Origin of the sequence: Streptomyces sp. NPDC056835 (assembly GCF_042789485.1) — a bacterium.
In the GTDB taxonomy this organism is placed as follows: Bacteria; Actinomycetota; Actinomycetes; order Streptomycetales; family Streptomycetaceae; genus Streptomyces.
The window spans coordinates 1-56,468 of the sequence record NZ_JBHUBB010000010.1 but is presented as its reverse complement, the minus strand read 5'-3'; the positions used below and the strand labels follow the sequence as shown (position 1 = coordinate 56,468).

General features: G+C 69.3%; 46 protein-coding genes, 1 tRNA gene and 3 pseudogenes. 21 read left to right on the top strand and 29 right to left on the bottom strand.

Going from position 1 to position 56,468, the window contains the following annotated elements; translation table 11 throughout:
• Window positions 1-423: 423 nt before the first annotated feature.
• The 5 genes from ACFRMN_RS13555 to ACFRMN_RS13535 form a co-directional block, all read right to left on the bottom strand.
• The gene (locus tag ACFRMN_RS13555) at window positions 424-1,344 is read right to left on the bottom strand and encodes an ROK family protein (RefSeq protein ID WP_383018478.1); all 921 of its coding nucleotides are present in this window, start codon (window positions 1,342-1,344) and stop codon (window positions 424-426) included.
• 62 nt (window positions 1,345-1,406) lie between these two features.
• Window positions 1,407-3,185 carry a dipeptide ABC transporter ATP-binding protein gene (locus ACFRMN_RS13550; RefSeq protein ID WP_383017999.1) on the bottom strand — a complete coding sequence of 593 codons (1,779 nt, stop codon included), beginning with the start codon at window positions 3,183-3,185 and terminating at the stop codon, window positions 1,407-1,409.
• Window positions 3,182-4,081: an ABC transporter permease gene (locus tag ACFRMN_RS13545; RefSeq protein WP_383017996.1), complete on the bottom strand. Its 900-nt coding sequence runs from the start codon at window positions 4,079-4,081 to the stop codon at window positions 3,182-3,184. The genes ACFRMN_RS13550 and ACFRMN_RS13545 overlap by 4 nt, the downstream gene beginning before the upstream one ends.
• Complete coding sequence (locus ACFRMN_RS13540) at window positions 4,078-5,037, bottom strand: ABC transporter permease (protein ID WP_383017993.1); 960 nt, start codon at window positions 5,035-5,037, stop codon at window positions 4,078-4,080. Before ACFRMN_RS13540 ends, ACFRMN_RS13545 begins: the two co-directional genes overlap by 4 nt.
• Before the next feature lie 172 nt (window positions 5,038-5,209).
• Window positions 5,210-7,027 (bottom strand): peptide ABC transporter substrate-binding protein, encoded by a 1,818-nt coding sequence (locus ACFRMN_RS13535; protein WP_383017990.1) that lies wholly within the window; start codon window positions 7,025-7,027, stop codon window positions 5,210-5,212.
• Between the two features lie 315 nt (window positions 7,028-7,342).
• On the opposite strand from ACFRMN_RS13535, the gene ACFRMN_RS13530 reads away from it, so the two are divergent.
• The 4 genes from ACFRMN_RS13530 to ACFRMN_RS13515 all read left to right on the top strand — a co-directional run bounded on the left by ACFRMN_RS13530 (window position 7,343) and on the right by ACFRMN_RS13515 (window position 12,376).
• On the top strand, window positions 7,343-8,590 hold the full coding sequence (locus tag ACFRMN_RS13530; protein WP_383017987.1) for an ROK family protein: 1,248 nt from the start codon (window positions 7,343-7,345) through the stop codon (window positions 8,588-8,590).
• Between the two features lie 252 nt (window positions 8,591-8,842).
• Window positions 8,843-10,366 carry a M81 family metallopeptidase gene (locus tag ACFRMN_RS13525; protein WP_383017984.1) on the top strand — a complete coding sequence of 508 codons (1,524 nt, stop codon included), beginning with the start codon at window positions 8,843-8,845 and terminating at the stop codon, window positions 10,364-10,366.
• A complete protein-coding gene (locus tag ACFRMN_RS13520) occupies window positions 10,363-11,226 on the top strand; it encodes a copper homeostasis protein CutC (RefSeq protein WP_383017981.1) in 864 nt (287 codons plus the stop codon). Before ACFRMN_RS13525 ends, ACFRMN_RS13520 begins: the two co-directional genes overlap by 4 nt.
• A gap of 196 nt (window positions 11,227-11,422) precedes the next feature.
• A complete protein-coding gene (locus ACFRMN_RS13515; RefSeq protein WP_383017978.1) occupies window positions 11,423-12,376 on the top strand; it encodes a hypothetical protein in 954 nt (317 codons plus the stop codon).
• A 313-nt stretch (window positions 12,377-12,689) separates the two neighbouring features.
• Here ACFRMN_RS13515 and ACFRMN_RS13510 read toward each other — a convergent pair whose 3' ends face one another.
• The 5 genes from ACFRMN_RS13510 to dmpG form a co-directional block, all read right to left on the bottom strand.
• Entirely contained in the window at window positions 12,690-13,988 is a 1,299-nt protein-coding gene (locus tag ACFRMN_RS13510) for an SDR family NAD(P)-dependent oxidoreductase (RefSeq protein ID WP_383017975.1), read from the bottom strand.
• A 2-nt stretch (window positions 13,989-13,990) separates the two neighbouring features.
• Complete coding sequence (locus ACFRMN_RS13505) at window positions 13,991-14,386, bottom strand: non-heme iron oxygenase ferredoxin subunit (RefSeq protein ID WP_383017972.1); 396 nt, start codon at window positions 14,384-14,386, stop codon at window positions 13,991-13,993.
• Window positions 14,383-14,949, bottom strand: a complete 567-nt coding sequence (locus ACFRMN_RS13500; RefSeq protein WP_383018475.1) for an aromatic-ring-hydroxylating dioxygenase subunit beta — start codon at window positions 14,947-14,949, stop codon at window positions 14,383-14,385. The genes ACFRMN_RS13505 and ACFRMN_RS13500 overlap by 4 nt, the downstream gene beginning before the upstream one ends.
• 5 nt (window positions 14,950-14,954) lie before the next feature.
• The gene (locus ACFRMN_RS13495) at window positions 14,955-16,292 is read right to left on the bottom strand and encodes an aromatic ring-hydroxylating dioxygenase subunit alpha (RefSeq protein WP_383017969.1); all 1,338 of its coding nucleotides are present in this window, start codon (window positions 16,290-16,292) and stop codon (window positions 14,955-14,957) included.
• Window positions 16,293-16,436: 144 nt separating this feature from the next.
• A complete protein-coding gene (gene dmpG, locus ACFRMN_RS13490) occupies window positions 16,437-17,477 on the bottom strand; it encodes a 4-hydroxy-2-oxovalerate aldolase (RefSeq protein WP_383017966.1) in 1,041 nt (346 codons plus the stop codon).
• A 97-nt stretch (window positions 17,478-17,574) separates the two neighbouring features.
• On the opposite strand from dmpG, the gene ACFRMN_RS13485 reads away from it, so the two are divergent.
• A complete protein-coding gene (locus ACFRMN_RS13485; RefSeq protein ID WP_383017963.1) occupies window positions 17,575-18,585 on the top strand; it encodes a hypothetical protein in 1,011 nt (336 codons plus the stop codon).
• On the opposite strand, the gene ACFRMN_RS13480 is transcribed toward ACFRMN_RS13485, so the two are convergent.
• Window positions 18,542-19,258 carry a LysR family transcriptional regulator gene (locus ACFRMN_RS13480; RefSeq protein WP_383017960.1) on the bottom strand — a complete coding sequence of 239 codons (717 nt, stop codon included), beginning with the start codon at window positions 19,256-19,258 and terminating at the stop codon, window positions 18,542-18,544. The genes ACFRMN_RS13485 and ACFRMN_RS13480 overlap by 44 nt on opposite strands.
• Before the next feature lie 321 nt (window positions 19,259-19,579).
• Between ACFRMN_RS13480 and dnaE the strand changes: the two genes are divergently transcribed.
• Window positions 19,580-23,176: a DNA polymerase III subunit alpha gene (gene dnaE / locus ACFRMN_RS13475; RefSeq protein WP_383017957.1), complete on the top strand. Its 3,597-nt coding sequence runs from the start codon at window positions 19,580-19,582 to the stop codon at window positions 23,174-23,176.
• Between the two features lie 159 nt (window positions 23,177-23,335).
• On the opposite strand, the gene ACFRMN_RS13470 is transcribed toward dnaE, so the two are convergent.
• Window positions 23,336-24,154, bottom strand: a complete 819-nt coding sequence (locus ACFRMN_RS13470; RefSeq protein WP_383017954.1) for a fumarylacetoacetate hydrolase family protein — start codon at window positions 24,152-24,154, stop codon at window positions 23,336-23,338.
• 77 nt (window positions 24,155-24,231) lie between these two features.
• Between ACFRMN_RS13470 and ACFRMN_RS13465 the strand changes: the two genes are divergently transcribed.
• The 3 genes from ACFRMN_RS13465 (at window position 24,232) to ACFRMN_RS13455 (ending at window position 26,574) form a co-directional block, all read left to right on the top strand.
• A complete protein-coding gene (locus tag ACFRMN_RS13465; RefSeq protein WP_383017951.1) occupies window positions 24,232-24,417 on the top strand; it encodes a hypothetical protein in 186 nt (61 codons plus the stop codon).
• A gap of 54 nt (window positions 24,418-24,471) precedes the next feature.
• Window positions 24,472-25,677: a mandelate racemase/muconate lactonizing enzyme family protein gene (locus tag ACFRMN_RS13460; RefSeq protein ID WP_383017948.1), complete on the top strand. Its 1,206-nt coding sequence runs from the start codon at window positions 24,472-24,474 to the stop codon at window positions 25,675-25,677.
• 126 nt (window positions 25,678-25,803) lie between these two features.
• Window positions 25,804-26,574, top strand: coding sequence for an IclR family transcriptional regulator (locus tag ACFRMN_RS13455; RefSeq protein WP_383017945.1), 771 nt, complete (start codon window positions 25,804-25,806; stop codon window positions 26,572-26,574).
• A gap of 459 nt (window positions 26,575-27,033) precedes the next feature.
• On the opposite strand, the pseudogene ACFRMN_RS13450 reads toward ACFRMN_RS13455, so the two are convergent.
• The 5 genes and pseudogenes from ACFRMN_RS13450 to ACFRMN_RS13430 all read right to left on the bottom strand — a co-directional run.
• A pseudogene (locus tag ACFRMN_RS13450) lies at window positions 27,034-27,321 on the bottom strand (type I-E CRISPR-associated endonuclease Cas1); the annotation flags it as partial.
• Between the two features lie 144 nt (window positions 27,322-27,465).
• A pseudogene (locus ACFRMN_RS13445) lies at window positions 27,466-27,864 on the bottom strand (contact-dependent growth inhibition system immunity protein); the annotation flags it as partial.
• A gap of 14 nt (window positions 27,865-27,878) precedes the next feature.
• Window positions 27,879-28,184, bottom strand: coding sequence for an RNase A-like domain-containing protein (locus ACFRMN_RS13440; RefSeq protein ID WP_383017942.1), 306 nt, complete (start codon window positions 28,182-28,184; stop codon window positions 27,879-27,881).
• Between the two features lie 30 nt (window positions 28,185-28,214).
• Window positions 28,215-28,838, bottom strand: coding sequence for a hypothetical protein (locus ACFRMN_RS13435; protein ID WP_383017939.1), 624 nt, complete (start codon window positions 28,836-28,838; stop codon window positions 28,215-28,217).
• A gap of 109 nt (window positions 28,839-28,947) precedes the next feature.
• Window positions 28,948-29,238 carry a hypothetical protein gene (locus ACFRMN_RS13430; RefSeq protein WP_383017936.1) on the bottom strand — a complete coding sequence of 97 codons (291 nt, stop codon included), beginning with the start codon at window positions 29,236-29,238 and terminating at the stop codon, window positions 28,948-28,950.
• Window positions 29,239-29,563: 325 nt separating this feature from the next.
• Here ACFRMN_RS13430 and ACFRMN_RS13425 point away from each other — a divergent pair, with 325 nt between their 5' ends.
• Window positions 29,564-31,162 carry a hypothetical protein gene (locus ACFRMN_RS13425; RefSeq protein WP_383017933.1) on the top strand — a complete coding sequence of 533 codons (1,599 nt, stop codon included), beginning with the start codon at window positions 29,564-29,566 and terminating at the stop codon, window positions 31,160-31,162.
• A 162-nt stretch (window positions 31,163-31,324) separates the two neighbouring features.
• A complete protein-coding gene (locus tag ACFRMN_RS13420; protein WP_383017930.1) occupies window positions 31,325-32,170 on the top strand; it encodes a hypothetical protein in 846 nt (281 codons plus the stop codon).
• A 237-nt stretch (window positions 32,171-32,407) separates the two neighbouring features.
• On the opposite strand, the gene ACFRMN_RS13415 is transcribed toward ACFRMN_RS13420, so the two are convergent.
• The gene (locus tag ACFRMN_RS13415; RefSeq protein ID WP_383017927.1) at window positions 32,408-33,019 is read right to left on the bottom strand and encodes a hypothetical protein; all 612 of its coding nucleotides are present in this window, start codon (window positions 33,017-33,019) and stop codon (window positions 32,408-32,410) included.
• Between the two features lie 224 nt (window positions 33,020-33,243).
• Window positions 33,244-33,320, bottom strand: a tRNA-Pro gene (locus tag ACFRMN_RS13410).
• A gap of 104 nt (window positions 33,321-33,424) precedes the next feature.
• Here ACFRMN_RS13410 and ACFRMN_RS13405 point away from each other — a divergent pair.
• A complete protein-coding gene (locus ACFRMN_RS13405) occupies window positions 33,425-33,913 on the top strand; it encodes a DUF309 domain-containing protein (RefSeq protein ID WP_383017924.1) in 489 nt (162 codons plus the stop codon).
• On the opposite strand, the gene ACFRMN_RS13400 is transcribed toward ACFRMN_RS13405, so the two are convergent.
• Genes ACFRMN_RS13400 through ACFRMN_RS13390 form a run of 3 tightly spaced genes read right to left on the bottom strand, consistent with a single transcriptional unit; the run spans window position 33,903 to window position 36,735 of the window.
• Window positions 33,903-34,583 (bottom strand): lactate utilization protein C, encoded by a 681-nt coding sequence (locus ACFRMN_RS13400; RefSeq protein ID WP_383017921.1) that lies wholly within the window; start codon window positions 34,581-34,583, stop codon window positions 33,903-33,905. The two genes, ACFRMN_RS13405 and ACFRMN_RS13400, sit on opposite strands and share 11 nt — an antisense overlap.
• Window positions 34,580-36,019, bottom strand: coding sequence for a LutB/LldF family L-lactate oxidation iron-sulfur protein (locus ACFRMN_RS13395; protein ID WP_383017918.1), 1,440 nt, complete (start codon window positions 36,017-36,019; stop codon window positions 34,580-34,582). The genes ACFRMN_RS13400 and ACFRMN_RS13395 overlap by 4 nt, the downstream gene beginning before the upstream one ends.
• Window positions 36,016-36,735: a (Fe-S)-binding protein gene (locus ACFRMN_RS13390; protein WP_383017915.1), complete on the bottom strand. Its 720-nt coding sequence runs from the start codon at window positions 36,733-36,735 to the stop codon at window positions 36,016-36,018. The genes ACFRMN_RS13395 and ACFRMN_RS13390 overlap by 4 nt, the downstream gene beginning before the upstream one ends.
• Window positions 36,736-36,871: 136 nt before the next feature.
• Between ACFRMN_RS13390 and cobF the strand changes: the two genes are divergently transcribed.
• The gene (cobF, locus tag ACFRMN_RS13385; protein WP_383017912.1) at window positions 36,872-37,699 is read left to right on the top strand and encodes a precorrin-6A synthase (deacetylating); all 828 of its coding nucleotides are present in this window, start codon (window positions 36,872-36,874) and stop codon (window positions 37,697-37,699) included.
• A 64-nt stretch (window positions 37,700-37,763) separates the two neighbouring features.
• On the opposite strand, the gene ACFRMN_RS13380 is transcribed toward cobF, so the two are convergent.
• Window positions 37,764-41,054, bottom strand: a complete 3,291-nt coding sequence (locus ACFRMN_RS13380) for a family 78 glycoside hydrolase catalytic domain (RefSeq protein WP_383017910.1) — start codon at window positions 41,052-41,054, stop codon at window positions 37,764-37,766.
• A 270-nt stretch (window positions 41,055-41,324) separates the two neighbouring features.
• On the opposite strand from ACFRMN_RS13380, the gene ACFRMN_RS13375 reads away from it, so the two are divergent.
• Window positions 41,325-43,694 (top strand): discoidin domain-containing protein, encoded by a 2,370-nt coding sequence (locus ACFRMN_RS13375; protein ID WP_383017907.1) that lies wholly within the window; start codon window positions 41,325-41,327, stop codon window positions 43,692-43,694.
• Window positions 43,695-43,761: 67 nt separating this feature from the next.
• Here ACFRMN_RS13375 and ACFRMN_RS13370 read toward each other — a convergent pair whose 3' ends face one another.
• The 4 genes from ACFRMN_RS13370 to ACFRMN_RS13355 all read right to left on the bottom strand — a co-directional run bounded on the left by ACFRMN_RS13370 (window position 43,762) and on the right by ACFRMN_RS13355 (window position 47,299).
• Window positions 43,762-44,553 (bottom strand): cupin domain-containing protein, encoded by a 792-nt coding sequence (locus tag ACFRMN_RS13370; protein WP_383017904.1) that lies wholly within the window; start codon window positions 44,551-44,553, stop codon window positions 43,762-43,764.
• Entirely contained in the window at window positions 44,547-45,527 is a 981-nt protein-coding gene (locus tag ACFRMN_RS13365; protein ID WP_383017901.1) for a PmoA family protein, read from the bottom strand. The genes ACFRMN_RS13370 and ACFRMN_RS13365 overlap by 7 nt, the downstream gene beginning before the upstream one ends.
• Entirely contained in the window at window positions 45,524-46,729 is a 1,206-nt protein-coding gene (locus ACFRMN_RS13360; RefSeq protein WP_383017898.1) for a Gfo/Idh/MocA family protein, read from the bottom strand. The genes ACFRMN_RS13365 and ACFRMN_RS13360 overlap by 4 nt, the downstream gene beginning before the upstream one ends.
• Window positions 46,730-46,831: 102 nt before the next feature.
• On the bottom strand, window positions 46,832-47,299 hold the full coding sequence (locus ACFRMN_RS13355; RefSeq protein WP_383017895.1) for an ATP-binding protein: 468 nt from the start codon (window positions 47,297-47,299) through the stop codon (window positions 46,832-46,834).
• A 356-nt stretch (window positions 47,300-47,655) separates the two neighbouring features.
• Between ACFRMN_RS13355 and ACFRMN_RS13350 the strand changes: the two genes are divergently transcribed.
• Both ACFRMN_RS13350 and ACFRMN_RS13345 read left to right on the top strand, forming a co-directional pair.
• Complete coding sequence (locus tag ACFRMN_RS13350) at window positions 47,656-47,940, top strand: hypothetical protein (protein ID WP_383017892.1); 285 nt, start codon at window positions 47,656-47,658, stop codon at window positions 47,938-47,940.
• 195 nt (window positions 47,941-48,135) lie between these two features.
• A complete protein-coding gene (locus ACFRMN_RS13345; RefSeq protein WP_383017889.1) occupies window positions 48,136-48,969 on the top strand; it encodes an alpha/beta fold hydrolase in 834 nt (277 codons plus the stop codon).
• A 9-nt stretch (window positions 48,970-48,978) separates the two neighbouring features.
• Here the strand turns inward: ACFRMN_RS13345 and nhaA are convergent, their stop codons facing one another.
• Together nhaA and ACFRMN_RS13335 are read right to left on the bottom strand one after the other, a co-directional pair.
• On the bottom strand, window positions 48,979-50,814 hold the full coding sequence (gene nhaA, locus ACFRMN_RS13340) for a Na+/H+ antiporter NhaA (RefSeq protein WP_383018472.1): 1,836 nt from the start codon (window positions 50,812-50,814) through the stop codon (window positions 48,979-48,981).
• 211 nt (window positions 50,815-51,025) lie between these two features.
• The gene (locus ACFRMN_RS13335) at window positions 51,026-51,739 is read right to left on the bottom strand and encodes a GntR family transcriptional regulator (protein WP_383017886.1); all 714 of its coding nucleotides are present in this window, start codon (window positions 51,737-51,739) and stop codon (window positions 51,026-51,028) included.
• 103 nt (window positions 51,740-51,842) lie between these two features.
• On the opposite strand from ACFRMN_RS13335, the gene ACFRMN_RS13330 reads away from it, so the two are divergent.
• From ACFRMN_RS13330 to ACFRMN_RS13310, 5 genes and pseudogenes are all read left to right on the top strand, one after another.
• A complete protein-coding gene (locus tag ACFRMN_RS13330) occupies window positions 51,843-53,195 on the top strand; it encodes an MFS transporter (RefSeq protein ID WP_383017883.1) in 1,353 nt (450 codons plus the stop codon).
• Between the two features lies 1 nt (window position 53,196).
• A complete protein-coding gene (locus tag ACFRMN_RS13325) occupies window positions 53,197-54,561 on the top strand; it encodes an acyclic terpene utilization AtuA family protein (RefSeq protein ID WP_383017880.1) in 1,365 nt (454 codons plus the stop codon).
• A gap of 2 nt (window positions 54,562-54,563) precedes the next feature.
• Entirely contained in the window at window positions 54,564-54,890 is a 327-nt protein-coding gene (locus tag ACFRMN_RS13320) for a DUF4387 domain-containing protein (protein ID WP_383017877.1), read from the top strand.
• Window positions 54,871-55,029 (top strand): annotated as a pseudogene (locus ACFRMN_RS13315) (ATP-binding protein); the annotation flags it as partial. The gene ACFRMN_RS13320 and the pseudogene ACFRMN_RS13315, both read left to right, overlap by 20 nt.
• Window positions 55,030-55,167: 138 nt before the next feature.
• The gene (locus ACFRMN_RS13310) at window positions 55,168-56,379 is read left to right on the top strand and encodes a CaiB/BaiF CoA transferase family protein (RefSeq protein WP_383017874.1); all 1,212 of its coding nucleotides are present in this window, start codon (window positions 55,168-55,170) and stop codon (window positions 56,377-56,379) included.
• Window positions 56,380-56,468: the final 89 nt, after the last annotated feature.

Below are 56,468 nucleotides of genomic sequence, written 5' to 3'. Positions count from 1 at the left end.
CGCGAGGTAATGCCGAGAAGACGGGATGCTCACGGCAGGGCCGGCCCGACACCTGCCATCCCACCCGCGCCGGCCGAAGTACGCACGTTGGAGGTGGCCGCGAACAGCGCCCTAAGGCCACCAACGGCGGCCTCCCACTGGCCAAGTCAACCCACACGGCGCCCCTCGGACTCCCTCGCCGCCGGCGCGGACGGCGGCCACGAGAGGGCGGACGAGTTCGGCCATCGCCGCGGCGGCGGTCTTCACGAGCGGCTGGAGCGCTTCGCGAGCGGCTGGAGCGCTTCGCGCATGGCGCGGATCGAGTCGGTCGCTTCGGTGCGAACGCCGTGCGGCTGACGCGGCTTCGCGGGTTTCCGCCACGCGGTCAGGGGGCTGGTGGTCCGCGGGTCGGGCCCGCGGACTTCGGCGGCCCTGGTCCTGTCCCTACGCCGTCGCCCTCACCTCCGTACCCACTTCGCGTCGGGCGCGGGCGGCGGCGCCGACCGCGACGGCGTCGGAGGCCAGGGCGGCCCGGACCAGGCGGACGGGGTGGCCGCTGACCGGCGGGTCGACGGCGAGGGCTGACAGGATGACGGGCTCCAGCAGGGGCCAGGCGCGGCTGACGCCGCCGCCGACGACCACCGTGGTGATGTCGACGACGCCCGCCGTGATGACGATCGCGTGGGCGATGCCCGCCCCCGCGGCGCGGTACACCGCGAGCGCGTCCTCGTCGCCATGGGCGGCGGCCTCGGCGACTTCACGGGCGGTGAGGCGGTGGCCGGTGCGGTCGGCGTAACGAGCCCCGATGGAGCGGCCGGAGGCCAACGTCTCCAGGTGGCCCCGGCCGCCGCAGGAGCAGGGCAGGTCACCGAAGCCGGGGATGTGCCCGATCTCCCCGGCCGCGCCGTGCGGACCCGCGAACAGGGCGCCGTTGGTCCACAGAGCGCCGCCGACGCCTGTCCCCAGGGTCATACCGAGGACGTCGGCCTCGCCGCGCACCGATCCGGCGTGGACCTCCCCGCAGAGGAAGGCGTTGACGTCGTTGTCCAGGAAGGCCGGGACGCCCAGGGCCTCCTCGACGGCGGCGGTGACGGCGAAGCCGGCCCAGCCGCGGAAGGAGTCGCTTGCGACCAGGATGCGGCCGTTCGCGGAGTCCACCACCCCGGCGGCGCCGATTCCGGCGCCCACCAGGCGGCCCGGGGTGCGGGCCAGCAGCGGGGCGAGTGCGTCGAGGGCGGCGCCGACCATGGCCCGGCCGCCCTCAAGCGCCGGGGTGGCGGTCTCCGCGCCGTCGAGGACGGTCAGGTCGTCCGAGCAGAGCACCACCTGGGTGGTGGTGCCGCCGATGTCGATGCCGGCGATCAGCGGCCGGAGGGGGGTGGGAATGGCCGGGTCCTGCGGGGTGCGGGGAGAGAGAAGAGGTCCGGTCACGCCTGGGCCTCCGTACGGCCGGCCGCGAGGGTGGCCAGGCGTTGGGCCCTGCGGCCCCGCTGCACCACAGGGTCGGGCACCGGCACCGCGGCCAGCAAACGGCGTGTGTAGTCGGTCTCCGGATGCAGCAGGGTCGTCCCGGTGGAGCCCTGCTCCTCGATGCGGCCGGCGCGCATCACGACGACGCGCTGCGCGAAGTGCTGCACGACGGCGAGGTCATGGGAGACGAACAGGCAGGCGAAGCCGAGCTCGCCCTGGAGTTCGGTGATGACCTCCAGGACCGCTTCCTGCACGCTCACGTCGAGCGCGCTGGTGGGTTCGTCTGCGACCAGCAGCCGGGGCTCCAGGATCAGGGCTCGGGCCAAGCTGACCCGCTGGCGCTGTCCGCCGGAGAGTTCGCGGGGCGCGCGCCGGGCGAGTTCGCGTGACAGCCGGACCCGGTCGAGGACGGCGGCGACCTTGGCCTGCCGGTCTTTGGCGGACAGGTCGCGACGGTGCACCCGGAGGGGTTCGGCGACGCACTCGCCGACGGTCATCCGAGCGTCGAGGGAGGCCACCGGGTCCTGGAGGACGACACCGATGCCGGCCCGCAGGGCGCGGCGGGCCCGGGCGCGGGTGCGGCCGAGGTCGGCGCCGAACAGGGAGACGGTGCCGGAGGTGGGCGGGATCAGCCCGAGCGCGACCCTGGCGGCGGTGGACTTGCCGGAGCCGGACTCGCCGACCAGGCCCAGGGTCTCGGCCGGCCCGACCCGGAACGACAATCCGTCGAGGGCGCGTACAGCGGCCTTGCCGCGGCCGAACACCACGTTGATGTCACGCAGTTCGACCACCGTTTCACCCGCGGGGCCGCCGGGCCCGGCAGGCGAGGCCGACGGTTCGGCCGCGGAACGGTTCGGCTGGGCCGGCCCGGACGCGGCCGGCCGGCCGGTGCCGGCCGCGGCCTCGGCGACGGACAGCCGGGGCACGGCGGCCAGCAGGCGCCGGGTGTAGTCGTGGGCGGGGCGCAGCAGGACGTCCTCGACCGATCCGGTCTCCACGATCTCGCCGTGGTACATGACGGCAACCCGGTCCGCGAAGTCGGCGACGACGCCCATGTTGTGGGTGACGAGCAGCACGCCGGTGCCGGTCTCGGCGGCGAGCCGGCGCAGCAGGTCGAGGATCTCGGCCTGCACGGTCACGTCGAGGGCGGTGGTCGGTTCGTCGGCGATGAGCAGACCGGGCTCGTTGGCGATGGCCATGGCGATCACGACCCGCTGGCGCTGTCCGCCGGAGAGCTGGAACGGGTAGGCGTGGGCGCGCTTCTCCGGTTCGGGGATGCCGACCCGGCGCAGCAGTTCGACGGCCTCGGCGGCGGCGTCCTTGGCGGTCATCTCGCGGTGGTTGCGGATCACCTCGGTGATCTGCTTCCCGATCCGGGTGAGCGGGTCGAGTGCGGTGGCCGGCTCCTGGAACACCATGGAGACGGTCTTGCCGCGCAGCGTCGCGAGGCCGTTCTCCGAGGCGCCGACGATCTGGGTGCCGGCGATGACGGCGCTGCCGGTGGCGCGGGCGTTCCCGGCGAGCAAGCCCATCGCGGCGAGCGCGATGGTCGACTTGCCGGAGCCGGACTCGCCGACCAGGGCCAGCGTCTCGCCCGGCAGGACCTGGAGGGACACGCCCTTGACCGCGGGTACGTCGCCGGTCTCGGTGGTGAAGACGACGCCGAGGTCGTCGAGTTGGAGGATCGGGCCGGATGCCGCGGTGCGGGCGGCGTAGCCCTTGGTGGTGGCGGTCATCCGCGTCCCCTCACATCGAATGCGTCGCGGAGTCCGTCCCCGATCGCGTTGAACGCCCACACCACGAGGATGATGGCGAGGCCGGGCGGAAGAATGAGCCACCAGTAGCCGGAGTAGGCGGCGGTGAGACCGGCGGAGAGCATGCCGCCCCAGTCGGTCTGTGGCGGCCGGACTCCCATGCCCAGATAGGAGACGTAGGCGACCAGCAGGATGGCGTCGGCGACCTGGAAGGTCGCTGCGACGATGATGGTGGAGACCGAGTTCGGCAGGATGTGACGCAGGATCGCCCGGGCGTGCGTGCCGCCGGTGGCGCGCAGGGTCAGGACGTAGTCCCGGTTCTTCAGGGTCAGAGTCTCGGCGCGGACCAGCCGGGACGGCACCAGCCAGGACACCAGGCCCAGGATGACGACGAGACCGGTCAGGCCCGGCGTGGTGATGGCGGAGACCACCAGCAGGATGAACAGCGCGGGGATGGCGATGCCGGCGTCGACGATCCGCATCATCACGGCGTCGATCCAGCCGCCCGCGTACCCGGCGGCGGCGCCCCACAGTGTGCCGATGACGGTGGCGAGGACGCCCGCGGCGAGGCCGACGGTCAGGGAGACTTTGCCGCCGTACATCAGCCGGCCCAGCTCGTCGTGGCCGACGGCGTCGGTGCCGAGCCAGTGCGCGCCGCTGGGGGCGAGGTTGACCTGCTGGAGCATGGTGTGGGTCTGGTCGGTGGAGTACACCAGCGGACCGGCGAAGCAGAACAGGAAGAAGAGGACCACGACGGCGAGTCCGACGACGGCCAGCTTGTTGCGCAGGAAGCGGCGGACGGCGAGCCGTGCGCCGGAGGTCTCACGCGGCGGGGCGGCTTTCGCCGGGGCCATGTCCGGCTGGATGACGGCGCTCATGCCCGGCCTGCCTTCACTCGGGGGTCGATGATCCGCTGGACGATGTCGGCGAGCAGGGTGCCGACGACGGTGGCGACGGCGATCACCAGGACGCAGCCCAGCAGGACCGGGTAGTCGGAGGACTGCGCCGCGGTCCAGAACAGCAGCCCCATGCCGGGGTAGTTGAAGAGCTGTTCGACGACCAGGGCACCGCCGAAGAGCACCGGCACGTAGTAGCCGAGCATGGCGACCACGGGCGTCAGCGAGTTACGGAACACGTGCCGCCACAGGATGGCGCGGGCGCGGGAGCCGCCGGCCCTGGCCGTGCGGACGTAGTCCTCGGAGAGGTTCTCCAGTGTGGCCGCCCGCATGTAGCGGCTGAACACCGCGACCATGGAGGCCGCGCCCGCGACCACCGGCAGTACCAGGGCCTGCGGTTCGGAGATCACCTGGCCCAGCGTCTCGCCCTGCGGAGCCTGCGACGGGAACCACGCCAGCCCCTGGCTGAAGACCAGCACCAGGATCAGCCCGAGGAAGTACACGGGCGTGGAGTAGGCGATGAAGCTCAGCGTGGTGATGACGTAGTCCACCGGCTTGTTGCGGCGCACGGCCTGCCACATGCCCATCGGGATGGCGAGGACGAGGCCGACGAGAGCCGACAGCATGGTGAGGACCAAGGTCTTCGGCAGCCGCTCGGTGATGAGCTGGGAGACCGGCTCGTTGAGGGTGTACGAGGTCCCGAGGTCCCCGTGCAGCAGTTGGCCGAGGTAGTAGAGGTACTGCACGGGCAGGGGTTTGTCGAGGCCCTGTTCGTGGTTGAAGTGGGCGATCTGCTGTGCGGTGGCCTGCGGTCCGAGGATCCCGCGCGCGGGGCCTCCGGGCAGGGCGTGCAGCAGGCCGAAGACGACAATCGTCACGATGACGATCACCGCGACGGCCTGCAGGACGCGTCTGATCAGATACGAGGGAGTGCTCATGTGTTTTCCGGTCGCTTCGTCTCTGTGGTGCGCGCGGGCGTCACTGCGACGTGGGGTGTCGGCGTGGCGGGTGCCGGTGTGGCGGGGGGCGCGAGGGGTGCGCGCGGGTCCCGGGGAGGCCCGGCCGGGGTGGACGGGCGACTCCGCAGGCCCGCGCGGGCACCGACCGGGCTTACTTGGTCCACTTCCACATGGCGGGATGGAAGTTGGCGAGGGAGTCCTGGGCGAAGCCGCCGAGGCCGTCCTTGACCACGGAGATCTGGTAATCGGGCTCCGGCAGCCAGATCACGGGGAGATCCTTGGCGAGCGCGGCGCTGTACTTCCGCACCGCTTCGTTCGAGGAGGACGTGGTGGTTTCGGTGATCAGCTTGTCGACCTCGGCGTTGGAGTAGCTGCCGAAGTTGGAGCCGCCGCCGGTGGCGAAGAGCGAGTCACCGCTCGGGTAGGCGGGGAAGTACCAGCTGCCCGCGGTGCCGAAGAAGGACAGCTGCCACGTGCAGCCCGACTCGTCGGCGGTGCACTGGCCGGACTGCGACAGGACGGAGTTGACCGGGGCGGTCTTGATGCTGAACGTGATGCCGGTCTTCGCGAACGACGACTGCAGCGCGCTCATCATGTTGTCGGTCACGGTCGAGCCGGACTGGGACAGCACCTGCATCTCGAACTTGGTGCCCTTGTCGACGCCCGCGCCGCACTGGTTGTCGCCGGTGCCGGGGCTGGTGCACACCATCGTGCCGCCCTGTTCGGTCCAACCGTGGTCGGTGAGCAGCTTCTTCGCCTTGGCCGTGTCGAACGGGTACGGGTTGGTCTTCTGCTCCGGGGAGACGAAGGACGAGTCCTGGCCCTGCGGGATCGGGCCGTAGGTGGGGACGGCGGTGCCGTTGAAGACCACCTTGGAGAGGGTGGCCTGGTCCACCGACATCTGGATCGCCTGGCGGGCGTACAGCTGCTTGAACACCGGGCCCATGGCGGGGTTGTTGAAGTTGTACGGCATGTAGGTGATCGCCCAGCCGGTCCACGGCTTCACCGAGTAGCCCTTGGCCTTGAAGGACGCCTCCTGGCTCAGGTCGGTGGCGTTGATGTAGCCGTAGTCGACGGTGCCGGCGCGCAGCGCGTTCGCCTCGGCGTCGGCCGTGGTGAACGGCAGCAGATTGACGTTCTTGATGTTGGCCTTGCCACCGCCGTCGTACTTCGCGTTGGCGGTCAGCTCGACCTTGCCCGCGGTGGAGAACGACTTGATGGTGTACGGGCCGCTGACCGTCTTCCACAACGGGTCGGTCGCGTAGCCGGAGATCTTCTTGGCGGCGTTGTTGAGATACGTCCAGACCTTCTTGGCACCGGCGGCGGTGCGGTCCAGGTCGGAGACGGCGCCGGGGGCGCTGGTCTTGTCCCAGACGTGCTGCGGCATCGGGCGGATCATGCTCAGCTCGTTGGCGAGCATCCACTCCTGGTTGTACGCCTTGTCGAAAGTGATCGTGAAGTGCGTGTCGTCGATCGTCTTGAAGGAGGTCCAGTTGTCCGGCGCCTTGCCCGGGCTATAGCTTGCCCAGTCCGCCTTGTTGGCCTTGACCAGGGAGAACCAGAACTCCACGTCGCGTGAGGTGATCTGCTTGCCGTCGCTCCAGTGACGATCGCCGAGGGTGATCGTCACGCTCTTGCTGTCCGCGGCGAACTTCGCGTCGGTGGCCAGCGAGTTGTCCTTGTTCCATCCGACCTTGCCGGTGGAGCCGTCGTACGCGATCAGCGGCTCCCAGACGGCCTGGGATATGGAGGAGTTGTTGGTGTTCAGGTGCGAGGCGGTGCCGACCGGGAGGATCCAGTTCGGCGTGAAGTTCGCCGGGAGGGCGTAGTTGATGGTGTCCGACGACGCCGAGCCGGAGGACGACGAGGTACCGCCGCCGGAACAACCGGTGAGCAGCGCGCCGGTGGTGACGGCGGCACCCGCGACGAGGGCCCAGCGGCGGCCGGCCGCCGTGTAAGCAAGGAACATGACTCTCCTCAGAGTGAAAGGACCCGCATACGTCCCGGGAGACCGGGTCGGCGCCGCGGGGTCGGCGCTGTGTACGGCGACAGTCAACGACGGACGTGGCGAACAAACAAACAAGAATTAGTAAAAAGTAAGTTTCTGCGATCTCGATAAAGTGACATCCATCCGCTCCAGGCGTCCCAGGAGGTGACTATGTGGCAATTTGAGGCGATTTAGCTCGCGTCGGCGCTCTCCGCCTTCTTCCCGAAGCTGTTCCCCACCTGTCTGGACGGGCGTACTGTCTCCGTCACACACACCGTTGCGGAAGTTACTTCGTACATGACTGAAATAAGTGCACGGGACAAGCCCACCAAGGGCGTGTCCCAGAGAGGCACGACCACCCTCGCCACGCGGGTCCTCGAACTCGTCGCCTCGGGCCAGGCGTCGTCCCGCGCCGAACTCGCTGAACTCCTCGGCACGGCCGCCTCCACCATCTCCCTCACCGTGGCTCAGTTGGTCGAGCGCGGGCTCATCGCCGAGGAGGGCACCCAGTCCTCCACCGGCGGCCGCCCCCGCAGGGTCCTCAGGGCGGGCGGCAACGACGATTACGCCGTCGCCGCCGATGTCGGCGGCCGCCATGCCCGGATCGGTGTGGTGCTCCCGGGCGGCGGTGTCCGTGACGTCGCCAACGTCCCGTTCGAGGTCGCCGACGGTCCCGAGGCCGCCCTGCCGAGGCTCGTCGAGCACCTGGAGTCCCTTGCCGAGCGGCGTGGACGCGACCGGCTCCGGGGCGTCGGGCTCTCTCTGCCCGGTCCGGTGGACGTCGCCTCCGGCGCCGTCGTCATGCCGTCCCGGATGCTCGGCTGGAACCGCTTCCCGGTCGCCGCCTGGCTGGAGGAGCGCTTCGGGGTCCCGGTCGCCGTCGACAACGACGCCAACTGCATGGTGGTCGGCGAGCAGAGTGTCAGGCCCGCCGAGCACCGGCAGTCGATCATGGTGAAGATCGGCTCGGCAATCGGTGCCGGCGTCATAGCCGACGGCCGCCTCTACCGAGGCGCCACCGGAGCCGCCGGCGACATCACCCACATCCGCATCGACGGCGGCGCCGACATCCCCTGCTCCTGTGGCAACACCGGCTGCCTGGAGACGGTGGCGTCCGGCGCCGCGCTCGTCCGCATCCTGCGCGAACGCGGTCTCGACGTCGCCAGCCCCGAGGACGTGGTACGGCTCGCCACCGACGCCGACCCGGAAGCCACCCGCGCCGTCCGCAGGGCCGGCGACCACCTTGGCCAGGTGCTCGCCGCGAACGTCAACTTCTTCAACCCGGACGCCGTCTACCTCGGCGGCATCCTCTCCACCCTCGAACCGTTCGTCGCCGCGGTGCGCAGCAAGCTCTACGAGAGCTGCCACCCGCTGGTGACCGAACAACTCACCATCGAGCGGGCCAGTCTCGGCGCCGACGCCGGCCTGGTCGGCGCCGGACTCTTCGCCCTGCAGCGCGCCCTGACCCACGCCCTCGGCGACATCGGCCGCGCCGCCCCCGGCGACGACCGGCAGCACACCGCCACGAGCCGCGGAAGGACCTGACGCCGCTGCAAAAAGCCTGGCAGTCCCGGAAATTACTCCGTGCGCACGGCGACGTACCCGCCCGGGAGCCGCGGTCCGTACGCCGGCTCCCGGACGATCCACCGGTTCCCGGCCCCCGAGCCCTGAGCCCAGGGGCGTTGTCCAGGGGCCACTCCCGAAGTCCCCGCACCCGCCCGGATACCGAAGTCCGCGGCACGCCCCCGTGGCGGACCGCGGAACCAGCCTCACGCACCAGACCCCGTCCGAGGAGCTATGTCGCACACCCGCACCCCCGCCGCCCGCCCGGTCATCGCCGTCGCCGGGCTCGGCATCGAGTCCTCCACCTTCTCCCCGGCCCGCACCGAAGCCCCCGCCTTCCACCCCGCGCGCGGCGCCGGGATCTTCGACCGGTACCCCTTCCTCGCCCCCGGCGAGGAACTGCGTGAGGCCGCCGAATGGCACGGCGCTCTGGTCGGCAAGTCGCTGCCCGGCGGTACCGTCACCGCCGCCGCCTGGACCGGGCTCACCAACGAGCTCATCGAGCGCCTTGCCGCGCTGCCTCCGTTGGACGGCCTCTGGTACGACATCCACGGCGCCATGACCGTGGAGGGGATCGACGACGCCGAGGCCGTGCTGCTGGAGCGGATCCGCGCCACCGTCGGCCCCGACGTGATCGTCTCCACCTCGATGGACCTGCACGGCAACGTCTCCCGCGAACTCGCCCACCGCAGCGACCTGATCACCTGCTACCGGATGGCTCCGCACGAGGACCACATGGAGACCAAGGAGCGTGCCGTCCGCAACCTGGTCGACCTGCTGGCGTCCGGCGCCCCCCGCCCCGTCAAGGCGTGGGTGCCGGTCCCGGTGCTGCTGGCCGGCGAGCAGACCTCCACCCGGATCGAACCCGCGAAGAGCGTGTACGCGGCGGTCGACGAGATCGAGGCCGCCGACGGCGTGACCGACGCCGCCATCTGGGTCGGCTACGCCTGGGCCGACGAACCCCGCAACCGCGCCGTCGTGGTCGTCACCGGCGACGACACGGCGGCGGTCTCGGCCGGGGCCGAACGACTCGCCCGGGGCTTCTGGAACGCCCGCCACGACTTCGACTTCGTCGCCCCGACCGGCACCTACGACGAACTCCTCGACGAGGCCCTCGCCTCCGACCAGCGGCCGTACTTCATCAGCGACACCGGCGACAACCCCACCGCGGGCGGCGCCGGTGACGTCACCTGGGGCCTGACCCGGCTGCTGGAGCGCCCTGAATTCCAGAAAGAGGACGGGCCGACCGTCATCTACGCCTCGGTACCCGGCCCCGCCGCGATCGAGACCGCCGTCGCCGCCGGGGTCGGCGCCACCGTCACCGTCACCGCCGGCGCCGAGGTCGACGACCGGCACGCCGGCCCCGTCACCCTCACCGGCGTGGTCCACGCGATCCGGCACGGCGACCGGGACGCCGAGACCGAGGTCGTCATCCGGGCCGGCAGCGTGTACGCGATCCTCACCAGGCTGCGCAAGCCGTACCACCACGAGCACGACTTCACCGACCTCGACCTCGACCCGCGCTCCGCCGACATCGTGATCGTCAAGATCGGCTACCTGGAGCCCGAGCTGTTCGACATGTCGGTCGGCTGGAAGATGGCCCTCACTCCCGGCGGTGTCGACCAGGACCTGGTGCGCCTCGACCACCGCCGCATCCGCCGCCCGATGTTCCCCTTCGACCGCGACATGGCCGGCCCGGACCTGACAGCCCGTATCATCCCGGCCTCCAACCAGCCGCTCACCGGGGACGACGAATGACCGACCACACCACCCGGCCCCTCGGCCTGCCCCGGGCCGGCGGTTCGGGCCACCCGCAGGCACTGGTGGTGGCCGACGGGGTTGCCGGCCCAGCCGGACCGGTCCGCCGGCCCGCACTGGAGATCGCCGTCACCTCGCCGGCCGGTGCCCGTGTCGCCCTCGACCACGGAGCCGATCGCGTCGAACTCTGCACCGGCCTGGAACTGGGCGGTCTGACCCCGTCGGCCGCCCTCGTCGAGGCGGTCGCCGCCGTGGGCCTGCCGGTGCAGGTCCTGGTCCGCTGCCGACCGGGCGACTTCGTCCACGACGCCGAGGAGATCGCCCTGATGGCCGCCGAGGTGCGGTCCGTGATCGCCTCCGGTGCCTCCGGCGTGGTCGTCGGCGCGCTCACCGCCGACGGCGCCCTCGACACCGACGCCGTCACCCGCCTCGCCGCGGCGGCTCATGACGCGGGCTGCCCCGTCGAGGTGACCCTGCACCGCGCGATCGACCTGTCCACGGACCCGGTCGCCACCGCCGCGCTGTTGCCCGCCCTGGGGCTCACCCGAGTGCTCACCTCCGGCGGCGCTCCGGCCGCCGGAGAAGGTCTCGCCGCGCTCGCCGCCATGGTCGACGCCGCGCCCGGCGTGCAGGTGATGGCGGGCGGCGGGGTGCGCCCCGCCGACATCCCGGCCCTGACCGCCACCGGTATCGCCGCCGTCCACCTCTCCGCGAAGCGCCGCGCCGAACCCCGGCGCGGGGGCGCGTGGATCCCCCTCGGCGCCTCCAGCGCCTCCGCCGAGCAGGACACGTACTTCGTCACCGACCCAGCGATGGTCGCCGAGGCCAGGAGAATGCTGGAATCGCGGGCAACCGGCTGACCGGAACCCCGCCACCGGTGTCCGGACCGGCGTTTAACATCGCCACCGAACGTACCTGGAAGGCTTGCCCGTGACCCGATCCACCCCGCCACGCCCCCGCGACATAGAGGCGGTTTTCCCTGCTCTCGCAGCTCACCGGCGCACAGCAACGCGGCTGCACCCCCGTCACGGCGGGCCCGGAGCGCGGGAGAGCTCGGTGGCGGGCCCCCTGCTGTGGCCGGCCGACGAGGCGTGGCCGGTGTGCACGGCCGTGCACCCGAAAGGTACGGGCCACCTCCTCTCCGATGTGCGGCTGCGCCGTCGGATCGAGGAAGACGCACGGGGACGGGAGTACACCGAGGACGAACAGCGCCTGCTCGACGGCATGAGGCAGGGTGACCACGTTCCGGACCTCAGCGATGGCGACCCGTTGCCGATGCTGGCCATTGCCCAGCTCTACGCACGGGAGGTCCCGGACCTCGTCGGACCCGCGGGCTGCGACCTGCTACAGGTCTTCTGGTGCCCGTTCGAGGAACACGGGGCCGACCGCACCATTGACGTCGTGCTGACATGGCGACGCTCGGTCGACGTCGGCGTGGTACTGACGCCCCAGCCCGAACCTCCGGTGGCCGGTCGCGCGGAATGCGTCCCGACCATGTGCGTCGTGTACCCGGAGCAGGTTGTGGAGCACGAGTACCTCGGGCTGCTGGACGAGGACCTCCAGGAGGAAATCCCCGAATGGGAGGAAGGGCTCCTCGGCGAGGAGGACGACGATGAGGACACTTCCTCCTCGCCGGCGAGCTACGCGACGTATGAGGAGTACGAGGCGGCCATGGCCGCCGCCCGGGCCGAGGAACCGGAAGAGATCGACTATATGAGCGACTTGTCGATCGCCCCCGGCTGGAAGGTCGGAGGCTTCGCCTCCTGGCATCTGACCGATCCCGCTCCGGTCGACTGCCCTGTGTGCGCGACCGCGATGCCGCCCCTGCTCACCGTGGACAAGTGGGAATGTGACGGCGCCTCACGCAGCTGGCTGCCGCTGGAGGACCGGGACGCGGACAACGACCCACGCGTTCTCGACCCGGTCGGTGTCTACCTCGGCCGCGGTCTTATGCGTGTGCACACCTGCCCGACCAATCCGGCCCACCCGCACCGACTGAGCTTCCAATAGACCGTACGGGCAGTGTCGGACAGCACAGCTACTGGCCTTGCCAGTTACTCCATCGAGTCAGATGACCCAGCGGTTTCAACGGCACGGGCATTCTGGTCGAGAAGTCGCCGACTCGACGGACGAGCACGGACGTTGATGCGAAGCTCGTACCCCGGCCAGTACTCCAGTCGCACTTCTCCATATTCCCTGGGCACAGGACCCTTTTGAGTCCAGTCGGCTGACGCGTCGTCACGCGGAGGGAATACGCACCACCGGCCGACCGCCGGGAGCCGCTGGGGAGTGTGACGCCTCATACGGACGCCATCACGGACCGTCAGTCGCTCAGGCACGCTTCGATCATCAGAGCGAGCCGGCGTTCCATCGCGATCAGGGTCTCGGAGGACAGGCCCTCCTCCTCGCCCAGGAGCGCGCCGATGCCGAAGAGGCCGAGGCCCAGGGTCAGGGATTCGAGCAGGCGGATCTTGGCCGCCGCTTCCGGATCCCCGGCGAGGAACTGGCGCCAGTGCCCCCGCACCCTTCGTTCCAGCTCGTGCTTGAGGAGCTTCCCGCCGTCCAGGTCGATGGACCGGACGAGGGCGAGCGCGGGTGTTCTGCGGTCGACGTCCTGCCAGTAGGCCATGAGGTCGGACGCGAATTCACCGACGTCTGTCAGGGGTTGTGCCTCGTCGACGTGGGCCTGGGCCACCAGCTCGAAGAGCGCCCGCTTGGAGACGAAGTACCGGTTGACGAGGGCCGGTGTGACGCCGGCGTCCTCGGCGATGTCCTGGAGGGTCACGTGGGCGAAACCACGTTCCGCGAACCGCCGCGCCGCCGCTCGCAGAATGTCGTTGCGTGTCGCGGCGGAGTCCTTGGCACGGTGTGCGTCGCGCCCCTTCGGACGAGCCCGTCGCGTCCCGTCCGATGGACCTCCGGCAGTCATACGAACCAGTCTGCCACAATCGTCATTCATGTCTTGACAGGCTGGCTCTGGGCCGGGACGCCCGCGGGGCGTGCGAGTCGGCGGGCCAGTGCCCGCAGGTCGGTCGACGGATCCGTGAGCACCTCGGGTGCCACTACGGCGTCCGTGTCGAGGATCGCCTTCGCAGGGGGCGAGTTCGTAGGCCAGTTGCCTCACCAGTCCGACGCCCGCGTGTTTGGAGGCGACGTACAGGGGACCGCCGCCGCGCGGGTAGAACGACGCGTTCGACAACGTGAACACGATCGATCCTCGGGACGCGGTCAGGGCCGGCAGTGCGGCCTTGGCTCCGAGCAGATAGCCCTTCACGTTCACCGCGAACAGTTCGTCGAACCCGGAGGCGAGGGACCGCGGATCGCTCTCGGCGAGCGAGCGGTTGAAGTCCCACAGGCCCGCGTTGCCGATGAACGTGTCGAGTTTTCCCCGCCGGTCGACGGCGGCCTCGCAGGCGCGGAGGTTGTCCTCGTAACTGGTCACGTCACCGACCACGGTGACCACCGACTCGCCGAGTTCGGCCTTGAGTCTGTCGAGCTTCTTCCGCGACCGGTCGAAGGCGACGACGCTCGCGCCCTCGGCGGTGAAGCGGTCGACGATGGCTCGGCCGAGGCCGGATGCGGCTCCGGTGACCACCACGGACGCGTTGTCGAGCCGTGCCATGGTCAGTCCTCCTTCACGAGGTAGTTCCGGGGGAGCGCGACGAAGACGACACCTTCGACGCAGTCCACCGGGTGGACGGCCACGGGCCTGGTGGCCGGGGGTGAGACGACCTCGCCGGTGCGGAGGCTGAACTTGGCCATGTGCAGGGTGCATTCGACGACGCGGCCTTCGACCCACCCGTCCGCGAGCGAGAAGGTCTCGTGCGTACAGGTGTCGTCGATGCAGAACACCTCGCCCTCCGCCGCGAAGACGGAGGTGAGGGGAACGGTGGCGAGCTTTCGCCCTTCGTCCTCCGGGAGTTCGTCCACCGCGCAGGCGCGGACCCATTTGCGGTCCGGGAGGTCGGGGAGGTCGGGCAGGGCCGGGGGAAGCGTGTGCTGGGTCATGGCGCGGCTCACAGGAAGATGCTGATGCTCGGTGCCAGGAGAGTGGTCTGCTCCAGGACGATCTTCCGGGACGCGATCCGGTAGGGGTAGCCGGTGTCCGGGCCGGCGGGGCGCAGGGTGTCGAAGCGTTCGCCGATGAACCATTCCTGGTGACGCTCCAGACGGCTGCGGTAGACGTAGAAGTTGGAGACGACGTCCAGCTCGCCGGATTCCGTGCCCGGGGCCACCCGGATGTTGGTGATGAGCCGGCGGGTGCGGGAGGGCGGCTCCTCGGACCAGGAGATGCCGGAGCTGTAGCGGCGTACCCGGCCGGTCAGGAAGTACTTGTCGTCGTCGATGAGGGCGCTCTCGTCCTCGCCGGCGATCTCGTGGTGGCGTTCCCGGTTGGTGCGGGTGGTCCGGGTGGGCAGCCAGTAGTGGACGTCCTCGGTGAAGAGGTCGATCCACTCCTGGAAGCGGCGCCGGTCGAGGAGTTCGGCCTCGGCGTACAGGAACTGCTCGACGTCGTGCTGGGTCTGCAGGCCGGTGGTGCGGAACACCGTGGCCGGCGTCTCGGTGCGGTCGATGGTCGTCATAGTGGTCACGCCTCCTCTGCGAGGGCGGAGTCCGCGGCGTCCCGTGCTCGGTCCGGCTTCTGGATCTGCGCCCAGGGCGTGCCGGTGACCAGGTCGCGCCACCGGCGGTAGAAGCCGCGCGCCGCGTGCTCGGCGTACACATGGTTGGACGAGCCGGGCAGACCGTGGACGTCCTGCTCGTCGTGGCCGAGGCCCATGCCCGTGTGGAACTTGGTGGTACGGGCCTTGTGACCGCGCAGCACCTGCTGGATCTCGGTCCAGTTCTCGCCGTCGTCGGTCTCGAACGACCCGGCCGGGCTGAACGTCCGCTGGGTCATCTTCCGCATCTCCGCCTTGACGTCGTCCGGAGCGTCCTTGGGGCGGTAGCTCCAGGCCCATACCTCGATCTGCCCGGGTCCACGCGGGTGCCACACCCGCATCGTGGAGAGGCCGAAGGCGAGCCAGGAGAAGTTCGGGAAGATCGTGTTGTGGTTGTTCACCTTCAGCACCCGGTCGATCCCGACCTGCTCGATGTGCTCCTCTTCCTTGGTTTTCATCCAGGCGTACGTGGCGTCTCCGAGGTACGGCGCCGGCATGACGGCCCGCGGGCTGAAGAAGCCCCCGGACCCGTGTCCGTTGGCGCCGAACTGGCGGCCGGGGGCGTTCTGGTTGGGGTTGCCGCCGGAGGCGTTGGGATCGTCCGTCAGCGCCAGCATCGCCGAGGCGTGCGAGACGGGCGCGTGGTACATGTCGCCGGCGAACTGCTCGGCGGCGAACTTCCAGTTGCAGTCGATGACCCACTTGGTGGTTCCGGGCGCCAGTTCCAGGCCGCCGGCGAAGCGGTCGACGACCGCGTCGAAGTAGAAGGCCATGTCGCCGAGGTAGTCCTCGAACTCGGGGGTCTCCTCCGACCAGGTGCCGAAGTAGAAGCCCCGGTAGTTCGCGATCCGAGGGACCTTCAGAGCGCCCCACTCGCTCTTGTCGATCTCGTTGCGGTAGGCCACCTCCTCCAGCGGTACGTTGATCAGGTCGCCCGCCAGGTCGTAGGCCCACCCGTGGTACGTGCAGGTGAAGGTCTTGCTGGTGCCGGCGTCCGTCCGGCAGATCCTCATGCCCCGGTGCCGGCACTGGTTCAGGAACGCCTTCACGGACCCGTCCCGCTGCCGGACCACCAAAACCGGGTCCTCGGCCATGTACGTCTGGATGAAGCTGCCCGGCTTCGGCAGCTGGGAGTCGTGGGCGAGGAACAGCCAGGTCCGCCCGAAGACGTGCTCCAGCTCGCGCTCGTACAGGTCCTGATCCGTGTAGATCCGCGGATCGTTCCATCCCCGATCGGGGTCGACCATGGTGTTCAGGTCAATCATGTCCGCTCCTGGTGGAGGCGATGCGACTCTTTCGAAGAGAAGCCTGCGGCAGCGGGTCCGGAAGGCGAACAGTCCCGTTCTAAGGGGTGGAACGGATCGGCGCCGTATCGTCGGACCGGACCCGCGGGCGGGGGATTTGCCTGGTCAGGCGGCGGGGGTGCGTGCGGCGAGCAGGGTGAGGGCGATATCGATGATCATGTCTTCCTGGCCGCCTACCAGCCCTCGCCGGCCGCACTCCATGAGGAGGTCGCGGACGTCGACGCCGTAGCGCCGGGAGGCGTTCTCGGCGTGACGCAGAAAGGACGAGTAGACACCGGCGTAGCCGAGGGTGAGGGTTTCTCGATCGACCCGGACCGGCCGGTCCTGCAAGGGTCTGACCAGGTCGTCGGCGGCGTCCTGGAGTTTGAACAGATCGCAGCCGTGCCGGAGTCCGGACAGGTCGGCGACGGCGATGAACGCCTCGATGGGGCAGTTGCCCGCGCCCGCGCCATGGCCGGCGAGGGACGCGTCGACCCGGTACACACCGTTCTCGACGGCGACGACCGAGTTGGCGACGGACAGGGAAAGGTTCTCGTGGGCGTGGATGCCGATCTCGGTCGCCGGGTCCAGGACGTCTCGGTACGCGCGGACCCTGGCCTCGACGTCCTTCATGGTGAGCCGGCCGCCGGAGTCGGTGACGTACACACAGTGCGCGCCGTAGGACTCCATCAGCGTGGCCTGCCGGGCCAGTTCCCGAGGCTCGGCCATGTGGGAGAGCATCAGGAAGCCCGACACGTCCATCCCGATCTCGCGGACGGGCTTGAGATATCCGCCGCGGGTATAGCTGGTGGCGGTAGAGGCGCCGGTGGTGTCGTTGACGTTGCGGCCGTAGGAGTTGATCTCCTTCTCCCCGTAGTAGGCCATGGCGTCGGAGTGCGGGTCCACGACGTAGTCGAGGTTCCAGCGCCAGGCCTGCCGGCACCAGGAGTCCTTGAAGGCGGCGGCGTGGCATGGTTCCCCGGCCTGGTTGCCGAAAGCCGGCACGGTCCAGGTGGAGTTGGTCTCCGGCTTGCCCTCGACCCAGCTGGGCAGCCGGTACTCGCCGTTGTCGTCCCCGTTACCCCGGTTGGAACTGGTGAGCTTGACGGCCTTGGTGCCGTCATCGCTCTCGATTTCTGCGCCCCCATCATCCGCATCGAGGGGCATGCCCGCAGGGGCGACGTATGGTGACGACAAACCCACCCACCGGCGGCAGTTCTACTGGCCCAGCCGTTACTCCCCGGACACGGACTAGGACAAGCACGTGAACTACCCGCGCGTATCCGCACGACTGCTCACCCGTGAGTTCCTGCCCGGTATCACCGACGCGCTGGAGAACACCGACGGCTGGCTGCTGCGCGACGGCGCACACTGGCTCGTGACCCGCCACGAGGGCACGATCGTTGTCGGCAGGGTCGGCACCGATCCGTCCCGGGTACTCGCCGACCGCACCACGTGGACCAACCCGGCTCCAAACGACCCCAGCCAGTACTGCTCGCCGCTGCCCGACGGCGCCCTGGCCATCAGCACCCGGGAGGCCGTCACTGTCTACGAGACCGGCGGAACCATCCGGTGGGAACACCGCCACCGGGACTGGCAGCATTCGCCCGAGGCCGCTGGCGCGTGCACGGCCGACCCAGCCGGCCAGGTAGTTCTGGCGACCATGGCCGGATCCCTCGGACCCGACGGGCTCTCCGCAGGCGACATCTGCCGCGCCCTCGACCTGGCCACCGGCGAAGTGCTCGCCGAGCACGTCCTGCCGTCCTTCTCAGCGACGTACGCCTTCCAGCAGTTCCCGGACGCACGCCCCGAGGCCCTGCTCACCGCCTCCATGGGCCAGGACGGCGCCCACTGCCTCCTGGTCAGCTACACGGCCGGCGGGCTCGACGTCCGGGCGGCGGGCACCGCCGAGGAACCCCACGTCGGCCTGGGCACGGACGGGGTGCTGGTCAGCCAGGACGTCGGCGGCGGATACCTCTGCCGCACGCAGGACGGCGCCGACGACGTCATCATCGAAGCTGGCGACGTACTGCCCGAGGACTGGGTCTTCGTCGGCTACACCCCTGGCTTCGTCGACGACAAGCGGATCCTGGTCGTGGCGGCCGAGGAACAGTGGGCGGAGCAGGGCACGCACCTCCTCCTCGACGCACGCACGCTCAGGCCCATCGCCGAACTCGACTACCCACAGGCCCGGGGGGCTCGGGCTGTACCGCTGGGCGACGGCACATGGCTCACCCACGACCAAGAGAGAGTCCAGCGCTGGACCACAGACTGACCCAACCAGCGCGTCCGACAAGATCATCGTCCAGGACCTCGCCTGGGTCGTCTCCGCGCTGCTCCAGATCCTCGAACTCCGGCGCGGCGTCCCCGCCAAGGGCCACCTGGCCGTCGGGCATCTCCCCGTCCGGATGATCACCAATGGCGCCGTCGACCGCACCGTCCACGGCTGGATCGCCGACGAACAGAGCCGGTAGACCGTCAAGAACAGCCTCGCCGTCCTCGTCCGCGTCATGGAGCAGGCCGTCCGCGACGGGCTGATCACCATCAACCCGGCCCGGGTCACCGCCGCCGCCAGACCGGCTGGTCCCCAACTGGTCCCCAAGAAAGACGGAAAGGCCCAGCCACACCCCGCTGTACCGCGCCGTACCATTTCCTCCCCGCGCCCGCGCATCGACGCCGCTGTCGCCCAGCTCCGCGCGGAGGGGCATGAGATCCGCGACGCGGAGCTGAGGTGGGTGCGGGTTGTCGGTGCGCCGGAGCAGTGGTCGATGGTGAGCCCGAACGCGGTGGCGAGTTCGTCGTAGTAGGCGGCCCACTCGGTGGTCCTTCTCCAGCACGGCGATGCGCTTGGAGACGGCCTGCGGGGTGATCGACAGGCTGGTGGCGGCTTCCTGGAACTGTCCCTCGTCCACGGCCGTGACGAAGGTGTACACGGCAGTGAGGTCCACGCCGGCCACCCTAGGTGATCAACCAATGGTTGAGTCGTAGGGGTGAAATGGTTGTTTGATTCCCTTGCGTACTGGCCGCTTTGATGTCTCTGGTCAACGTGTGGTGTTGCGGGGCGGTGCGACAGGGGGCGATTGCCCAGACAGGTTCGATGCTGCTGGTCACCCCGTCCACGCGATCACACCGCGACGGACCGAGTAGCCCGCCCATCTGCCGATGCCGATGCCGATGCCGGTGCGGCCGGTCGGTCGGTCGCTGGCAAGGTCACCATCGCGGCTCTGGTCGGGGTGGGGCTTCCTACTCACCGCGGAGGCAACTCACCCGTGCCGGATTCTTTCGTTCACCTGCACAATCACACCGAATATTCGATGCTGGACGGTGCGCAGAAGCTCAAGCCGATGTTCGCCGAGGTGGCCCGGCAGCAGATGCCTGCGATTGCCATGAGCGATCACGGCAACATGTTCGGCGCCTATGAATTCGCGCAGGTCGCGAAGGGCTTCGAGGGCATCACGCCGATCATCGGTATCGAGGCGTACGTAGCGCCTTCCTCCCGTTTCGGCCGGAAGCAGGAGTTCTGGGGGCCGGGAGGCCGCCGCGCCGTGAGCGATGACGGTGAGGGATCGAAAGACGTCTCGGGTGGCGGCCGTTTCACCCATATGACCATGTGGGCGCGGAACGTCCAGGGCCTGCGGAACCTGTTCTGGCTCAGCACACAGGCCAGCTACGAGGGACAGTTCCCGGTCGGTAAGCCGCGCATGGACCGCGAGCTGATCGCTGAGCGGCCGGACGGCATCATCGCCACCACCGGTTGTCCCTCCGGCGAGATCCAGACCCGGCTGCGGCTGAACCAGTACGGCGAGGCGAAGGCCGCCGCTGCGGCTTACCAGGAGGTCTTCGGCCGCGAGAACTACTTCCTGGAACTGATGGACCACGGCCTGGACATCGAACGCAACGCCCGCGACGGCCTGTTGCGGCTGGCCAAGGAGCTGAGCATCCCTCTCCTGGCCACCAACGACGCGCACTACGTCACCGAGGACCAGGCCGACGCCCACGACAGCCTGCTGTGCATCGGTGTCGGCAAGAACAAAGATGACCCGAAGCGCTTCCGCTTCAACGGCTCCGGCTACTACCTCAAGACCGCCGCCGAGATGCGCAGGCTCTTCTCGGATCTTCCCGAAGCCTGCGACAACACCCTGCTGGTCGCCGAGCGCATCGAGTCCTATGACGAGGTCTTCGACCACGTCGACGAGATGCCGCAGTTCCCGGACGTTCCCGAGGGTGAAACCCAGGAGTCGTGGCTGCGGAAGGAAGTCCTCGCGGGCCTGGCGATGCGCTACGGGAACCCGGTTCCCCAGCACGTCCTGGACCGCTTCGAGACCGAGATGACGGTCATCGGCCCCATGGGCTTCAGCTCCTACTTCCTCGTCGTGGCGGACATTTGCCGCCATGCCCGGGAGAACAAGATCCCCCTCGGCCCGGGCCGAGGCTCTGCCACCGGCTCCATCGTGGCGTACGCCACTCGCATCACCGAACTGTGCCCTCTGGAGCACGGCCTGCTGTTCGAACGGTTCCTCAACCCCGAGCGCATCAACCCTCCGGATGTGGACCTCGACTTCGACGACCGCCAGCGCGACAGAATGGTCCGCTACGTCACCGAGAAGTACGGCGACGAGTACACCGCCATGGTGAACACGTTCGGCAAGATCAAGGCCAAGAACGCGACCAAGGACTCCTCACGCATCCTGGGCTACCCCTACTCCCACGGTGAGCGGATCACCAAGGCGCTCCCGCCGGACCAGAACGGCAAGTCAGCCCCGCTGGCGGCCGTCTTCGACCCCTCTCACGAGCGGTATGGCGAGGCCGGCGAGCTCCGGCAGATGTATGACAACGAGCCGGACGTGAAGCGGGTCATGGACACGGCGCGCGGGGTGGAGGGCCTGACCCGCGGCACCGGTGTGCACGCCGCCGCGGTGATCCTCTCCAAGACGAAGCTGACCGACCGCATCCCGCTGCACATGCGTGCTTCGGACGGCGTGAAGATCACCGGGTTCGACTACCCGTCATGCGAGGCGATGGGCTTGGTCAAGATGGATTTCCTGGGGCTGAGGAACCTGGGCGTGATCGATCAGGCCATTGAGAACATCCGCGAGAACCGTGGCATCAGCCTGGCCACCGTGGACCCCCTGGACGGTGACCCCTCCACCGTGGTGATCCCGTTGGACGACGCCAAGACGTACCAGCTGCTGGCCGAAGGCAATACGTTTGGTGTGTTCCAGCTCGACGGCGGCGGCATGCGGGTCCTGCTGAAACAGATGGAACCCACCCGGTTCGAAGATATCGCCGCGGTCAACGCCCTCTACCGCCCCGGCCCCATGGCGGCGAACGCACACACCGATTACGCGCACCGTAAGACAGGCCGCCAGAAGATCACCCCGATCCACCCCGAGCTGCGCGACGCCCTGGAACCGATCCTCGGCAACACCTTTCATCTGCTCGTCTACCAGGAGCAGATCATGGCCATCGCCCGGGAACTGGCCGGCTACACCCTCGGCGGCGCCGACCTGCTGCGCCGCGCGATGGGCAAGAAGAAGCCGGAGGTGCTGGCCGCCGAGTGGGACAAGTTCCACGACGGCATGCAGGGCAACGGATTCAGCGAGGAAGCCACCAAGGCGCTGTGGGACGTCATGCTCCCGTTCTCCGGCTATGCGTTCAACAAGTCCCACACCGCCGGCTACGGCCTCGTCTCCTACTGGACCGCGTACCTGAAGGCGAACTACCCGGCCGAATACATGGCCGCCCTGCTCACCTCGGTGGGCGACGACAAGGACAAGGCCGCGATCTACCTGGCCGACGCCCGCAAGAACGGCGTCCGGGTCCTTCAGCCCGACGTGAACGAGTCCGTCGCGGAGTTCACCGCCGTCGGCGACGACGTGCGGTTCGGACTGCGGTCCGTACGCAACGTCGGCGACAATGTCATCGAGGCCATCGCCGGTGCCCGCCGCGGTAAGGGCAAGTTCACTTCCTTCCCCGACTTCCTGGACAAGGCCGACCTGCCCGCACTGAACAAGAGGGCCGTCGAATCCCTGATCAAAGCCGGCACCTTCGACTCCCTGGGGCATACGCGTAAGGGCCTGACCGCCATCCACGAAGACGCCATCGACGCCATCATTCCCGTGAAGAAGGCAGCCGGCTTCGGTCAGGACGACCTCTTCGCCGATCTCAGCGGAGAAGGCAGCGACGAACCGGCCTTCGGCCTGGACTTCCCCATCGACGACACCGAGTGGCCCCGCCGCCGGCTCCTGGCGACCGAACGCGAGATGCTGGGACTGTACGTCTCCGCCCACCCACTGGACGGCGCCGAGCACATCCTCACCGGAGCCCGGGACTGCTCCATCGCCGAACTTCTCACCTCCGGCCGCACCACCGGAGACATCCAGCTCTCCGGGCTGATCACCGGCATCCAGCTCAAGATGACCAGACAGGGCAACGCGTGGGCCATCGTGAACCTCGCAGACCGCGACGCCGGCATCGAGGTCCTCTTCTTCCCCGCCTCCTACCAGCTCGTGCAACACGCGCTGGCCGAGGACAACGTCATCTCCGTCAGAGGCAAGATCGAAGACCGCGACGGTACGGTGAACATCTTCGGCAGAGAACTGACGATGCTGGACGTGTCCTCGGCCGAACACGGCGGGAAACCTCCCGTACGACTTGAACTCCCCGCCCACCGGGTCACGGAGCGGTCCGTGAGCGAACTGAAGAGAATCCTCGCGGCCCACCCGGGCGACAGCCCAGTCCGTCTCAGCGTCCGTGGCACACGCAAAACCACCGTCTACGCCCTGCAAGCCAGGGTGAACGCCACCACCATCGCCTCCGACGTGAAAGGCACCTTCGGAGCCGAAGCATGGGCGGGCACCGCATGATGCCAAGGACCGCCAGGTGGGATGCCATCGAGCCGCGGACATCGGCTCCCGTCGCGCCCGGTGTGCTCTTCACGCGCGCAAGTCAACGGCGCAGCCGGATCGGCGAGTGGGCGCTCGGGCGAGAGCGGCCCCGCACGCGCACCGTGGCTGTGCGTTCACTCAGACTGTGTGTGGTGCGGGAGCCGAAATGTTGGAGTGCTGGCGGCCGAGTCCGGCGACCTCGACCTCGATGACGTCACCCGGTCGCAGGGCCACAGCCGGAGACCTGAAGTCACCGCAGCCTGCCGGTGTCCCGCTGAGGATGACATCCCCTGGTGCCAAGGTGAAGAACGACGAGCAGTAGGAGACGAGTTCGGCGATGCTGAAGATCATCGAGGCTGTGGACCCGTTCTGCATCAGCTGACCGTTGACCCACGTCCGGATCGCGACCTGTTGCGGGTCCGGCACCTCGTCCTTTGTGAGAATCCAGGGCCCAAGAGGGCAGAAGGTGTCGAGTCCTTTGCCGCGCACCCACTGGCCGTCCCGCTCCTGCAGATCGCGGGCGGAGAGGTCATTGGCCGCGACGTAACCGGCGACGTAGGACATCGCTTCATTGACGGGCACGGACTTGGCGGGACGGCCTATGACGACGCCAAGTTCCGCTTCCCAGTCTGCTCGGGCGGTCAGTGCCAGGTCCACCACGATGTCGTCATGGGGGCCGCATGCGGAGGACGAGAGTTTCGGAAAGAGGAAGGGGGCCGTCGGGGTCTTCCACCCCATCTCGGCCACGGTGTCGGCGTAGTTGAGGCCGATGCCGTGGATCGTCGGGGGCCGGTACGGCAGCAGGAACTCCAGCTGCTCTTCGGCGACCTGGTCGCCGGGCCCGGCGTCGGCTCCGGTGACGGCGTCGAGGGCGGGCACCCGGCTGGTGCGCCACCCCTGGCCGCTGTCGACGACCGTTGTGACGACCCCGTCGACGCGGGCGGTGGCAATCCTCATCGTGCGTCCTTCTTGCCGGCTGGGGACGGGACGACGAGTCGTCCGTCAAGGATTCGACCGGCAGCACCAGTCTGGCGATGCTCGGACTCGGAGCGATCATCGCGATCGCGGCCGGGGCCACACTCCTGGTACGCCGCATCCCCCGCCGACCGGTGGCCGACCAATCGGCCATCGACCGGACCAGCATCGACGAAGCCGGTCTCCAGACACCACAGGCCATGACGAACGCCGGTCTCGACGGGCCCGCCCCTGATCCGCGCTGAAGCGCAAGACCGCCCGCACCATTTCCCCGTACAACGAAGAAAGGACACCCGTCCATGAGCACTACATTCCTCAACCGGACCAGCGCCACAGTCACCAGCAAGACGAACGAGCGCCACTTCGCGGCGCTGGAGCGCGGCGAAGCCAGCACCGATGCCATCGCCTCGGTCAGGCTCTCCCTCGTGAGCCTGCCGCTGGCCGCACCCATCAGTGACGCCAAGGTACTGACCGGCCGCCAGAAGCCCCTCACCGAGATCGCCTTCCTCTTCGCCGAGATCCGCACCGAGGCGGGATTCGAGGGCGTGGGCTACAGCTATTCCAAGCGCGCCGGCGGGCCCGCCCAGTACGTCCACGCGAAGGAGATCGCACCTGAGCTGATCGGCGAGGACCCCAACGACATTCAGCGGATCTGGACCAAGCTCGTCTGGGCCGGCGCCTCCGTCGGCCGCAGCGGGCTGTCGACCCAGGCGATCGCCGCCATCGACATCGCCCTGTGGGACCTCAAGGCCAAGCGTGCCCAGCTCCCCCTCGCGAAGCTGCTCGGCGCCCACCGCGATTCGGTGCAGTGTTACAACACCTCCGGTGGCTATCTGTCCATGTCCATCGAGCAGGTGGTGGAGAACACCCGGGCATCCGTCGAGCGCGGTATCGGCGGCATCAAGATCAAGGTCGGCCAGCCCGACACGAACATCGACCTCCAGCGGGTCGCGGCCATCCGCGAGCAGCTGGGCGACGGATTCCCAATGATGGTCGACGCCAACCAGCAGTGGAACCGCGGTACGGCGATCCGCATGGGCCGGAAACTGGAGGCGTTCGACCTGACCTGGATCGAGGAGCCGCTCGACGCGTACGACGCTGAGGGCCACGCCGCTCTCGCCGCGGAGCTCGCCACCCCGATCGCCACCGGCGAGATGCTCACCAGCGTCACCGAGCACGCCGAACTGGTCCGTCACCGCTCGGTCGACTTCTTCCAGCCGGACGCGCCGCGGGTGGGCGGCATCACCCCGTTCCTGAAGATCATGGCCATGGGCGAGCAGGCGAAGATGCGGATGGCGCCGCACTTCGCCATGGAGATCCACCTGCACCTCGCCGCGGCGTACGAGATCGACCCGTGGGTGGAGCACTTCGAGTGGCTTGAGCCGATGTTCAACGAACGCCTTGAGATCCGCGACGGCCGGATGATCGTGCCCAACCGCCCTGGACTGGGCTTCAGCCTGAGCGAGCAGGCTCGTGCCTGGACCCACGAGACCGTCACGGTCTGAGACCATCTGCTCCCAGCCCGCCCACGGCAACGTCGTCCCGGAGGGCTGAGAGACTGGCAGCGGACATCACCCGCCCGACTCACGCGGGCGGGCTCACCGCGACCGGACAAGCAGAGGAACGAGAGCGTGACCGAGCAGGACGAAGGCCGCAAAGGCGCACTCGACCGAGGACTCAGCATCCTGAGCCACCTCGCCGACGCGCGAGAGGCGTCCACGGCGGAACTGGCAGCCGCCGCCGACATCAGCCGCAGCGCCGCGTACCGCATCGTCGAAAAGCTCAGCCAGTACGACTTCCTCCACGCCACCTCGAACGGCCGCTGGCGCCTGGGCCCGGCCGCCGCCCGTCTCGCCATGGCCGCCGTCCACTCCACCGACGTGGCCGACGTCGCTCCCGAACTACTCCGGGTCCTGGTCCAGCAGACCCGCGAAACCGTCAGCCTCGGCGTCCTCAGCGGCGACGAAATGGTGTTCATCTACCGCGAACGCGGCCCCCAGTCGGTCAGCGTCAACGCCGACCTCGGCGCCCGCAGGCCCCTGCACGCCACCTCGGTCGGCAAGGCCTACCTCGCAGGCCTGAACCCCCGCGAGAGAGCAGACCTGCTCCGCACTCTCACACTGACACCCTTCACCCCGCGGACACTCACCACCCCACACGCCCTCGAACACGACATCACCACAGCCCAGGCCCGGGGCTGGACCGAGGAACACGGCGAGTTCGACCTCGCCAGCGCCTGCTGCGGCGCCCCCATCTTCGATCACACCGGCCATGTCGTGGCGGCCATCAGCGTCGCCGGCCTCAAAGACCGCGTCGAACCCGCCCTCGACCGCCTCGGCCCTCTGGTAGTCGCCACAGCAGACGCCATCTCGCGCCGGCTCGGACACAACCCGGGACTGTAAGAGGTCGACCTCGGCCTGGGCCTGGCCGTTCTCGTCAGTCGCCACCAGGGGGCCGGTCAGCCCACCACCCGACTGTCGAGACAAGGGGACGACGGCCCCGAATCCCCGATCTGCGGCGGCTGAATCGGGGGTCACCAGGTCGGCGCCGGGTAGCCGGAAAGACATGACCACCACCGCAGACATATAACGATCATGTTTCTCGACGGCGGGCTGGTCCGTCACTACTCGCTGTGCGGTGCCCCCGGTGACCGGTCGTCGTGGCGTATCGGCGTGCTGCGTGTCCCGGAGGGCCGTGGCGGATCGGCTTACGTGCACGGCAACCTGCACGTCGGCACGCCGGTGTGGGTGCGGGGGCCGCGCGACAGCTTCCCGCTCCGGCCGGCCGGGCGCTACCTGTTCGTGGCGGGCGGCATCTTCATCACACTCGTACTGTCGATGATCGCCGCCGCCGAAGCTGCCGGCTGCGATATCGAAGGCGAGGAGGATGCCGATCTCGGTTTTGTAGAGGTCGGCGATGTCCAGGACGAAGGAGAGCTCGTGGCCGGAGTGGACGAAGCCGAGGCCGGGGCCGCATTCGAGAGAGGCGACGACAGCGTGGGCGATGCCGTACATGCATTGGGCGGCGGCGAGGCCCTGGTTGACGGCGTCGCCGCTGGAGAAGTCGCCCGGGGTGTATTTCCCGCCGCGCCAGGGGACGCCGGTCCGGGCGGCCTGGACGCGGTAGCGGTCTTTGGCACGGCCGCCGTCCTCGGCTCCGTCGGTCTTCGGGTCGCTCTTCCGCTCGCACCCCGACAGGAAGCGAGAACCGAGTCGCGGTCATGGCGTCGAGCAGGGCGCGGACCAGGCGCTCAGGGCGAAGACGGGCGAAGCAGGGCGAAGATGGGCGCGCAGTCAGCCCGCGGCCGGTCCGGGTCCGTAGTCCGCCTTGAATCCGCCCAGACCGTCCGCGAGGTGGGCCAGCCAGCCGCTCGGGGAGTACGGCCGGGGCGGGTCGACCTCCATGCCCAGCTCAGCCATCGCGAGGGCGTAGTCGGACTCTTCAAGGGCGAGGGCGAGCAGTTCGCGGAGATCGCCAGTGAGGCAGGCAACGAGCTGCGGGTCCGTGGTGGCGATGTAGTCGCGTACGGCCGCGTCGTGGTCCGGGAACTCGTCCGGCATGTCCTGCGAGAACCAACCGCCGAGGAACTGGCCGAGCTCGGGGAAGCGGGCATGCCACTCCCAGTGGGTGCGGGAGCCGGCCGGAGGCGGGACCTCGCCCTCCTCGACCGACCGCTTCAAGTGGTCCGCGACACGGCGCTGGACCTCTACAGGTAGATCGGGACGGTGGTGAGCACAACGAAGCCGTGCGGGCTGTTCGGCTCACGCTTGAGGACGACACGCGCCGCGCGCACATCGACGGGCTCGCGCCCGGCGAGCATCATCGCCTGCAGCAGTACGCGTCCGACGGGCGCCTCGCGGGAGGGCCAGGCAGCCTCGATGGCGAGGCGGGCGCGGGTGCCCTGGGCGAGCCAGCGGTGGATCTTCTGCTCGTTGGCGGTCACCACCTGCTGAGTGGCCCATTGGGCGGTTTCTCGGTCGGGGTAGGTGGCCGAGCGGGTCCTTACGGTCATGCGCGGAACTTCCTTTGGGCGGTGCGTGCTTCAGGAACCGGAATGCTCGGTCCGCATGTGGTCGTCGATTCTTCGGGTGATCTCACGCAGTGCGTCGTGCGAAGCCCAGGGAATCCATCGCGTCACATTGGCGGACAGCGCCGCGAGCTCCGGAAAGAGCACGAGTACCGATTGGGCATCGGCTGCCAGTCGGGAGAACGTCTCGCTGCAGAACGGATGCTCGGCTTCGACGAAAGCCGCGATCGAACCGGACAGCAAGGGGTACTCGCCGTCATAGATCCAGTTGGCGCCGAAACCGAAAAGCTCCGGGAAACGGGCTGCCGCCTCCCAGTCCGCCAGGGGGAGATCGGCGAATCCGGCATCCGGCTCCTGGTCGACCATCCTGATCAGGCCGGCCAGCGTGCGCAGGTACTCGTCCCCCGGAACACCGTCCCGCGCCTTGTCCAGCCGTTCGGTGAACGTACGCGGGAAGAATGCCGCGCCCTCCGACCGAAACAGGTCGGCCGTGTGGTCGAGCAGGGCGGCAGCGGACGCGACAGGAAACAGCCAGCGCGACGTGTCGGCGGCACACGCGGTGCGGACGAAGCGCCTGAGCTCGTCGTCCAGGTCGAGGGCGCCCTGCGACTCCTGGGCGCGCAGAGCTGTCTCGACCACGCGTCTGACCGGTCCGTCGTTGAAGAGGGTGCCGGTGTGCGAGATCACGTCGCGATCATCTCCATAAAGAACGTCCGAGGGTTTCAGGGGGACATGGGGTATGACGTGATCACCACGAAGGGGGGGCCATGCCCTTCCTGTACTTCAGGGCGACCTGCGCGGAGTGCACCTCGCTCGCGGTCGCCCTCATGCCGTGCGCATCATAGTCGGCGCGCTCGACGGTGCGGCCGGTAACGTCCGGGAAGGTGAGGGTCAGCGGCGGGGATATCTTGGAATTGTTCGGGTCCCAGCCGGGGTTGTTCCTTTCCCGCTGCTGCACCCGCTCGATCCACTTCTCGATCCGGTCCGCGTTGTCGATGCCGCGAGCGCGGCCTGGGTGAACCGTTGCTCCTCGGTCCATTCGTTTCCTGTCAGGTCGGTGGCGACGCGTCGCCGGAAGCGCACCGCGGCCGCGTTGGAGCCCTGAAAGGCGACTTCCCCTGGCCCTGGGTGCTTGGCGACCACGTCGTGGACGATCCGGCCCACGCGGCTGCGGGGCAGTCCAGTCGGACGGCACGTTCACCCTCACGTACCAGCCCTCCGACATCATCGATGCCGACACCGGTCGGACGATCACCACGTACCCCGGCAAGATCGACACCCACCAGATCGGCGCGGCGTACGGCAACCACTTCTGGTTCACCCACACCCGCTCCCCCGAATCGTTCCCGGAGCCCGGCGACCGCATGAAGGTCACCGGCACCTGGAAGCTGGGCCGGCAGATCACCGAACACAGCGGCCAGGCCAAGGTCTACGCGCACATCCCCGACCACGGGGCGCAGACCTCCAAGGCCGAGTACCGCATCAAGCACACCGCCGGCGAAACGGTGAAGGCGATCGACCAGAGCGCCAACCAGTCCAACAAGTGGGTCGATCTCGGTGCGTACTTCTTCAGCGGTATGACTCCCGAGGTCAGCCTGCACAACTTCAACGGTGGTGACGGAACCAAGGACATCGCCTATGACGCCATCGCGTTCGTACCTGGCGACTACTCCGGCATTCCGGCAGACCTGACCTTCGGCGACCCGGATGTCAACGCCCCTGATCCGGCGCCGGTGGAGCCGCCCGAAAGCATCTCGGGCGACTACTTCGATCTGCTTCCCACACGCTCCGGCTCCGCCCGGTCCGCGACCGGGGCGGAGGAATTGGTTCTCACGTCGGCGCCGGCGAACCGGTCCGCCAAATCGTCGGCCGACTCCGTCTCCACCATGGGTGCGGTGAGTTGCTCCCTCACAGCACACTCCATGAACTACACGCGGACCGACGCGTGCGTCGTGGACGACCTGTACTTCACGGGATCAACGAGCGGCACGCCGAAGGCGAGCTTCGACCTCCGGCACGAGTTCGTCCTGGACCCGGACAGTGACACCTTCACTCAGTCCGTGTCGGTCAGCCTCAAGTCGTTGGTCACCGAAGTGCCTTCACTGACCCTGGATATCGATTTCGGCTGCCGTGGCTACTGTGAAAAGGAGACACCGGTATGGAGCGGTTCGAAGACCTTCTTTCCGGGCGATACTCACACGGCCACGGTCACTCAGAAGATCAAGTGGAGCAACACCGCCGATGCCAGCGGAAGGATAAGCCCCTATCTGACGGTCAAGGGAACGGCGAACGGTCAGACCAGCAATCCGTTGTCGGCTGAGAAGTCGGAGCTTGACGTCCGGTGCGACCGCGATGTGAAGGCGACACCGGGTTGTGTCTTCAGCTCGTACAAGCCGACGTACGTCATGAATGCCAAGAAGTTCCCGGCGGCCGCCGCGCACGCCTGGCTGATCCAGAACAAGTTGCCCGGACGCTACGGGCTGCGGGGCAACAATCCGTTGACCTTCCTGGCCGACGATGTCCTGGCGCCCGATCCGCCGACGAACACCAAGAGCATCGTCGACCACAACCGCGGCGTGATCTGCCCGCAGTCATGGGAGCGCAGCCCGCTGGCGACGATGTCGCCCGAACTCGGCGCGAGTGACGTACCGAGCTGCGACGAGTTCCCCTTCGCGGCGAGCTGGCAGAGCGCCGCGACACCGAAAAGCTGGGGCGGGAAGAACCTGAGTCAGGTGACATCGGGTGAAGGCTGCCTGAACACGATCGCCCAGCGCGGCGCGGACGGTGTGTGGAGGCTAGTGCCCGACCCGCGCTCCCACGTGCCGACCTGGACCGAGCCGTGTGGACGTTCCAGCATGTCGAACAACCAGAACACTCAGTCCATGAGCCTGTTCCCGACCTGGCGTAAGAACAACCGAGTTCTCGAAGGAGACAACTACTGGCTCGACGCCAATCGCCCCTGAGCGAGCGAGTTGACGCCGTATCAATTCCCCCCGCGTAGCGGAGGGAACAGGAACAGGGGCCCGGTCGCCATGACTGGGCCCCTGCGCCGTGGCCACACCAAGTTCGGTGCGAGATCGAGGCCCCCCGGCTCGCTGTCCGACCCGTTTACTAGGGTTCCGGTCATGAACGACGGAATCGATTGGCTGGACGCCGAATTGGGCGCGGATGGCTATTCCCTCACCATGGTGAAGGGCATCGCCCCCGAGGTCCTCGCGGCGAATCTGGGCGCGCAATCAGGCACATTCATAGATCCGGACACCACCCCCGGGGCACTGGAATTCTTCCACGGACCCGGGTCGTCGAAGCTGCCGGACTGGGCGATGGTGGGTGAGATGGGCGACGGCTGGGCGTTCGCCCTGGAGGCGCCCGAGGTCGGTCACCGGGACGACCGGCTGGCTCCCGGAAGAGACCTCAGGGCCCATCACACGGTGGTGGACATCCTGAACACCACCATGGACCCGCCGGCCGTCACGGCGAGCGTGGACGGGCGGACCGACTGGATGCTTCGGGAGTACGGCACCAGGGACATCGACCATCCGATCAGCCGGCGATTGGTCGCGGAGGCGGGTTTCGTCGCATACCCGCACGGCGTCTACCGGGATGACGCGTCCGAAGACACCGGGATGGCGACCGTTTACCGGATCATGGGTCAGCACTACGGGCTGTCTCTGCCCCGAGCCTCCGTGACCGGAAGACGCCTGCCGCACGTGTTCACCGAGCCCAGGGTGCTTCTTCACCCGGAGGCGCGGTGCCCAGCCTGTGGTGAGGAGCGGATGCTGCCGTACTGGGATGGCTTCCGAGGGCCCGAGGACTATCGACTGGTCTGTATCTACTACCAGGTTCGCGATGTGCCGCGTTACCCCTCGCAGGGATGTCCGGGTGAGATCTCCGGGCCCGCGCTGTCCAGGGTCGTACGCGCGGAGCCGAACCCAAAGTATGAGAATCTTCGCCTCCCCGGCATCTCCTGAGGCTTCCTCGCGTCTTGAGGAGGGACGGCACCCGCCGAGCCACTCCGGCACACGCACCCAGAACTCCCGACGAGCCCCAGAAACGACGAGGTCCCGCCCCATCAAAGTGATCGGACGGGATCTCGTGAACCGCCTACGAGCTTCCCCAAGCGAATCTGATCGTTTCCCGCCGGCCCGTAGTCGCCCGCCGCGTGCTCCTCTTCGCTCTGGCACGAACGCTCTGCTGTGCGTGAGTGTTCAGCAGTCCTCGGTGGTGTACCTCGTCGCGGGCTCGGTACCGCTGCCTGAATCCGCTTCAGGGAGTTGCCAGCGGGCGACGCCGCCGTAGGCGTCTTCAATGATCAGCGTTCCGCCCTTTGTGGGCACGTTCATGTCGGTGATGGCCTTGTACTCCCGGTTGGATTCGATCTCGGCGTAGGGGGTGTGGGCGTCGATGCAACCCTGCCACGGCGCGTCCGTGTAGTCCCAGCCCTCGGCCGTGTCCGCGCCATGCTGCCACTTGATGCCGTTGTCGGTTTGCGCTCCGAGCATGCCGCCGGTCTTGGACTTCATGGTGAAGGCGATAGCCAGGGCGTACTTCCCGGACAGGGCGAGGGTCTTGTCCTTGGCGAATGCGTCTCGATAGGCGATGCCGGTGAGCGTGAGCTGCATTGGGTGACCTTCGGTGTCCCTGAGTGTCACGGTTTGACCGATCGATCTCGCCGTTGGGTCCCCGTCGTCGATCCCTTGTGGTGCCTGACTTTCGGTCCTGGCTGGCTTGGGGTCAGCGTTTCCCCGGGCGTCGTTGTCGGTGCAGCCCGCAACGGAGAGGATCGCCACGAACACCGCGGCCATGGTCGCCTTCTTCATAGAGTTGAGGCACTCCCTGTGCTCATGAGATGGAGGACTTCGACGTTCTGTCTGAGTGCCATCGGGCTCTGAGGTCGGCAAGCGAAGGCGATCCCTCCACAGCCTCGCCGTCCAGCCCGCCCCTGGACGCCGCAGCTAGGGCGTGTGGTCTCCAAGTGATCCCCAGAACAACGGAAAAGGCGGTACCGGACTTCTCCGATACCGCCTACGACCCGCGTAAACGCTGGTCGGGACGACAGGATTTGAACCTGCGACCCCTTGACCCCCAGTCAAGTGCGCTACCAAGCTGCGCCACGTCCCGATGTGCGGCCTCAGTGGGGAGAATCCCCCGATCGACCGCGCAAGAGAACATTACCGCACTCCGAGCGGCGCGAAGACGCGCCCCGTCCGCGCGACAATCGGCGTATGAAGGAGAACCGACGGGATCGTGACGACGAGGGGCGGGCGCGGAGTGCGCGGCCTCGGGATGGGCTGGGGCGGCCATTGGCGTATGGGGTCCCGGGGGTGGAGCGGCAGCCGGAGGGGGTGGTCCGTACGCCCGAGGAGACGCTTCGGGAGGCGCAGCGGCTGCTGGACGCGGGGATGCCGTTCCATGCGCACGAGGTGTTCGAGGACGCGTGGAAGTCGGGGCCCGACGTGGAGCGGACGCTGTGGAAGGGGATGGCTCAGCTGGCGGTCGGGCTGACGCACGCCGCCCGGGGGAACGCGACCGGTGGGGCGCGGCTGCTGTTGCGTGGCGCGGGTGCGATCGCCGCGTACCCGGACCCGGCCCCGTACGGTGTCGATGTGGCCGGACTGATCGCCTGGGCCCGGGAGTTGGCGAGGCGAGTGGCGGGCGGGGAAGAGGTGGACGCGGCCCGGGAGGCTCCTCGGCTGCTGCCGCTCACTCCGTGAGCAGGATGACTTCGAGCGTGCGCGGACCGTGTACGCCCTCCACCCGGTCGAGTTCGATGTCGCTGGTCGCGGACGGTCCGGAGATCCAGGTCAGCGGGCGGGTGGGATCGAGCCGGGGCATGGCCTGCGGTACGGAACCGACCACTTGGTCAGCGGTGCGTACGACACAGATGTGATGGTCGGGTACGAGTGTGATGCGGCGCCGTCCCTGGTCGGGGGCGGCGTCCAGAACGAGTGTGCCGGTCTCCGCGATGGCCAGGGCGCAGCCGGTGATCACACTGTCCACGACGTCGAGTGCCTGGGCCGTGGCGGTGGGATCGTCCTCGACCCTGATCAGATCGGTGCCCACCGAGGAGAGCGCGGAGAGCCAGAGCGCCGGGAGCAGCGGGGGTACGAGGACGGTTCGGGCGCCGCGTTCCATCAGGAGGCGCGCGATGAGCGCGGGGAGCCCTTCGGTGTCCGTCCGGTGGACGAGCGCGCGGTAGTCGGCGAGGTTCTCGGCTAGCAGGTCGATGACGCGTTCGTCGGGGGTGTGCGTCTCCAGATAGTCGCGTGCGGCTTCCGGGGCGTCGGGGGCGTCCGCGACGGCGGCGCGGATCCGGGCGAGGATCCGCGCCCGGGATCCGCCGCCCGTACCGGTGCCCGAGGTCACGTCTGCGCCGGTGCTCATGTCGCTGTGTCCTTACGGTCGTTGTGGTGCTTCTTCCACCAGTCGCGGAACGACTCCGCCGGCAGCTCGGGCAGATCGCGCGAGTCGGTCCACGCCCCCGCCCCCGGGAGTTTCGAGGGATGCAGCCGGCGCGTCTTCGACGCGGCCCGCTCCCCCGCCGCCAGCACGCGCGGATGGTCGAAGACCCAGCCCGCCGCCTTCATCGCGGCCTTCTCCAGCCGGTGTCCCTTGCCGCCCTGGTCCGCGACCCGCTCGCGGAGATGGACCAGTACCTCGGGGATGTCGATGGCGACGGGACACACGTCGTAGCAGGCGCCGCAGAGCGAGGAGGCGTACGGCAGCGACGCGTCGATCTCGCTCTGGGTGCCCCGCAGCTGGGGGCTGAGGATCGCCCCGATCGGGCCCGGGTAGACCGAGCCGTACGCGTGTCCGCCGGCCCGCTCGTACACCGGGCAGACATTCAGACAGGCCGAGCAGCGGATACAGCGCAGCACCTGTCGCCCGACCTCGTCGGCCAGTGTGTCCGTACGGCCGTTGTCCAGCAGCACCAGATGGAAGGTGCTCGGTCCGTCCGCGTCATGGGTGCCGGTCCACATGCTGGTGTACGGATTCATCCGCTCCGCCGTCGAGGAGCGGGGCAGCGTCTGGAGGAAGACCTCCAGATCCCGCCAGCTCGGCACCACCTTCTCGATGCCCACGACGGAGATCAGCGTCTCGGGAAGCGTCAGACACATCCGTCCGTTGCCCTCCGATTCGAAGACCACGAGCGTGCCGGTCTCGGCGACCATGAAGTTCGCCCCCGAGATACCGACCTTGGCGCGCAGGAACTTCTCCCGCAGATGCAGCCGCGCGGCCTCGGCGAGCTCGCCGGGGGTGTCGGAGAGGCCGTCGGGCGCCGGCCGGCCCCAGGCGCCCATCCGGTCGCGGAAGATGTCCCGGATCTCGCCCCGGTTGCGGTGGATCGCCGGGACGAGGATATGGGAGGGCCGGTCGTTGCCGAGCTGGACGATCAGCTCGGCCAGGTCGGTCTCGTACGCGGAGATGCCCTCGGCCTCCAGCGCCTCGTTGAGCCCGATCTCCTGGGTGGCCATGGACTTGACCTTGACGACCTCGGTCTCGCCGGTGGCCTTCACCAGCTCGGCGACGATCCGGTTCGCCTCGTCGGCGTCGGACGCCCAGTGCACCACTCCGCCCGCCGCCGTGACCGACTCCTCCAGCTGTACCAGATAGCGGTCCAGATGGCGCAGCGTATGGTCCTTGATCCGCTTGCCCGCCTCCCGCAGCAGCGCCCAGTCGTCCAGCTCCGCCACGGCCTTGGCGCGTTTGTCGCGGATGGTGTGGGTGGCGTGCCGGAGATTGCCGCGCAGCGTCTCGTTGCCGACCGCCTCCTTCGCCGCCACCGGAAACGCCGGCATCCCCAGATACGTACCGCTCATGACCAGGGCTCCTCTTCCGTCGACGCCAGGATCTCCGCGAGGTGTACGGCACGCAGCGGGGCACCCTCGCGGCTCACGATCCCGCCGAGATGCATCAGACAGGAATTGTCCGCGCCACAGAGCACCTTGGCCCCGGTGGAGACGGCGTTGCTCACCTTGTCCTGGCCCATCGCGGCAGAAACATCGGAGTTCTTCACCGCGAAGGTACCGCCGAAGCCACAGCACTCGTCCGCGCCAGGCAGCTCCCGCAGCTCCAGTCCCCGTACCGACTCCAGCAGCTTGCGCGGCCGCTCCCCCAGGCCCAGCATCCGCAGCCCGTGACAGGAGGGATGGTAGGTGACGGTGTGCGGGAAGTGCGCCCCCACATCCGTCACGCCCACCACGTCGACCAGGAACTCAGTCAGCTCGTACGTCCGCGCGGCGAGCGAGGCCGCGGCCTCGTCGCCGATCTTGGGGTAGTGGTGGCGGACCATGGCCGCGCAGGATCCGGACGGGGTCACCACATACTCGTAACCCTCGAAGGCCCGGGTCATCCGCCGTACCAGCGGCTCGGTCTCCCGCCGGTAGCCCGTATTGAACTGGGGCTGGCCGCAGCAGGTCTGCGCGTCGGGAAAGTCGACTTCGACGCCCAGACGCTCAAGGAGCCGTACGGTCGCGATACCGGTGGCCGGATAGACGGCGTCGTTGACGCAGGTGACGAAAAGGGCGGCGCGCATGGGCGGAGCATATGTCGGCCGTGAGGGTGTACGGAAGTCCCTCGGAGAGGGTGATGGATCATCAGACATCCGATGGATATGACCTTCCTCCGGGCGGTATCGGGGCGACCGAGGGACATGCGGCAGACTCGGCGGTGTGCGAAAGATCTATGTCATCGGTATCGGCGCGGGCGACCCCGACCAGCTGACCGTCCAGGCGGTCAGGGCTCTCCAGGGCGTGGATGTCTTCTTCCTGGTCGACAAGGGCGCCGAGAAGTCCGATCTGATCGGGCTCCGGCACGAGATCCTGCGCCGCCACGCGGGCGGGTCCTCGGGCGGCCGGGGCTATCGGCAGGTCGAGATCCGCGACCCGGAGCGGGAGGGTCCGGCGGACGGCGCCGGTTATCCCGGGACCGTCGACGACTGGCGGAGCCGGCGCGCCGCCCTCTACGAGCGAGCCATCATCGATGAGCTGAGCGACGGCGAAGGCCCTGACGGGAACGAGCACCCCGACGGGAACGGGGCCCCCGACCGGGACAGCACCGGGGCGTTCCTCGTCTGGGGCGATCCCTCCCTGTACGACTCGACGCTCGCCATCCTGGAGGAGATCCTGGCGCGCGGCTCGGTCCGGTTCGAGTACGAGGTGATCCCCGGCATCAGCAGCGTCTCCGCGCTGGCCGCCAGGCACCGCGTCGGACTGACCCGGGTGGGCCGGCCCGTACAGATCACCACCGGCCGTCGGCTCGCCGAGGGGTGGCCCGACGGCGTGGACGATGTCGTGGTGATGCTGGACGCGCACCAGTCCTTCCGGCACCATCTGGCAGCCGATCCGGTCATCCACTGGGGTGCCTATGTGGGGACCGAGGACGAGATCCTGGTCTCCGGCCGGCTCTCCGAAGTGGCCGACCGGATCGGGGAGTCGCGGTCCGAGGCACGTGCCCGCAAGGGCTGGATCATGGACACGTATCTGCTGCGCCGGGACTGAGGCCCGCCACGGCCGGACACGCACTGGGCCCGGCCGTGGTGAAACGTTCAAAGGCACTTCCCGGTCAGCTCCGCCCCACGAAGTCCCAGGCGCCCTGGCCCGCCCGATAGACCACGAAGCCCGGTTCCGTACGGAGATACTCCGCTCCGTCCGGCGCCTTCACCAGCTCGGGGCGCTCGGCCGGTACCTGGATCTCCGCCGTCGCGCCGACCGGCACCCGCACCGAGAGCCGCAGATCAGGGCCTATCGCGGACCAGGCCACCGAGGCCGTGCCACGTACGGTACGGATCGAGGTGCGTGCCCAGGTGACTCCGGTCCGGCCGTCGGGCCGTACGGTGAAGGTGCGGTAGCCCGCGTCCCCCGGGCGCAGTCCCGCCACGTTCTCGTACAGCCACTGGACGACCGTGCCCTGGAAGTAGTGGTCGCGCGAGCGCGAGTCCACCGGCCACATCTCCCACATGGTGTCGGCGCCGTTGTCGAACCAGTAGCCCCAGCTCGGGTACGTACGCTGGGTGGCGATGGCGTGCGCGACCTCGGGGCGGCCGCCCGCGCACAGGACGCGCAGCAGCACGCTCGTGCCCAGCGCACCGGTGTTGAGGTGGTCGCCGCGGGCTTTGATGTCGGCGACGAGACTGTCGAGCACTGACGCGCGGGCGCCGCTCGGGACCAGGCCGAAGGCGAGCGGCAAGGCGTTGGAGGTCTGCCGGTAGCCGGGGTCCTTCGCGGTCCGGTAGTAACCGGACTCGGGGTCCAGGAAGGTGGCGTTGAAGGCGTCCTTCAGCCCGGCGGCTGCCGTGCGATAGCGCTCCGCGACCTCGCCGTGGCCCAGGAGTTCGCCCAGCTCGGCCGTCTGGGTCAGCGCCCGGTGCAGATACGCCGTCGCCGTGAGGCGGGTGTCCTCGGGCGGGTTGCCGCCGTATCCCGGCGGCAGATAGTCACCGAGCGCGGTGATCGCGAGACCCCCCTCCAGCCGGTCCAGTTCCCAGTCCAGATAGCGGGTCAGGGTGGACCAGTGTGCGCGTGCCACCCGGTCGTCGCCGTAGATCCGGTACATCTCCCTTACCAGGAAGGGGTATACGGTCGTCCACTCCGGGGAGGGACCGAGATCGCCGTAGCCCCAGCCGCCGCTGGGCACGATCACCGGCAGCTGGCCGTCGGTGTTCTGACTGTCCGCCAGGTCCCCGAGCCATTTCGCCAGGAAGCGGTGGACGCCGAAGGCGTACGCCATGATGGGCGCGCCGAGCTGCGCGTCGCCGGTCCAGCCGTTCTTCTCGTACATGGGGGTGTCGGTCGGTATGCCGTGCAGATTGTTGAGCAGGGTGCGGCGCATCGCCCGGTCGAGCTGTTCGTAGAAGGGTTCCGAGCACTCGAAGGAGCTGACCTCCGCCACCTTCGTATGGACGACCCGGCCCAGCACATCGGCGGGGCGTGGGCGGCTCGGCAATCCGCTGATCTGGACATAGCGGAAGCCCTTGTAGGAGAAGGAGGGCTCCCAGACCTCGGTCCCGCCGCCGCCCGCGCAGATGTACTCGTCGCGCTGGAAGCGTCCTGGCACATGCCCGGTCTCGGCGTGCACACTGCCGTCCGCCTTGAGCTTCTCGCCGTGGACGAGCTGGACGAGGGTGCCGGCCGGGGCCCGTACGCTCAGCCGGGTCCAACCCGCCGTCGTCCGGCCCATGTCGACGACATAGACCCCGGGGCTCAGCTCCGTGATCGCGGTGGGGGTAAGGGTCTCGATGATCTCGATGGGGTCGTGCGGCTGGGCGCGCAGGGTGCCCTTGGGCGCGGCCTGAGGGTTCGGGGAGCGCCAGGAGCTGTCGTCGAAGCCGGGCTTCGTCCAGCCCTCGGGGGCCAGCCGGGCATCGTAGGTCTCGCCCGCGTAGAGGGAGTTGGTGAGCGTGGGGCCTTCGGTGATCCGCCAGTCGGTGTCGGAGACGACGGTGGTGCGGGAGCCGTCGGGGTGCTCGGCCTCCAGCCGGCACAGCAGCCGGGGTTCGCCGTGCCACGGCGGCTGGTGCCAGTTCCAGACATTGGGGGTGGTCATGCCGTAGAAGCCTCGGCCCAGGGTCACACCGATCGCGTTGTCGCCGCGCCGCAGCAGCGAGGTCACATCGTGGACGGCGTACATCACGGTCTCGTCGTAGTCGGTGAACGCCGGGTCGAGTACCTGACTGCCGACCCGCTTCCCGTTCAACTCGGCTGTGTAGTAGGCGAGTCCGCTGATGTAGAGCCGGGCGCTGCTGACCGGCTTCGATACGCTGAACTCGCGGCGGAGCAGGGGCGCGGGCGCCTCGGGCGCCGGGATCGAGACACCGCTTCCCCACGGGCCCTGGCCGTAGGGGGCGAGTACGGCCGCCGGGGGCCAGTCACTGTCGTCGAAGTCCGGCTGTTCCCAGCCCTGCCGCTCGGTGCCGACGGCGCGCCAGCCTGTTCCGGTGACCAGCTCGTGGCTGGTGCCCTGGGAGGTTTCGACGAGCATCCGTACGAGCAGTCCCGCCGGGTTGACGGAGACCGAACCGCGGTTGGCCGCGAGGGCGGCGAGGACGATCCGGCCGCCGGCGGCGGACCGTACGGCCTCGGTGACATCGGCCGCGCGTCCGGTGCGCCAGCCGTCCACCTGCTCGGGCGCGTGGAGCGTCTGTCTGCCGTTGAGATGGAGGGTGAAGTCGTCGTCGGCCGTGGCGAGGAGTGTGGCCCGCGCGATGTCCTCGCCCCGCGCGCCCGGCGGGAGTTCGAGTCCGCCGCGGAACCACCGGGCGCCCACGGGGGCGTTGCCGGTGGTCGCTCCCTCGGTCCAGATCCAGGACGCGCCGTCGAAGCCGGGGGGCTCCGGCGACTGGTCGGCGCCTATCCAGCGCGCCTGCCACGGCTCGGCGCCGAGCGCGGTCTCCCACCAGCCGGCCGTGCTCCACGGTGAGGCGTGTCCGTCGGCGTCCCAGACGCGGACCTGCCAGTGGCAGCGGGTACGGGGTGGCAGTTCGGGGCCCGCGTAGGGCACGGCGGCGCTTCGGTCGGAGGCCACGCGGCCGGTGTCCCAGAGGAGTTGGCGACCGGCCGTGAGCGCGCGCGGGTCGGTCGCGGCCCGGAGCTGATAGGCGCTCTGGCGGGCGCCCCGGGCGCCCTTCTCGCCGCTCAGCTCCCAGGACAGCAGCGGGGCCGCGGCATCGGTGCCGAGAAGGCGCTCGGTGTACTCGACCGTGGCGGTGGTGACACGGAGCCGGCCGCGCCGGCCACTCGTTCCCGGCGAGCCGCCGGACGGCGCGCCCGTGGCGGGGGAGGCGGCGGCGAGCCCCGCGATCCCCGCCCCGGCGCCCGCCACGGAGGTGTGCAGAAGACCTCGGCGTGTCCAGCCCATGCCCATCGCGGCTCCCTTGGATTGAAACGTTTCATGTCCCTGTCGGGCATCGTAGGGCCGACCGCGTCCGCGCTACAAGAGGTGTGCGCGGGACCCCTGGTACGGACGGGGCACGAGGCAGCCGCGCACCACCCTGCCCCGGCGCCGACCCCTCCATCGGGTCGCGGATTTTTGCGTCTGTCTCCAAAATTTGCGCGGATTCATAGACTTCTTGTAAGCCAACTTCTAACCTTTTCGCGTCCGCAGAGTCCCCACGAGCCGCAAGGACGTATGTCTGTGACACTCCCCACCGGACCCCCACGAGGCCGCCTGCTCCGGCGCGGCATCTCCGCATCCGTGTCCCTCGCACTCGCCGTGGCCGGGACGGCCGCGGCGGTGGTGCTCTCCACCGCGCCCGCCGCCCAGGCGGCGGCGGTCCCCGCCCCCTCCCCCATCAATGTCCCCGGCCGCGGCGCCACGGTGCCGTTCAAGGAGCAGGAAGCCGAGTACGCCGCCACCAACGGCTCCCTGATCGGCCCCAACCGCCTTTACGGCACGCTGCCTTCGGAAGCCTCGGGCCGGCAGGCCGTGACGCTCGACGCGGTCGGTGAGTATGTGGAGTTCACCCTCACCGCCCCGGCGAACGCGATGTCGTTCCGCTACTCGCTGCCGGACAACGCGGCGGGTACCGGCCGGGACGCGACCATCGATCTACGGGTCAACGGCACCTCCCTCAAGAGCGTGCCCGTGACCTCCAAGTACGGCTGGTACTACGGCGGTTACCCGTTCAACAACAACCCGGGTGACACCAACCCGCACCACTTCTACGACGAGACCCGCACCATGTTCGGGTCGACGCTGGCGGCCGGTACGAAGGTCCGGCTCCAGGTCTCCTCGACCGCAGCGTCGCCCACCTTCACCATCGACCTCGCCGACTTCGAGCAGGTGGCCGCGCCGATCGGCAAGCCCGCGGGCGCGCTCGACGTGGTGAGCGACTTCGGCGCGGACCCGAGCGGCGCCGCCGATTCAACGGCCAAGATCCAGGCGGCGGTCGACGCGGGCCGTACACAGGGCAAGGAGGTCTACATACCGCAGGGCACCTTCCAGGTGCGCGATCACATCATCGTCGACAAGGTCACCCTGCGCGGCGCGGGTCCCTGGTACAGCGTGCTGACCGGACGTGATCCGTCCGACCGCAGCAAGGCCGTCGGTGTCTACGGCAAGTACGCCAACGCGGGCGGCAGCAGCAATGTCACCCTCAAGGACTTCGCCATCATGGGCGACATCCGTGAGCGCGTGGACAACGACCAGGTCAACGCCATCGGTGGCGCCATGTCCAACTCGGTCGTCGACAACGTCTGGATGCAGCACACCAAGTGCGGCGCCTGGATGGACGGCCCGATGGACAACTTCACCATCAAGAACAGCCGCATCCTCGATCAGACCGCGGACGGCGTCAACTTCCACATGGGCGTCACCAACTCGACGGTCACCAACACCTTTGTGCGCAACACCGGTGACGACGGGCTGGCCATGTGGGCCGAGAACATCCCGAACGTGAAGAACAAGTTCACGTTCAACACCGTGATCCTGCCGATCCTGGCGAACAACATCGTCACGTACGGCGGCAGGGACATCACCATCTCCGACAACGTCATGTCGGACACCATCACCAACGGCGGCGGGCTGCACATCGCCAACCGCTACCCCGGCGTCAACTCCGGTCAGGGCACGGCGGTCTCCGGAACCACCACCGCCGCGCGCAACACCCTGATCCGGGCCGGGAACAATGACTACAACTGGCGCTTCGGCGTCGGCGCGATCTGGTTCAGCGGTCTCAACGAACCGATCAACGCCACCATCGACATCACCGACAGCGAGGTCCTGGACAGCTCCTACGCCGCGATCCATCTGATCGAGGGCGCGACGAACGGGCTGCGCTTCAACAACATCAGGATCGACGGCGCCGGTACGTACGCGCTCCAGATCCAGGCTCCGGGCACCGCCTCCTTCACCAATGTGACCGCCACCCATATCGCGCAGTCCAACCCGATCCACAACTGTGTGGGCAGCGGCTTCCAGATCACCCAGGGCGCCGGGAACTCTGGCTGGTACGCCAACCCGCCCGCGTGCACCGGCACCTGGCCCGACCCGGTGTGGACCAACGGCGGTGTGCCCGGCGGTCCCACCAACCCGCCTACCGACCCGCCCACCGACCCGCCCACCGACCCGCCGACGGACCCGGGCAATCTCGCTCAGGGCCGACCGGTCACGGAGTCCGGCCATGCCGATGTGTACGGCGCGGCCAACGCGGTCGACGGCAACGCCAACACGTACTGGGAAAGCACCAACAACGCGTTCCCGCAGACCATCACCGTGGACCTCGGAGCGTCGAAGGCGGTCAAGCGGGTGGTGCTGAAGCTGCCTCCGGCGTCGGCGTGGACGACCCGCACCCAGACGCTCAGTGTGTCGGGGAGCACCAACAACTCCTCGTACAGCACGCTCAAGGCATCGGCGGGCTACACCTTCAACCCGGCGAGCGGTAACACCGCGACGGTCACTCTGGACGGGACCCCGACCCGCTATCTGCGGGTGACGGTCACGGGCAACACCGGCTGGCCGGCCGCGCAACTCTCCGAACTGGAGGCGTACACCAGCTGAGCCCCGGACAACACGCGGAACGCCCGGCCGGGAGATCCCTGCCGGGCGTTCTCGCGTGCGGCTCGCGTCAGGAGCCACCGCCCCGGCCGCCACCGCCCGGATCGTCGCCGTCCGCGCCGTGGATGTCCGGGCCGTGGATGTCGTACGTATTCAGCCGCCCGCACATGCCGAACCTGCCCTGATGCGCCGGGAGTCGGGCGTGCAGGTGCGCCTCGGCCAGATGCGTGGCGTCACCGGCGGCGAGCCGGTCGAGCTGGGCTCCGGTCTGGCGGGCCGCCTCGGCCGCGCCCGCCTCCCAGCGCGCCCGCCACTCGGCCACCCGGGGCCGTACGAGCGCGGCGGCCGACCGCTGGAAGTCGAGCAGGGGCCGCTGGTCGCCCGCCTCCCACGCGGTACGCAGCACCATGAATCCCTCGATCGCGAGATCACGCCGGCGGCGCGCGGCGGCGGCCTGCTCGGGCTCCGCCGCGTCCGGGATGCGTACGGCCCGCGCGTAGGTCTCCGGGTCGGTGAGGTAGGGGGGTGGCAGGGTCAGTACGGCGTCCCCGGCCTCGGGCAGACCGTTGTTCTGCATCAGGACGACGATCCGCAGCCCGCCCTCGTTGACGAGCCGGTGGATGGTGCCGGGTGTGAACCACACCAGCGCCCCCGGCGCCAGCGGTGTGGTGTCGAGGCCCGTGGGGCTGAGCGTCTGGACGGCGCCCCGGCCCTCGGTCACCACATACGCCTCGGAGCAGGTGAGATGCAGATGCGGGGTGCCACCGCTCGCTCCGTCGGCCGACTCCCAGTCGTACACCGTCAGATGCGAGACCGCGACCGCTCCCGGGAGTCCGGCGAACCCCGCCGCCGGGCTCACCATGACTGCCGCTCAAGGTACGTGGCGATGTCGTCGCGTTCCCAGCGGCCGTCGGCCACGATCACCCGCCAGCGCCGGGTCAGTGTGTCGCCCGGCGGGAGGACCAGCTCCTCGTAGAAGGACCAGGAGGCGGCGACCGCCGCGAACGGATCGCTGCGTACGAACCAGTGCGCGGGGTGCTGTCCGCCGGCCCCGGTGTGATCGTTCTCCGGTGCGTGCGCGAAGACGAGTGTGGCGTGTCCGTCGATGCCGTCGAACTCACCGCTGTACGCGACCCATGGGGCCTGGGTCCCCATCAGCTCCTCCCCCTCCCGCTCGGGGCCGAGCGGCCGCCCGCCCCGGAAGGCACGCGGCCCGCGCCAGAAGAGACCGGTGTAGCCGGCCAGCTCGCGCCCCGCGGTGGTGGGACTGCCGAGGCGCAGCGGCTCATCGCGCCGGTTGGTGATGGCGTCGGACCACGTCAGCGTCCACGCACCGGCCTCGGTGTCGATGTCATGGATCTCGATACGGCGTGACTCGTCGGCCCACGCGTCGCCGTCGTGGTTGCGCCACACCAGCCGCTCGGCGATGACGGCACGCCGCGCGTCGGCCGATACCTCGTCGAAGCCCTCGTGGCTCATCGAGCCGACGCGCTCCGGCAGCGCGCGGTAACCCTCGCCGTGCACATACGTGTTGCCGCCCCACAGATTCTGTCCCGACAGATGGGAGGCGGTGAGCTGGAGGCCCTTGTGCCAGCGGTGGTCGTTGGGGCGGTAGTCGGTGACCACACCGCCCGACAGTGTGCGCAGCGGATGCAGATACGGCTTGGGGGCCTCCCACGCCGCCTCGGGCCGGTAGACATAGCTGATCAGGGTGACCCCACCGAAGCGCAGCTCGATCCGGTCACCGTGTGTGTGGGCCAGCCGCAGTCCGGGCCCGGTGATGTCCGCCACCGTGTCAGGCGCGGCCAAGGTGTCCGGCGTTCCTGAAATGGTCATACGGGGATCTCCGTGACGGGGAGGGGCCGCGACGGTGCCCAGCCGGGGGCGCCGCCGTGCAGGGCCGTGTGGAAGGGGTCGCCGGGGCCGATCCCGCCGGCCCTGACGGTGGTGTCGGTGAACGCCGACTTGTAGAGCGCGGTGATCAGTTCGAGGCTGGTGCGGCCGTCGGCCCCGCTGGCGCGCGGCCGGCGTCCCGCCCGTAAGTCGGCGACGAGCGAACGGAGCTGGGCCAGATGAGAGCTGGGCACGTCCTCGCCCGGATCGCGCCAGCGGGCCAGTTCCACGGCGTCCACATCGGGGGCCGGGGTGATCCGCCAGTCGTCATTGGTGTAGCCGTACAGATGGGTCAGTTCGACGGTGGCGCGCTCGCAGTCGATACGGATACGGCTCACCTCGTCGGGGCTGAGCACGCTGTTGACGACGGTGGCCAGCGCCCCGCTCTCGAAACGTACGAGCGCCGTGGACACGTCCTCGGTCTCGACGTCGTGCACCAGCCGGCCCGCCATGGCGCGTACCTCGGTCCAGGGCCCGAGCAGTTCGAGCAGCAGATCCATCTGGTGGATGCCGTGGCCCATCGCGGGGCCGCCGCCCTCACCGGCCCAATTGCCGCGCCATGGCACGGCGTAGTAGGCGGTGTCGCGATACCAGGTGGTCTGGCAGTGGGCGACCAGCGGACGGCCCATCGCCCGCTCGGCGATCAGGGAGCGCATATGCCGGGCGCCGGAGCCGAACCGGTGCTGGAAGACGATCGAGGCGTACGGTCCACCGCCGCCCGCGCCCTCCTCGGACGTCTCCGGCGCCGCTGCCGCCTGCTTCTCGGCCGCCTCGATGGCGTCGAACTCGGCGAGCGAGGGACACGGCGGCTTCTCGCACCACACCCAGGCACCGGCGCGCAGCGCGGCCACCGTCTGCTCGCGGTGGAAGACCGGGGGCGTGCAGATGGTGACCAGGTCGGGGCGCTGCTCGTCGAGCATGCGGTCGAGATCGGTGTAGGGACGCGGAACGCCACCGTCGGCACAGAACGCCCGTACGGCCTCCTCGTCGATGTCGAAGGCGGCGACGATCTCGATCTCGTCGTGGAGAGCGCGGAGGGCCGGGAGATGTGCTCCCCTGGCGATCCCTCCCGTGCCGATGACGGCGGCGCGGATCCGCCGGTCTGTCAGGTCGCGCGGAGACGTCGCGAACACTCCCTTTCGCATTCCTGGATTCTCGCCCGGATAGCAAGCGCTTTCCACGAGAAACGTAGGATGGGCCCACAGTGATGTCAACGGGGCGGATCGGGCCGGGCGGGACCGGGCTCGTCAGGTCGGGACCCGGCGGCGCTCCAGGTCGAATACGGCCTGGACGCGTTTGCCGACCGGCACCCGCTCGGCGCCGAGGCGGTCGGCCAGCGCGTGGACGATCTCCAGACCGTGACCGCCCGGCCGGCCGGGGTCCCGGTCGTAGCGGTGCGGGAGGGTCGAGCAGCTGTCGTACACCGTGACGAGCACCTGCCGGTCCGTGCCCTCCAGCTCCAGCAGATACGGTCCATGGCTGTGCCGCTCGGCGTTGGTGACCAGCTCGCTGACGACCAGCAGCAGATCACCGGTCGTGCGGTCGCCGAGCGTGGCGAACCACTCCGCCTCCAGCTGCTGCAGAAACCGGGCGGCGAGCTGTCTGGCCTCGGCGATGCAGCCGGGGGCCCCGCTGAATTCGGCGGCCTTGCGCAGTGGCCGCACGGAATCCGTGAGGGCCGCGAGGGCGGTACCGAGAATGGACCGTTCGTTCATAGCTCCTGCCCCGCCCCGTTCCTGCCCCGCCCGCCGGTGAGGGCGATCGGGGGCCCTCTTCCCGGATCCCCTTATGCCCTTGCACGCCGTCGGTATGCCCGCCGGTTTCGTGAAGGGCGTCACGTACGTCCCGGACGCCGGGCGGCACGGCGGTGGGCGGCACGCCGTACCGTGAAAAAGACGCCGCGTGGATAGGTGGGGCGGCGTCTAAAGCCCAGGTCAGGCCTTGTTCACTCAGGGGTGGATCCTCCCTGGAGGGATTGCGCCCCGCGCTCCGGAGGAGGACCGTTGCGTACGACCACGGTGCTGGGCCGCAGTGCCGAGCATCACCTCGGCAGGACGCCCGGTATGCCCCTATGACCTCTTCTCCTCCTGATCCGCTGACCATCATCGTCACCACCCCCCGGTCCGACACGGTCGAGATCAGGCTCGACGGTGAGATGGACGACGAGACCTCCTACGAAGTGGTGGACACCGTACGGCAGTTGCTGCGCACCCATCGGGGCGTGAGCCGACTGGAGCTGCACTGCGGCCCCACCATGGCGGGCGACCCGGCGAGTACGGCCGCGCTGCTGATGATCAGACGTCTGGCGGAGGCCGATGACGTACGCCTCATCGTGACGGGCCGGACGGGACTTTGACCAGGTCCTGTCCGGGGCGGCCGGGGGCGCTTTCGCCCCGGTGGCGACGGTACACAGGGCGGGGTTTGATGGGAGGCGGGGTATCGCCCCGCGCACAGCCGATATCGCGCAGCGGGTATCGCGCGGCGGACAGGGCGCAGCGGACAGGGCGCGGAAAGCGGAGAAACCAAGGAAGAGAAGAAAGCGGGTTCTCTCATGCCATTCGTCACCGTCGGGCAGGAAAACTCCGGCTCCATCGACATCTACTACGAGGATCATGGCAGCGGACAGCCCGTGGTCCTCATCCACGGCTATCCGCTCGACGGCCACTCGTGGGAGAAGCAGGAGCGGGTGCTGCTGGAGGCGGGGCACCGTGTCATCACCTACGACCGGCGCGGTTTCGGCCGTTCCAGCCGGCCCGTCGTCGGCTACGACTACGACACCTTCGCCGCCGACCTCAACGCCCTCCTCGACCATCTCGGCCTTCCCGATGTGGTGCTTGTCGGTTTCTCCATGGGCACAGGCGAGGTAACCCGCTATCTCGGTACGTACGGCTCGGGACGGGTCAGCAAGGCCGTACTGATGGGCGCCATCCCACCGTTCCTGCTCAAGACCGACGACAATCCCGAGGGCGTCGACCGATCGGTGTTCGAGGGGATCAAGGACGCCGTGATCGCCGACCGGCCGGCCTATCTCAAGAACTTCCTCGACAACCTCTACAACGTCGACATGTACCGCGGCACCCGCATCAGCGACCAGGCGTGGGCGGGCAGCTTCAACACCGCCGTCGCCGCCTCCTCCCACGCCGCCTACGCCTGTGTCGACAGCTGGCTGACGGACTTCCGCGGGGATCTGCCCGGAATCGACGTACCGGTCCTGCTGATCCACGGGACCGCCGACCGCATCCTTCCGTACCCGAACACCGCCCAGCGGCTCCCGGGGCTGATCAAGGACCTGACGTTCGTGACGGTGGACGACGGCCCGCACAATGTCGCCTGGACCCACCCGGAGATCGTCAACCCGGCGCTGCTCGACTTCCTCAAGACCTGACCGGCGCGGTCAGGAGGGCCCGCCCAGGACGGCGCGTGCCTTCGCGGCGCGCACGGCGGCGGTGAGGGCGTCGATGTCGTACGCGCCGTGGTGGCGCCGTCCGTTGACGAAGAACGTGGGCGTGCCCGACACACCGTAGGTATCGGCGCTCTCGACATCCTCGGCGACCCGCGCGGCCCCCTTGCGCGACCGCAGATCCCGGTGGAACCGGTCGGTGTCCAGCCCGATCTCCCCGGCGTAGCCGAGCAGATCGGCGGGCCGCAGAGCGCCCTGGTGTGCGAGCAGGAGATCGTGCATCTCCCAGAAGGCGCCCTGTTCCGCCGCGGCCTCGGAGGCTTCACCCGCGAGCTGGGCGTTCGGGTGGACGTCGTTGAGCGGCAGATGGCGCCAGACGTATCGGACATCCCCGAAATCGGCGAGCAACTCACGGATCACGGGTTCGGCCAGCCCGCAGTACGGGCATTCGAAATCGCCGTACTCGACCACGGTCACCGGTGCCTCCCGCGGTCCGCGCACATGGTCGCGGTCCGGGTCCACCGGTTCGGACAGATCGACGATCTCCTCGGCATTGCCCAGCAGGGCCTGGATCCGCCGCTTCCTGGGCAGCGCCGCGATGACGCGCGTGACGAGCCAGGTGGCGGCGAACGAGCAGACGGCCGCGGCGAGAATGCCGATCTTGGCCTGCTCCAGCTGTTCGCTGTCGAAGGCGAGGGTGGCGATCAGCAGCGAGACCGTGAAGCCGACACCGGCGATGGTGCCGCCGGCCGCGGTGGCGCCCCAGCCGACCGGCGGGCGCAGCCGGCCATGGCTCAGCCGGGTCGTCAGCAGCGAGGCGCCGAGGATACCGAGGGGCTTGCCCAGCACATAGCCGCACAGGATGCCGAGGGTGATCGGCGACTCGAAGGCCCGTGCCAGCTGGCTGCCGCTGATGGTGATACCGGCGTTGGCGAGCGCGAAGACGGGCACGACCACATAGCTCGTCCAGGGGTGGTACATCCGCTGGAGCCGCTCGTTCGGTGAGATCGCCGAGGCGATCCCGAGCCGCGCCGTTCGTTCCAGCTCCGGTGTCGGCTGCTCGCGGAAGAGCCGGAACAGTCCGCTCGCCCGTTCCAGATCGCTGCGCGAGGCGGGGTACGCGAAGGTCAGCAGCCCCATCGCCAGACCGGTCACGACCGGGTCCACCCCGGACTCCAGCATCGCCACCCAGACGGCCACCGCCAGCACGCCGTACACCACGCCCCGGCGCACTCCGGCGGCCCGGAGCAGCGGGACGAGCCCGAAGATCAGCACGGCCACGACCAGCGCGACCGCGTGGACGCGTCCGCTGTAGGCGATCGCGATCACACCGAGCGCGACGAAGTCGTCCACGACGGCGACGGTCAGGATGAAGACGCGCAGCCCGCGCGGCAGCCGGGTGCCGAAGACGGCGAGCACGCCCAACGCGAACGCGGTGTCCGTGGACATGGCGACGCCCCAGCCGTGCGCCGAGGCGTGGCCGGCGTTGAAGGCCAGGAAGATGGCGACCGGTACGAGCATTCCGCTGACGCCGGCGATCATCGGGAGCGCGACCCGTTTCCGATCGCGCAGCTCCCCCATGTCGAACTCGCGGCGGGCCTCCAGACCGACGACGAAGAAGAACAGCGTCATGAGTCCGCTGTTCACCCACTCGCGCAGCTCCAGCGAGATCCCGGCGGAGCCGACGCGGACCGAGAGCACCGTCCGCCAGAACTCCTCGTACGTTCCCGGGCCCGCGTTGGCCCAGACGAGCGCCGCGAGGGCCGCGGCGAGCAGGACGGCCGCGCTGCCCGTCTCCGTACGCAGGAAGTCGCGCAACGGGGTGCGCATGTCGTCGCGCTCGGTCTGGCCGGAGAGGTTCGGGGTCGCCGGGTCCACAGTCACGTCGCCATTCTCCTGCGGCCCCGGCACGACGGCCCGGCGACCTGGGTTCTGTCCGCGCCAGGGATCATCGCCCGATCGGTGCGTCACGGTCCGGGAGGGGGGGTACGCCCGCGCGCCTGAGGCGCGACGTCCTGACGGAATCCGGGGCCCGCCCGGCTCAGTCCCGCCGCGCGCGCAGGCCGGCCAGGGCCGTCGCCCCATGGTGCTGCGCCAGCTCCTCGGCGGCCGCGCTGTCGTGGGCGCGCAGCGCCTGTACGAGACGGCGGTGCTCCACGTAGCGGTCCTCCGCGCCGAACTCCGCGCTGTCCAGCCGTTCCAGGGTGCGTTCGACGCGCTCCTGCGGGGTGAAGACACGGGTCTGGGCGAGCAGCCGGGTCAGTACGGGGTTGCCGCACGCCTCCTCCAGCGCGGCGTCGAAGGAGCGCAGGACCGCCATCAGGGCGCGCACCTGCGACGCGACGGAGAGTCCCGCTCCATGGCGCTGGTCGATCGTGACCGCGATCTCGTCGGCTTCGTCCAACAGGGCGTCCAGGCCGTCCAGTTGCGCGTCGCTCGCCTTCGTGGCGGCGAAGCGCGCCACCAGGCCGCGCAGCGCGGCCTCGACCTCGGAGATCTCCTCGGGCGTGGAGGGGGAGATCTCCGCGACGCGGAGAGTGCGTGGCCCGGTCCGCTCGACGAGGCGGTCCTGCTCCAGCCGGCGCAGCGCTTCCCGTACGGGTGTGGGGCTGACGGACAGCATGGCGGCGAGGCCGCGCTCCGTGATGCGTGCTCCCCGCTCCAGCTCCCCCACCGCGATGGCGTCCCGCAGAGCGGTGTACGCGCGATCGGCCAGTGTTTCGTTCTTCAGCTCGCCGAGGACCTTGACCACCATGCCCGCGATGCTACACGATCCCGGCATCGCACGTAGCAAAATCAACCGCTAAGCAACTTGCTATAGCATCGGTCCATGAGATCCACCCCCTCCGGGAGCATTCATGCTGAGCCGCACCCCTCCCGTCTCCCCTGCCGGCCGAACACCCTTCAGCTGGCGGGTACCCGCCCTGATATCACTGGCCGTCTTCGCCCAGGAGTCCACCTGGAACTTCTATGACGCGCAGGTACCGCCCCTGCTCAGGGACTATGTCTCCAGCACGGCCCTGATCGGTCTGCTGATGGGCCTGGACAACGTCCTCGGCATCTTCGTCCAGCCGTGGATGGGCAGCCGGTCCGACCGCACTCGCACCCGATGGGGCCGGCGGATCCCCTACATCGTGGCCGGCACGCCGGTCGCGGCCGTGCTGTTCATGGCCCTTCCGTTCACCACCTCGTTCCCCGCGCTGGTGGCGGTGATGTTCCTGTACGCCCTGGTCGCCAACAGCTACAAGCCCGTGGCCGAGGCGCTGATGCCGGACTTCGTCGCCGCCGAACACCGCAGCAAGGCCAACGCGCTCACCAGAATCGCGGCCAGTCTGACGATCGTCGTCTCCTCGCTGGTGAGCGTCCTGCTCGTGGACCACGATCTGAGGCTGGCGTTCGCGGTCCCGGCCCTGCTGATGATCGTGGCCGTCGGCGTTCTCGTACTGACCGTCAAGGAGCGGCGCGCGCCCGCCTATCAGGAGGCGGTCGCTCAGAGCGCCGTGCCGGACGGGCCCCCGTCGGTCCGACTGCGCGACGTACTGGGCGAGTTGCTGCGTGACCGCGACCGCAGCCGGGTGTGGATGCTCGCCGTCGTCTTCCTCGTGGCCGGTGCCTGGGCCGCCTCACGGGCCCTGATGACCCCGTACGGCACGGAGGTCCTCGGGCTCACCAAGGGCCAGGCCGGCGGGCTCGGGCTGCCGGGCGGGATCGCGTTCATCATCGCGGCGTTTCCCATCGCCCTGCTCGCGGGACGGGTGGGCCGGCTCCGGCTCATCCGCTGGGGACTGGTGCTGTTCATCGCCGCGATGGTGCTGGGTGCTCTGGTCCGTACGCCGCTCGGGACGAGCGCGGCCGTCGTGCTCGGAGCCGTCGGTTACGCCACGTTCTCGGTCAACGCCGTCGTCGTGCTGTGGGATCTCGCCCCGTCGCGCAGGGTCCTGGGCACCTATACGGCGCTGTACGGCGTCGGCAACGCCACCGGCTCCGCCCTCGGCCCGGCCCTGGTCGGCTCGCTCGTCGACCTCACCGGCTGGGCGTATCTCCTGCTCGATGTCGCGCTCGTCGCGGCGCTGGCGCTCTTCGCCCTCACCCGTATCAGCCGTGTCGGCCCTGCCGACCGTATCGGCCGCACCGGCCGCGAGGACGCCTCCCCGGACGCCCCGGACGCTCCCGCCGCGTCAACTCCCCCTTCTTCGACAGAGAGCCACTGACATGGAATTCCGTATCCTCGCGCCCACCGGAGTCCTCGGCGCGGGCTTCGACGCGGACGCCTTCCGGCGCGGTGTCGCCGCCCGCCCTCATGTGATCGCCTGTGACGCCGGGTCGACCGACAGCGGACCCGCGGCCCTCGGCTCCGGGGTGTCGAAGCTGTCGGCCGAGGCGGTCGTACGCGATCTGCGCCTGCTGCTGAGGGCCCGTCAGGAACTCGGCGTGCCGCTGATCATCGGCTCGTGCGGGACCAGCGGGCGGGACATCGGTGTGGACTGGACCGCCGGGCTGCTGCGACGGACGGCCGCCGAGGAGGGCCTTCGCTTCACCCTCGGTCTGGTCTACTCCGACCAGCCCGCGGATCGTCTCCAGGATCTGTGGGACGCGGGCCGGATCCGGGCCCTTCCGCACGCGCCCGCCATCGACCGTGACACCTTCGGGCTGGGGCCCGTCGTCGCCATGATGGGCGTCGAACCCCTCCAGCGGGCGCTGCGCGAGGGGTGCGACGTGATCCTCGCCGGACGGGCCAGTGACACCGCGCTGTTCGCCGCGTATCCCCATCTGCACGGCGCCGACCCCGGGCTGACCTGGCACGCGGCCAAGACCGTCGAGTGCGGCGCGGCCTGCGCCGTACCGCCGTCCGCCAACGGGCTGCTGGTCCGTCTCCGTGACGATCACTTCGATGTCGAGACGCTGCTGCCGGGCACCCGGCTCACGCCGCGCTCGGTCGCCGCTCACACCCTGTACGAGAACGCCGACCCGTATCTGATCACCGAGCCGTCCGGGGTCCTTGACACCACCCATGCCCGCTACACGGCCGTCGACGAGTGCACCGTACGGGTCGCCGGAGCGCTCTACCACCCGTCGCCGGAATACACCGTCAAGCTGGAGGGCGCCCAACTGGTCGGCCATCAGACCGTGATGATCGGCGGGATCCGCGACAAGATCGTCATCGACCGGCTCCCCGAGCTGCTGCCCATGGCCCGCGCCTACTTCGACGCCAAGATCCTGGACGTGTTCGACGGCCGGGTCGACCCGGCCGACGTCGATATCGACTACCGGCTCTACGGGGCGGGAGCGGTCCTCGGCGCGCACGAGCCCGCGGCCCTGGACCCCGCCGAACTCGGCGTGCTGATCACGGTGACTGCACCAGACCAGGGCACCGCGCACGCGGTGAGCACCTTCGTCGCGCACGCGAGTTCCCATCTGCCCATTCCCGAGTACGACGGAATGGTCAGCACCATCGCCTATCCGTTCTCGCCGCCCGAGATGGACCGGGGGCCGCTGTACCGCTTCACCCTCAACCATGTCGCGGTCGGGGTCGGCCCCACCGAGCTGTTCCGCACCACGACCGAGGAGATCCGATAACGATGGCCACGCTGCTCGACTACTGCTCGCTGGTCCGCTCCAAGAACGCCGGACCGTTCACCCTCACCTTCGACTTCATGTGCCACGACGAGCACACCTACCGGTCGCTGGTGGCTCTCGATGTGCTCAGCACCGCGCTGTTCGCCGACCTGTTCGACACCGATGTCTCCGAGGTCCGGGTCATCGCGCACCCGCTCGCCCTCGCCGTCAAGGTGTCGCTGCCGAGGCCCACCGTCCAGGGCAGCACGCGCGACTCGGACTGCTACGCGGGCCAGCAGTACGCGCCTCTGATGGCGATGAAGCTGCCGGATCCCGGCCGTCCGGTGTGACGGCCCCGACCGTGTCTTCGACCGTTTCCGGCGGGCGGACTCCGGCCGGGGCCGCGCCCACGGCGGCTCAGGACTCGGACTGTCCATCGTGCGCGCCATCGTCCAGGCCGGCCACGGAAGTGTGGACGTCAGGTCCCGGGCCGGTGCCGGGAACGACCGTCACGGTCACACTGCCCGTCACCGACACGTCCCACGTCTCCATGTGAGGCGGAATCACGGGAGAACACGGGGCGGAGGAGGACGATCGTGGAGTCTCCCCCGCCCCCGGGGCGGGTCCATGCGGCCGGCGACCGCCCGGCCTCGTTCGAAAGGACCTCCCGTGCTCCCACTGGACGGCATCACCGTGATCTCTGTCGAGCAGGCGGTCGCGGCCCCGTTCGCCACCCGTCAGCTCGCCGACCTGGGCGCCCGGGTCATCAAGGTGGAGCGGCCGGGGTCCGGCGACTTCGCGCGTGACTACGACGAGACGGTCCGGGGCATGTCCAGCCATTTCGTCTGGCTCAACCGCGGCAAGGAATCCATCGCCCTCGATCTGAAGCGGCCCGAGGACGCCGCGGTGCTCCGGCGGCTCGTCGACCGGGCCGATGTGTTCGTACAGAACCTCGCCCCGGGCGCGGCCGGCAGGCTGGGCCTGGACGCCGCGACCCTCATGGGCGCCAACCCCCGGCTCGTCGTGTGCGCCATCTCCGGCTACGGAAATGGCGGCCCCTACACGGACCGGAAGGCGTACGACCTGCTGGTGCAGTGCGAGTCCGGGGCGATGTCCCTGACGGGTACGGCGGAGGCGCCGGCGAAGATCGGTATCCCGGTCGCCGACATCGCCGCCGCGATGTACGCGTACACCGGCATCCTCACGGCGCTCTACGAACGCGAACGCACCGGCCGGGGCGGGGCCTTGGAGGTGTCGATGCTGGAAGCGCTCGGGGAGTGGATGGGGTATCCGGGCTACTTCACCCGCTACGGCGGCGCCCAGCCGCCGCGTTCGGGCGCCGAGCACGCGGCCATCGCCCCCTACGGTCCGTACGCGACCGCCGACGGGGCGCGTGTCTTTCTCGGCGTCCAGAACGAGCGCGAGTGGGAGGACTTCTGCGCGCGGGTCCTGGACGCGCCCCGCCTCGCCACCGACCCGCGGTTCGCCAGCAATTCCCTGCGGGTGGAGAACCGCGACGCGCTGCGGACCCGGATCGAGGCACGCTTCGCCACCCTGAGCGCCGACGAGGCCGAGCGGCGCCTCGAATCGGCCCGGATCGCCCATGCCAGGCTGCGGGACGTGGCGGAGTTCGCGGAGCACCCGCAGCTCGCCGCCCGGGACCGCTGGCGCACCGTGGACTCCCCGGTGGGGCCGCTGGACGCGCTGCTGCCACCCGTCACCGTCGCGGGCCGGGAGCCCAGGATGGGTCGCGTACCGGCCCTGGACGAACACCGCGAGCGCATCCTGGCAGAACTGAACTCGACGGCAGCGCGGCACAGCGTCTCTCAGGGCGCCTAGGCCCTGTCTTCAAAGTCCCGCCTGCTCGGCGACGCCCGGCACGCACGCTCGCCGCGTTGTCGGGATCACCCCAGTACATCCAGTACTGG

Excerpts from the sequence above, each read along its gene's own strand:
- nhaA (WP_383018472.1), bottom strand. The coding sequence starts at position 50,814 with ATGCGCACCCCGTTGCGCGACTTCCTGCGTACGGAGACGGGCAGCGCG.
- ACFRMN_RS13360 (WP_383017898.1), bottom strand. The coding sequence starts at position 46,729 with ATGCGAAAGGGAGTGTTCGCGACGTCTCCGCGCGACCTGACAGACCGG.
- ACFRMN_RS13365 (WP_383017901.1), bottom strand. The coding sequence starts at position 45,527 with ATGACCATTTCAGGAACGCCGGACACCTTGGCCGCGCCTGACACGGTG.
- ACFRMN_RS13400 (WP_383017921.1), bottom strand. The coding sequence starts at position 34,583 with ATGAGCACCGGCGCAGACGTGACCTCGGGCACCGGTACGGGCGGCGGA.
- ACFRMN_RS13380 (WP_383017910.1), bottom strand. The coding sequence starts at position 41,054 with ATGGGCTGGACACGCCGAGGTCTTCTGCACACCTCCGTGGCGGGCGCC.
- ACFRMN_RS13310 (WP_383017874.1), top strand. The coding sequence starts at position 55,168 with ATGCGGCCGGCGACCGCCCGGCCTCGTTCGAAAGGACCTCCCGTGCTC.
- ACFRMN_RS13430 (WP_383017936.1), bottom strand. The coding sequence starts at position 29,238 with ATGGACCGAGGAGCAACGGTTCACCCAGGCCGCGCTCGCGGCATCGAC.
- ACFRMN_RS13395 (WP_383017918.1), bottom strand. The coding sequence starts at position 36,019 with ATGAGCGGTACGTATCTGGGGATGCCGGCGTTTCCGGTGGCGGCGAAG.
- ACFRMN_RS13460 (WP_383017948.1), top strand. The coding sequence starts at position 24,472 with ATGAGCACTACATTCCTCAACCGGACCAGCGCCACAGTCACCAGCAAG.
- ACFRMN_RS13510 (WP_383017975.1), bottom strand. The coding sequence starts at position 13,988 with ATGGCACGGCTCGACAACGCGTCCGTGGTGGTCACCGGAGCCGCATCC.
- ACFRMN_RS13350 (WP_383017892.1), top strand. The coding sequence starts at position 47,656 with ATGACCTCTTCTCCTCCTGATCCGCTGACCATCATCGTCACCACCCCC.
- ACFRMN_RS13465 (WP_383017951.1), top strand. The coding sequence starts at position 24,232 with ATGCTCGGACTCGGAGCGATCATCGCGATCGCGGCCGGGGCCACACTC.
- ACFRMN_RS13545 (WP_383017996.1), bottom strand. The coding sequence starts at position 4,081 with ATGAGCGCCGTCATCCAGCCGGACATGGCCCCGGCGAAAGCCGCCCCG.
- ACFRMN_RS13540 (WP_383017993.1), bottom strand. The coding sequence starts at position 5,037 with ATGAGCACTCCCTCGTATCTGATCAGACGCGTCCTGCAGGCCGTCGCG.
- ACFRMN_RS13320 (WP_383017877.1), top strand. The coding sequence starts at position 54,564 with ATGGCCACGCTGCTCGACTACTGCTCGCTGGTCCGCTCCAAGAACGCC.
- ACFRMN_RS13325 (WP_383017880.1), top strand. The coding sequence starts at position 53,197 with ATGGAATTCCGTATCCTCGCGCCCACCGGAGTCCTCGGCGCGGGCTTC.
- ACFRMN_RS13330 (WP_383017883.1), top strand. The coding sequence starts at position 51,843 with ATGCTGAGCCGCACCCCTCCCGTCTCCCCTGCCGGCCGAACACCCTTC.
- ACFRMN_RS13550 (WP_383017999.1), bottom strand. The coding sequence starts at position 3,185 with ATGACCGCCACCACCAAGGGCTACGCCGCCCGCACCGCGGCATCCGGC.
- ACFRMN_RS13530 (WP_383017987.1), top strand. The coding sequence starts at position 7,343 with ATGACTGAAATAAGTGCACGGGACAAGCCCACCAAGGGCGTGTCCCAG.
- ACFRMN_RS13500 (WP_383018475.1), bottom strand. The coding sequence starts at position 14,949 with ATGACGACCATCGACCGCACCGAGACGCCGGCCACGGTGTTCCGCACC.
- ACFRMN_RS13440 (WP_383017942.1), bottom strand. The coding sequence starts at position 28,184 with ATGACCGTAAGGACCCGCTCGGCCACCTACCCCGACCGAGAAACCGCC.
- ACFRMN_RS13375 (WP_383017907.1), top strand. The coding sequence starts at position 41,325 with ATGTCTGTGACACTCCCCACCGGACCCCCACGAGGCCGCCTGCTCCGG.
- ACFRMN_RS13415 (WP_383017927.1), bottom strand. The coding sequence starts at position 33,019 with ATGAAGAAGGCGACCATGGCCGCGGTGTTCGTGGCGATCCTCTCCGTT.
- ACFRMN_RS13405 (WP_383017924.1), top strand. The coding sequence starts at position 33,425 with ATGAAGGAGAACCGACGGGATCGTGACGACGAGGGGCGGGCGCGGAGT.
- ACFRMN_RS13370 (WP_383017904.1), bottom strand. The coding sequence starts at position 44,553 with ATGGTGAGCCCGGCGGCGGGGTTCGCCGGACTCCCGGGAGCGGTCGCG.
- ACFRMN_RS13425 (WP_383017933.1), top strand. The coding sequence starts at position 29,564 with ATGAAGGTCACCGGCACCTGGAAGCTGGGCCGGCAGATCACCGAACAC.
- ACFRMN_RS13345 (WP_383017889.1), top strand. The coding sequence starts at position 48,136 with ATGCCATTCGTCACCGTCGGGCAGGAAAACTCCGGCTCCATCGACATC.
- ACFRMN_RS13535 (WP_383017990.1), bottom strand. The coding sequence starts at position 7,027 with ATGTTCCTTGCTTACACGGCGGCCGGCCGCCGCTGGGCCCTCGTCGCG.
- ACFRMN_RS13355 (WP_383017895.1), bottom strand. The coding sequence starts at position 47,299 with ATGAACGAACGGTCCATTCTCGGTACCGCCCTCGCGGCCCTCACGGAT.
- ACFRMN_RS13525 (WP_383017984.1), top strand. The coding sequence starts at position 8,843 with ATGTCGCACACCCGCACCCCCGCCGCCCGCCCGGTCATCGCCGTCGCC.
- ACFRMN_RS13495 (WP_383017969.1), bottom strand. The coding sequence starts at position 16,292 with ATGATTGACCTGAACACCATGGTCGACCCCGATCGGGGATGGAACGAT.
- ACFRMN_RS13520 (WP_383017981.1), top strand. The coding sequence starts at position 10,363 with ATGACCGACCACACCACCCGGCCCCTCGGCCTGCCCCGGGCCGGCGGT.
- dmpG (WP_383017966.1), bottom strand. The coding sequence starts at position 17,477 with ATGCCCCTCGATGCGGATGATGGGGGCGCAGAAATCGAGAGCGATGAC.
- ACFRMN_RS13420 (WP_383017930.1), top strand. The coding sequence starts at position 31,325 with ATGAACGACGGAATCGATTGGCTGGACGCCGAATTGGGCGCGGATGGC.
- ACFRMN_RS13335 (WP_383017886.1), bottom strand. The coding sequence starts at position 51,739 with ATGGTGGTCAAGGTCCTCGGCGAGCTGAAGAACGAAACACTGGCCGAT.
- ACFRMN_RS13390 (WP_383017915.1), bottom strand. The coding sequence starts at position 36,735 with ATGCGCGCCGCCCTTTTCGTCACCTGCGTCAACGACGCCGTCTATCCG.
- ACFRMN_RS13470 (WP_383017954.1), bottom strand. The coding sequence starts at position 24,154 with ATGAGGATTGCCACCGCCCGCGTCGACGGGGTCGTCACAACGGTCGTC.